A 57,671-nucleotide genomic window follows, 5' to 3' on the forward strand; every position below is an offset into this window, starting at 1 on the left:
ACCGAAGCAGGCGCACTCTTTTACCTGCGAGCCAAAGATCAGCTCGATAACTGGCAGTCGATTATTGATGAGACTCGCTCAGTAAACCAAACACCAGCAGGCCTGCTAAAAATAGGGGCCACTATCGCTGTTGGCTCTAAGTTTTTAGTGCAATACATGGACGACTTTTTAGAAAAATACCCAGATATCAAGGTACAGCTCATCACCACCACGTCAGGCCAATTACCTGAACTTGGGTTGGATCTTGTGATCAGTAGAGAATTGGAACAGCTCAACTCTTTGAGCTTCAAGAAAACACCGCTGTTTGAACACAAGGCGAGTTTCTATGCTGCGCCGAGTTACCTCGCCAAACACGGCTACCCCACCTGTGAGCAAGACTTAGAGCAGCACAACTCTCTAATCTGGGGAGAACGCCCGACTCGAGAAGTGACACTCACCAAAGGTCAACGAATCACCCTGAACGGTAACTTTGCGACCACCAATCCAGAGGCCTTGTTTCATGCCGCAAAGAGAGGAATGGGCGTGTTGTTAACCATCAAAGCAATGATTAAAGAGGATCTGAAGCAAGGGACATTAGTTCCAGTTTTACCAAATATAACAGCTGATGAGGTGATGGTTTATGCGTACTACCCTAAGCTTGATTACTCACATACACGAACCAAGCTATTTTTGGATCACCTGAAAGATAGACTGGATAAAGAACGGGTCACTCAGGTTTTTGAATTAGATTCTGTGAAATAAGTCGCAATTTAATTTGAAAAATTATACAACACGGCCGATAATAAACTAGGCGCATATAAAAACAGATGCGTACAAACTAAACACACAGGCTTACACGCTGGATCTGGTTAACTAGGGATGGTGGCTATGACTCAACAAACGTACAACAATATGATAGACACTGAGCGTATAGGGCGTTTACTCAAGTTGGAAGGTATCGACCTTTTGGAATCAGCAGTGCTTACCTTGCACCAGATGTTCGATACCAAGCACACAAGTATCATTGAGAAAAAGTACTTCCCAGACCAAATTGTTCCTTTGGTCATTGCTCATTCTGATCACGTCTTGCATGACAGAATCAACCCTCGTCATGGGCAAATCTATCAGCAAGCCGTTAATCAAAACCACCCTGATTGCTCATTTTCTCAATACGTTGTCAAATCATTACCTACATCTGCCTTTCGGCAAGAGATTACCTCACAGAATTCCATTGCGATTCCTACGCGAACTCAAAGCGGCGAAGTCATGGGGGTACTATTTTCTACGTTTACTTCCCCACTGAGCAATGCTCAGCAACAAGAAGCGATTAAACATCATCAGCTTTTTTCGGATATCATCATCCACACCTTGCGTGAAATGTGGTTCAACGATCGCTCTGAACAACTGGTCAATCAACTCAGCTATGAGGTCTCACACGATAGTCTAACAGGGCTACTAAATCGAAGCTGCTTATCTGATAAGCTAGAATCAATCACTCAACAAAACTCAACACCGTTCACGTTAGCAATATTAGACATTAATAGTTTTAAAGCGATCAACGATCTTCACGGCAACTATATCGGAGACAAAGTACTGCAACATCTGGCTGAGATTTTGAGACGAACACTCCCAGAAAATAGCCTCACCTTTAGAACAGCAGGAAATGAGTTCGCCTTCATCACTTATTACGCCGACCCAACCGCTATTTGTGAGCAAATTGTCGCCAAAGTAAAACAAGGGTATAACAGTATTGATCTGAGGATCGATTTTGATATCAGCATAGGCATGGCAGGATCAACCGGAGACAACAAAGACGTTGAGCAAATCATCTTCAACACCAGCTTAGCGTTGAAAGAGTGTAAGCAATATTCGGGTACCCATATCAAATGCTATGACACCCACTTAAGAGCTCGTTATCAGAGAAAGACCGAGTTAGTTGCAGCCTTGAGAAGTGAACTTGAAACCTCTACCTCGCTGAACAGCGGAATGTATGTAGTCGTTCAACCGATTGTTGGTCAACAAGACAAATGCTGGAAGTATTTCGAAGTGCTCACTCGTTGGAAAACGAAAAAGCACGGTGACATATCCCCAGTTGAATTTATACAAGTAGCAGAAGAATCCGGGCTGATTGTAGAACTGGGTGAACGCATTATCGAACTGGTATGCAAAGCTAAAACGACATTAGAACAAGGCTTAGGATACAAGGTTAAGCTAGGTATAAACTGTTCCGCCCATGAGCTTACCGACTCTAAACGTTACATTTCATACCTCACTCGAACTATTGAACAGTATCACTTTGATGCAGATGAGTTTGTTATTGAGTTGACAGAAACCGTGTTGCTATCTCCAACTCAAGACACCAAAGACGCACTCAACTTTTTGAGAGAACAAGGCTTTACGATTGCGTTAGACGATTTCGGTACCGGTTACTCTAGCTTGAATTACATCCACAGCTACCCGATCGACTGCATTAAAATTGATGCAATTTTCATTCAAAATTTACTCACCAATTCGACATCAGAGAGCGTTGTTTGGTTGATCATCCAGTTAGCTCACCGACTCAACGTATCACTTGTCGCAGAGGGCGTGGAAAAGCGTGAACAGCTAGAGAAACTGCACGATATGGGATGCGACAAGATCCAAGGATACCTATACTCGCCACCTATGCGACCTGAGGCTATCGTGAGTTTAGTGACTCATTCAGAAACGCTCACTCAAAACCCATAAAAATTAAAAGCAGTAACCAGAACAAGATCTAAAAAGCCGCGAAGCATGACCTAAATACTTGAGTATTTAGAAAAGCTCTCGCGGCTTGATTAATCGGCCTCATTTAGAGAAACCCGTTAGCTGTTATTCGATTGCGTTTCTAATGCTTTCTTTAACAGCTTGTCAGCTTCATCTCTCGACGCGACGAACGTCGCTTTTTCCTTATTAGGCACTGAATCAGCCATCGGAATATTCGCTGTCATCGCGTTCACAGGACGACCACGTTCGATTAATTCATAGTGCAAGTGTGCCCCCGTCACTCGACCAGTTTTACCTGACAAGCCAATACGTTGACCACGAGATACCGTTTGCCCTTTACGAACTAGGATCTTACTCAAATGTAGATAACGCGTTTTGTAAGTGCTGCCGTGTTGAATAACCACGTAGTTACCGGCGTAAGGGTGCTTACGGGTCATGATCACTTTACCATCACCCGTTGCTTGTACTGGCGTACCAACCGGCGTCGCGAAATCTGTACCGTTGTGCGGTGAGACTCGACCTGTCACAGGGTGTAAGCGCTTAGGATTAAACTGAGAACTTTGGCGCCAACCACTGCTCACAGGGTAGCGTTGAAAAGCACGTTGTAAGCTATCGCCATTGGCATCGTAATATTGCCCATCAGTGTGTAAGTACGCAGAAACAACACGATTACGATTCATGATCTTAATCGCTTCAATTTCACGCTTGCCCGTTGCGACACCATCAACAAATTGTGCTTTCTGAAGCACTTCAAACTGATCGCCTGCGCGTAAGTCTCGGCTAAAGTTCAACTTGTCTTTAAGAAGCGTCACAATATGGTCAATCTCAAGACTATTCAGGCCAACCTTGTTCGCTGACATCGAGAAACTGCCTTGAATATCACCCACTAAAGGCTTTTGCTTCCATTCACCAGGAATAGAAATGTCTTCGAATTCGTAGCTGCCGTCGTCAAGCAGTCGATAAACTACTTTGTCTGCGACACTAAATTGAAGTTCCATTTTAGAAAGATCGCCCGTCGCTTCATCACGCCAAAAGCGTAATGTGTTACCCGGACGAAGCGTATCTAAAGCCAAGAAGTTCAAATCGGTTTCCATCACACTCATCATCGATTTATAAGAAAATCCAAGTTGAGTGAAGATGCTACTCAAGTTATCGCCAGATTGAATTTGATACTCAAATGTCGGTGGCTCAATAACGACAACAGAAGAAGGTGACAGAATTGACTCAATAACCGTTGAGTCTGGTAGATCAAGCTCGATCGTTTTCGTCAGATTTGATTGCGAAGATTGCAGAGCAACTCCAATCGCTGCAATAAGTGGCAGCCCTAAAATAGCTACTTTTTTTACAGGTGAAAGCTCAGCAAACGGAGAGGAAAATATTTTTGAATACACGGTAAACAAGTCTTTCTACGATATAAAGGCATAGGATATGCTTTTCAAACGCATAAATCATCATTGCATTGTCATAATATGATGTGAATCTGCCCAATTTGAACTAAGTCATTGAGCTACCGTAAATGAAGACCCACTTCACGATTAATAATATTAACCGCCAAATTTAAAAATAAAAAAGCAGAAACGGCTAGCTCCTGCTTTTTATTGGTTGGCGTTATTTCGTTTCGACTAATTAATAAACGAAGCGAATTAGTTATCAGCTATCAGAAAAAGACTAAGCGTTAACCGTCGATATCAAGCAGTTGTCTTCACCAAACTCATTAGGGATGTAACGATCAGCATTCGCATCGTTCACCCATTGTTGGTCATCAACTAAGTAGCGGAATTGAAACTCGCCACCTTTAGGTAGGCGAGTTTTAAACTTGTAAACCTTCCCTTTCGCCAGTTTTTTCATTGGCATAGCTTTCCAATCAAGAAAGTCAGCAACGATGGAGACTGAGTTCGCTTCTTGAGCTTCTAGCTCGAAGGTCACTTCAACTTCATCTTTTGTCTTAAAAAAGCGTTTATTAATCATTCGCAAGCTCCATTTGTAAAAGTAAGCAGACACAAAGCAAAGTGTGTCTAAATTTCATTCATCTAACTGAGATAATATGTAATTTGGCTCACATAAACAACAGATCCTTGCACTAACGAAAACGTTATTGCTTACCAATTGATTGCGTATCAAAAGAAAAGCTCATTAACACCTTTTCAGACGGTGCTTCTACAAATGATTGTTCCGCAGAATGCTGTGTAAAGCCGATAAAACCTTTCCCTGTAAGTTTACTATTTGTCGTACCTTCAACAGGCTGAGTCACATCTAAGGTTTGGATTTGCACGCGATCGCCCAGTAAAAGCTGATCGACCAACACGACACGGCTTCGCTGCTGGTCGTGTTTAAACAGACCAAGGTAATAGAATACGCCGCTACCTTGGTTCGATATCCACATTGGCGCAACAAAGAAACTCGCTTTGCCCAATGTCACTGCAGAAATACTTTTGGTGTCTACTGTCGCCACACCGCGTTCAACACCAGAATCATAGCGCCCAAACGCGATTGCTTTTGTCTCATCGACTTCATTTATAAAAGCGTAAGCGTTGGTCTCAGGGACTTTAATTGTCCATGGGTTGGTCGTCTTCAAATCAAAAACAGTTTCAACGACTGGGTCATAGCTGACTTGTGAAGAAGGAAACTTCGCCAAGATCTCTTCGTCACTTAAGCTAAAGCGATAGACACCTGCCAGTATCACCACGACTAGCATGACAATCGGAATCAGTAAGATCAGAGGTATAGGTAAGATTTTCTTTTTCATGAGCGATTATATTCTTTTATTTTCATCCAGTTGTGCAGACCATAAAGGGCTTTAGTATAATTATCAATACAGGGCTAATTGGAAGTGGAGCATGGATGGATATCAATCATATTAAAGATAGAAGTATCAGAAGTTGCGAATGCCGCTGCGGAGCAGTCAACCTAGTATGCAGAGGCAAGCCTCAACGAACCTCTGTATGCCATTGTTATGAATGTCAGAAACGCACCGGAAGTGTGTTCGGCGTTCAAGCTCGATACCCAATAGAACAAGTAACGCTAAGCGGCGAGGTCACCTCTTTTTCACGTATCAGCGATACTGGCAATGAAGTCACCTATCAGTTTTGTCCTAAGTGTGGCACCACCATGCTTTTACAGTCTGTAGCCGCAGCTGATTTTTATATCGTCCCGCTCGGATTATTTAAAGAACAAGACTTTCCGCTGCCAAGCTTTTCAGTCTACGAAGAACGCAAACACGGCTGGGTCAAATTCGACCATCAAATGAATCACTACAACTAGCTTGTTACTGACCGTTATCTTTATAAAGCAGCCGTATTAAAACAAACTGCAATACTGTTGCCTAAGATCAAATATCAATGCTCCGCAACGCTAGCGTATCTTTTCGCTAGCGTTATAATCTGCTCCTCTTTTTAACCCAGGGTGAACCACATGATTTCTAAGCTACCTCGTTGGGTTGAATACGGCGCCTTACTGTTAGCAGGCCTAGCTGGCAGCGTTAATGCTATCGGCTTACTCGGCTTCCAGCACCAAGCCATCTCCCACATATCCGGCACTATGTCTTTGTTGGGCAGCAGCCTGCTCACACCGACTTCTGCTTCTGTTCACCTCTTGTTGGTCGTCATGAGCTTTATGCTAGGAGCTGCATTCAGTGGATTCTTTATTGAAAACCAAGCACTGAAGCTAGGGCGCCGATATGGTGTTGCTTTGTGTATTGAAGGTGGGTTACTGTTTTTAGCGCTTTGGGCACTGTTACAGGGCTACACTTCAGGGCAATACTTCGCTTCAGCAGCATGTGGGCTACAGAACGCGATGATAACCACTTACAGTGGTGCGATCATCCGAACAACGCACATGAGCGGGATCATCACGGATCTTGGGATCATGATTGGCGCTCGCTTAAAGGGGATGCCTTTTGACCGTCGTAAAGCCAAATTGCTGATGTTCATTGTGGTTGGTTTTCTGTTTGGTGGTTTAAGCGGTGCTTGTCTGTTCCAGCGCTTTGAAATTTTGGCGCTGGCTTTCCCAGCCTCTTTCGCCTTCATTATCGCATTTAGCTACTGGCTCTACCTAACCTATCGAACTGAAACCCCAGTCAATTTATAAATATCTGGCAATATATTCTCAAACTACGTAACATCCGCAACACTTTATTCTAAACTCTTAATGAGTTGCAGAATAACCAGTGTGAATAGTTAACGATATTTGATGAATAGTATTGCAAGAACTATCAATACTGGGTAATCTTGCAGCCAGTGAGAAAATACGGATGTTTAGAGAATAAAAACGCCAAGGATGTGGCTTTTTTACATGTAGAAATACGAGAATAATTAACATGTCTAACAACACGAATACTGCTCAAACAGAGAAATCTAAAGGCAGTTTCTGGGTTTTCTTAATCCCATCTCTGATTGGTTTATTCCTTTTCATGGCACCAATCAGCTACCAGGGCGATCTAACGATCCCTGTCGCTATTCTAGCCAAATCAATTCAAGCGGTTTTCGGTGAGTCTCTAGTTGCTATTATCACTGCAATCGTTGCCTTCATGTCTGTAGCGTCCGTTTTAAGCACCATTTTCAAGCCTGCATTCATTACATCGAGTTCATTTCTAAACGGCCTTTTCAACCCATCTCCATTGTGGCTGCTGGTTCGTATGATTGGTGGTGCTGCTGCATTCATGGCTTTCTTCAAAGTCGGCCCTGAATTCATTTGGGAAGAGAACACTGGTGGCTTAGTTCTAGAAGGGCTATTACCGACTCTATTTTCAGTGTTTATCTTTGCTGGCTTGCTACTGCCACTGTTGCTTAACTTCGGTTTGTTAGAACTGTTCGGCACCTTGCTAAGCAAAGTAATGCGTCCAATATTCAATCTACCGGGCCGTAGTGCTATCGACTGTATGGCTTCTTGGTTAGGTGACGGCAGTGTCGGTATCTTGCTTACGAGCAAACAGTACGAGAAGAAATTCTACACTCAGCGTGAAGCAGCGGTTGTTGGTACAACTTTCTCTGCAGTTTCTATCACATTCAGCCTTGTGGTTATTGCTCAAGTAGAACTAGAGCACCTATTCTTGCCTTTTTACGCAGCAATCTGTTTAGCGGGTATTGTGGCCGCGGTAATCATTCCTCGCCTTCCACCACTAAGCATGAAGAAAGATACCTTCATTGATGGCAGCAAGCCGCACAAAGATGCTGATGCAATCCCAGCGGGTCACTCGACATTCTCTTGGGGTCTTGAGCTAGCGGTAAACAAAGCATCACAAGTTAAGTCAGCTAAATCTGTATTTGGTGAAGGCGTTCGCAACGCTGTCGATATGGTATTTGGTGTTCTGCCTGTGGTTATGGGTTTAGGTACGATGGCACTGGTTATCGCTGAATACACCTCTGTGTTCTCATTCCTTGGTCAGCCTTTCATTCCATTCCTAGAGCTACTTGGTGTACCTGAAGCAGTTGCAGCCTCGGAGACCATTGTGGTTGGTTTTGCGGATATGTTCATCCCGGCTATCCTTGCAGCTTCTATCGACAACGAGATGACTCGCTTTGTTATTGCAGCAATGTCGGTAACTCAATTAATCTACATGTCTGAAGTAGGTGCACTGCTTCTAGGCAGTAAGATTCCAGTGAATATCCTTGAACTGTTTGTTATCTTTATTCTGCGTACTTTAATTACGCTTCCAGTTATCGCTGGCGTAGCGCATCTAATATTCTAAATTAGACGCTACTTATATAACACCCTCTATTAAAGCCTCACTTTTGTGGGGCTTTTTATTTCCGTTAAACATATTCACCTTGTCACCCAAAACTCCACCAATATATAAAACCTGTAGTTCGCTTGATTTCATATCCATTTATCCTCCCATCGTTTTTTAATAGAAAACCACACACATAAACGTCTAATTAATAAATCATCAATACCTGCTGGCTCTTGGCTCGCGTGTATCTTCAACTCATTGAACCAAATACTAAAAGTAACGAATATGTAATTTAGTGAATTTTGTATTGTTTAGGTTGTTGTATTTTTGTAGTCTATTTTGTGAAATTACATTCAAGTAAATCCAAAACTCGTCGATATATATTATTACAAAAACAATATTTACTTTAATCTTCACAAAGCCAGTGAGAAGGGGAAAATTCAATGAAATTTAGCCATAAGGTGGTTGCTGCATCATCAGCCTTGCTGCTAGTGACAGTATCATTGCTTTCAATACAACAACTCTACACCGTAAGAAATGCTGTAGAAAACCACGTCAGTACGAGCCTGAAAGAAATGGTCGCTGGTGTTAAGAATACCGTGGTATCAGAGATAAATGCTAAGAAAGCATTGGCTCAATCGACAACTGAAGTCATCGAGATCAACCCAGAAGATCATACTTACGTAAAAACCATCCTAGAAAAGCCAAAGCTTAAAAACAGCTTCCTCGCGGTTGGTTTTGGCTATGAAGCAAACGGTTTCGTCATCGAAAATGATGACGGTTGGGAAGCTGGCCCTGATTACGACCCTCGAATTCGCCCTTGGTACATTGATGCAAAATCCAAAAACAGTTTAGTTGTTACAGCCCCTTATGTGGACGTATCAAGCAAAAAGGTCATTATCTCAGTCGGTACGCCAGTAAAAGACAACGGTCGTTTCACTGCCGGCATGTTCTACGACCTAGAACTCACAAACCTAGCGACACTAATAAACCAAGTAAACTTGTTTGACGCGGGTTATTTATTCCTCATCACCGATGATGGCACGACCATCGCCCACCCGAATGCTGATAACAATGGTGAAATGCTCTCAAGCTACTTGCCACAAGCAACCATTCGCGAAGGCTCTCAAGAAATTGAAATCGACGGTAAAATGTTCCTGGTGAACTTCACGCACATCCCAAGTGAAGACTGGTACATTGGTGCAATCCTTGATGAAGAGATTGCTTTCCAAACCGTTGAAGATCTGAAGAACAGCTCAATGATCTACTCGTTGATTGCAGTTATCCTCAGCATCATTGCTCTAACCGTTCTTATCCGCGTGTTAATGCGCCCACTTGATGTACTTAACCAAGCGATTCAAGATGTCGCGAGTGGCCAAGGTGACTTAACTAAGCGCCTAGATACCAATACAGACCAAGAGTTCTCTAACTTAGCGAAAGGCTTCAACACCTTTACCGAAAACCTGCAAAATCAAATCATTCAATCGAAAGCGATTGGTATAGAGATTAAGCGTGGTACAGAAATCACGGTGAAAGGCGCAGGCGAATCAGCGAACGCAATGAATACCCAACTGCAAGAACTTGAACAGTTAGCAACCGCAATGAACGAAATGGCAGTTACGGCAACAGAAGTAGCGAACAACGCTCAAGGCGCAGCAGCAGCAGCTCGTGAAGCTGACGAAGCAACGTTAGACGGGACATCTGTAGTCAGTGATACCACTCAAGCGATTGATAACCTTTCAGCACGTATCGACCAAGCGGTTGCAGAAGTACAAGTACTGGAATCAGCGACAGCAAACATCGAAACGATTCTTAAAGTGATCAACGATATTGCAGACCAAACTAACCTACTGGCATTGAACGCAGCGATTGAAGCGGCACGTGCTGGTGAATCTGGTCGTGGTTTCGCAGTCGTAGCCGACGAAGTTCGAACTCTGGCACAACGTACTCAAGAGTCAACCACTGAAATTCGCAATATGATCGAGCAGCTCCAAGCGGGTGCAAGCTCAGTATCTAACGCGATGAACCAAAGTAAAGACACAGCCACTGACGCCGTTGAACGTGCTCAGCAAGCAAATTCTTCACTTGACCGTATCCGTGACGCGATTCAACGTATCTCTGATATGAACATTCAGATTGCTTCTGCAGCAGAAGAGCAGAGTTTAGTTGCGGAAGAGATCAACAACAACACCGTTAAGATCAAAGACCTTTCAACACAGGTATCCAACGCGGCTCAAGAAGCAAACACGGCAATGCAGGTTCAAACTGACAATGTTCGCCAACAAGACGAGCTATTGAACAAGTTTACGGTTTAATCACCTGTTAGTTAAACTAACACTCTGTTTAGTAAGTAATAAACAGCTTCAAATAAAAAACCCCGCTTACTGATTGCCAGTAAGCGGGGTTTTCTTTTTAGTCTTATCTATTTTCTCACGCTGCGAGTTAACTCGTAACTGACTCGATCTCGTTGGTCGTCAACATCATGCACTGATTGGATTCAACCTGAATGGTTAAGTCCTTGCCAACACATTCAAATGCATCACCAGATAACAGATCCGTCACAGCGCCAGTCCAGTTTAATGAAGCTGTTTTGCTTCGTTTCGACTTATTGATCACCACAATGCCTTTGTCGCCACGGACAAATACCAGTAAATCATCATTCGCTTCAACCACACGCATCGCTTCGCCATGAACATGGTTATGAAATTGAATCATGCTTTTCATGTAAGGCGCTTGCCAATCGTTAAGCCAACGAGGCTGACCGCTTTGATCCAGAATACCACTGGTGCTAAGTTCACTGTAAACAAGCGGCACACCGCCGTCTCGGCCCAAAATAAAGGCGTGAGCCAGTCGTTCATCGACTTCATCCATCACATGTTCCAAAAACACCTCGTTGTTTGGAATATCATGAGTCACAGCAAACGTGATGGCTCGCATGTTAGATAATGCCTGACCAAAACAGTAAGGGTTGATCAGTGATTTAAAGCTGCCCTGCTCTTCAAAGGCTTTGAAGATGGTGTTAAACAGCGGGAAATCGTACGCCCCTAAACGAGTGTGTTTAAGGTAAGGCTCAAGGAACAGCTCGTACTCTTCTTCTGTCGCACCACCATCGGTAATAATCTCCCCGAAGATGTGCATGTTTTCGCAGATGTCATCAGTCCACACCTTACGTAGGTGTGCCAGTGTCATATGCTTCGCTGCGTCTATGCGAAACCCTTTCACACCAATCGCTTTCAAGGCTTTTAGGTAAGCTCTTTGTTGCGCTACCACATTGTCGTTATCTAATAGCGTTGGCAAGCCAGGATCGCTTGCTCCGCCAGTAATACGCCCGTTTTGCACTTCCCAAGTGTCTTTCCAGTTCTTGATACCAAACGCTTCTACAAAGTCGTTTTCATCAAATAAGGGTTTAGAAAGATCGCCAAACAAGCGTATGGATTCGTAATACTTAGAATCTTGTTGGTAAGACGCCATGTCTTGTTGATTGGGATATGTTAAATCACCACGGATACCCGATTCGTTAGCCATGTGATTAAACACAACGTCTACATAAGTTCGGATCCCATGCTCCTTCAACATCTTCACCATCGCAGTGAAATCTTGAGTGTCGCCAAGCTGATTATCGATAACACGATAATCTTGGGGTTGATAGCGCTGCCACCATTGGGTACCTGAATCTCGATCGCTACCTTTAGGGCCACGTAACGATTTCATCGCGGGTGATACTAAAACAGATTTATAACCCAACTCTTGGATTAGCGGGGCGTTCTTCATTACGTCAGCGTAGCACCAGTCAAAAGCATGCAATATGACATCTGTCGCTGGGTTGCTTAACATAGCTGAACTCTCCATGTTGTTCTCCTACCAAACTCGTTTACAGCTTTCTAGATAAAGACAAAGGCTAAAAGGCAAAGCTGCATAAATTTCCTTAAGAATGGCACTTATTATATGGTTTACTCATTAAGACCCCCTCATCCTCCCTCCGATTAGTCACGGTGGATAGATAAGGGCGTAGCTCAAAATATCGCACAACGTCCGGGATGAAGGCTCAGCCATTGTGGGTTTAAATTCGCCTAAAAATCATAAAAAAGAGCGTATTGACTCTCCTTCTTATTCCATCCGACACATATATTAACGCAACTCAAGTAAAGAACTTCAATTTTACACGTTACAATAGCACTGATTTTAAACTAGCTTTTCAAGCGGGACTTCTTACAAACCGCACCACCCATCCACTAGAAATGCATAAGAAAACACATCAATCAGCCCAAGGAGCATTCGGGGTCACCTTCTCGATGACAAAATCGATAAAAATTCGGATAGGTTTTGCCATGTACCGATGAGCTTGATAGACCACAAACACGTCCGACGTTGGCGTGTCATACCCAGTTAATACCGGAACCAGTTGATCATTCTTAAGGTATGGGGCAACTAAAGCGACAGGAACATAGGCCACTCCTAAACCTTGCAATGCTGAATCGATAATCAATCTTGCGCCATTCGCCGCATAGAAGCCTGACACTTCGACATCATAAGATTGTTCACCTTTCGTGAAATGCCATCGAGTGTGGGCGATTGAATTGCCCATAACTAAACAATTCACCTTCTGAAGGTCTTCTGGTTTTTTGAGCTTCTGAATCTTTTCCAGAAACTCAGGACTGGCACAACAAACGTTCTTTTTGGGCCCAATCCTTCTCGCAATCAGCGAAGAGTCTTTCAACGTACCAGAGCGAAACGCGACATCTATTCGGTCTTCAACCATATTGACATAATCATCAGAGGTATCGAGCTCAATACTGATCTCCGGATACCTATTTAAGAACTCTACAATCCAAGGCTGTACATATTGGATCGCGAATTCTAATGGCGATGTGATGCGAATTTTACCTTTTGGTTCTAACTGAGTTTGCTTGATCTGCTCATTAGCATCTTCAAGGGCAACTAGATGTTGTTGACACAGTTGGAAGTATTGCTGCCCTGCTTCTGTCAACGAAAGCTTGCGAGTACTTCTATGAAGGAGTTTAACGCCCAAGTCAGACTCAAGCATCTGCACCTTTCTACTCACCGTAGTAGAAGGCATTGCCAACGTTTTACCTGCACCAGCAAAACTCCCCGCTTCCACGACATCAATAAACACCTTGATATCATTCAAATTCATCTTTATTACCGTCAATAATGGGATTAACAAAATCAAATATACCACCTAATCAATCAATAGTTCTTTTATTAGTATTGTTTTCAGCAAACAAATTTAAGGACTAACAAGATGATTAGACAAATACATGAGATCAGAAATGGTCGAAACCACGGCCCAATAAACAGCTATGTAAATTCATCGAACCTCAACGTCCTAAACCCTTTTGTACTCTGGGACCACTTTCAAGTATCGAATGTAAAAGGAACCGCTGGCTTTGATTTTCACGGGCACTCAGGTGTGGCAACCATCAGCTACCCACAAATTGGGTCTATTGCTCACAAAGACACAGGCGGTCATTCAGGTTCTTTAGTGGCTGGAGGTATACAAATCATGTCTGCAGGAGCAGGAGTTCTGCACAAAGAAACCGTTCATCCAGATAACACCGTTGCAGATGCATTTCAGCTCTGGGTCGCCTTACCGAAGGACGAACATGAAATGGGTCCTGTGACCTATTCAACCCAGCAACAAGATGAACTCCCGGTTGTTGAAGAAACACATTCAACCACCAAAGTGCTTGTAGGCCAATATCACCACAAACAAAGCCAAGCTCTAGCACCTGTTGATATGACTTACTTACACATCAACCTTAATGCCGACTGCACGTGGCAACACGCTGGAAGCCAATCACAAACAACAGCCTTTATTTTTGTGCGTAATGGTTCTGTAAGAGTAGGAAGCAAAGACTTATCAGCTGGCGAGTTAGGTGTATTTGAGAAAAGTTCAGCAGCAATCCAGGTCACCGCTTTACAGAAAGAGGCTGAGTTCTTGATTGTCTCAGGTACTCCTCTAAAACAAGAGTTCATCAGCAATAGAGCATCACTACACAGCAGCAATTCAAACTTAATAGCGGGTGTTAAAAGAATCAAACAACTGCAATCACAACAAGTAAATCAATAACTAAAAAGGAAGTCCACTATGAATACTACAACCTTTACTCCAGAAAACTCTGTCATGTTACTGATCGACCATCAAGTTGGCACGATGGGTTGGGTTGGCTCAGCTAGCCTAGAAGATATTAAAAACAATACAGTTGCATTAGCTCGCTCTGCGCACGTAACCAAGATGCCGCTAATCCTAACATCGAGCATGGAAGATCAGGCACAAGGTCCTCTGTTTGATGAGCTTATTAATGCAGTACCAGAAGCTTACGAGAATCGTATTCTTCGAGGAGGTGTCGTCGACAGCATGAAAGATGAGAACTTTGCGGCTGCGGTTAAAGCAACTGGACGCAAAAATATCATCATTGCAGGAATCACCACTGATGTATGTGTTGTTTATCCAGCAATCACTGCCATAGCTGAAGGTTACAATGTACAGGTCGTGGTTGACGGGTCAGGCTCTCCAACAACATTAGCTGATGAGACAGCACTAAGAAGAATGGAAAATCATGGTGTTACGCTAACGTCAACAAACCAATTAATTGCAGAACTGGCTCAAGATTGGAGCACTGACCACGGCAGCAAGCTAATCCAAGTCTTGTTTGAAGAGATAATTTCAAAACAACATTGATCTCACTTAACTGCCTCGACATACTTTTTGTAACGACTAACTAGCCTCCACCATTGCGTTTAACAGCATCAAAAATGACAAAAAAGGAGCGTATATACGCTCCTTTTATTCAATCTGGCATCTATTTATTGCTAAGTTCTGTAAAGAACCTTCACCACGTGCCAACCGAATTTTGTTTTTACAAGATGTGGTACAAGCGTCTCACCAGAGAAACAAACTTTATCAAACTGAGGCACCATTTGACCTTTTTGGAACTCGCCTAAATCACCACCTTTCTTGCCTGATGGACAAGTAGAGTGCTTCTTCGCTAGTGTTTGAAACTTCGCGCCTTTCTTAAGCTGTTTAATGATGTCTTCTGCTTGTTCTTTATGCTTCACTAGGATGTGAAGCGCTGCTGCTTTTCTTGCCATGATAATTCTCAGTTTGTTGCTTTTAATTTGCTGCTGTCGATTTATGACAATCCAATCATCATCACCGAAAAACCTAAAAAGGCTCACCGACACCAAGCGTTAGCGTGATTTTAACCCAAGAACCGCCATTCTTCACTCTATAACCGAAAACAACTGCCTTAAAGCCCTTTAAAAACCGCATAGTGACTTGCTGCGGCTTCCGTTTCCCTTTAAATTAATCCTTATAAATTAAGCGCGTATTAAGTAGGAGCCTCTTATGGCCAAACCGATCAGTAAAGCGAGTCAGTCTCAGGGAATGTTGATGTTCAAATTATCCCTTACTCAAAGTTTTGCGATAGGCACGCTTAAAGTCAGAGAAATCGTCCCTTTCCAGCCAATGACCCAGATCCCCTACTCTCATCACCATGTGATTGGTACGGTGACCATCCGCGAACTTACCGTTCCTGTGATTGATATGTCTGCAGCTATCGGCTTTCGTCCAATAACACCGGCTGAATATCAAAGCTGTGTGCTGATTGTTACTGATTGCTTGAGAACCGTCGTCGCATTCTTGGTTCGCTCGATTGATAAAATCATTGAGTGTGATTGGAAGAGCATTGAATCGCCACCCGCGAGTGTGGGTCGCAATGTGTTTGTGACAGGAATTACTCGCTTTGAAGATCGTATCGTGCAAATGCTCGACGTGGAGCTTCTGCTTTCTAAGATCTACCCTGCTTATGAAAACGCGCATATTCCAATGCTGACTGATGTCGAAAGGGAACGCCTCAAAGCGCTGAACATCTTATTGGTTGATGACTCTTTGATCGCACGTAAACAACTGTCTGATGCCTTAGACAGTATCAACATCCCTTACAGTATTTGTAACAACGGCTTAGATGCGATAGATATGATGCGCCGAGAGGCAAGTAAAGGGACAGCGATTGATCTTTTAGTAAGTGATATTGAGATGCCGGGACTGGATGGTTACGAACTTGCGTTTGAAGTGCAGAACGACAGCGCACTGAGTCATGCTTACTGTATTTTACACACCTCACTATCGAGTGAAATTTGTGTCGACCGTGCCAATCAAGTAGGAGCACATGAGGCGCTTGAGAAGTTCAACGCGGGTGAGTTAATCGAGGCAATGCTACGCGGTGCAAAAGTCTTAAACGAAGCCTCTACCGCTGCTTAAGCACTATTTTAGAAGCTAAACCTAGCATCATGCTTAGTGGTTTAGCTTCTTAACTTCTTAACTTCTTAACTTCTTAACTTCTTAACTTCTTAACTTCTTAACTATTAGAGATCAATCAGTGCGGAGCTCTACCTTAAGATATCTTTGGCATAGAATAGCTCTTACTCACAAATTCCACTTCCTCTACCTCATTGACATGATTGGTAAAAGACGCCAATGCATAGAGTGTGTTCGCGACTAAGTTAGCGTATTTAAAAAGAATCGGGTCAGGCGACTTTTTACTTCCATGATGTTCAATACTCACCAGCGCTCGCACGACTTTTTTAGCCTGACAGCGACATAAGTGAAGCTCGCTGGACACTCGATGCCCACCGGGTAATACAAACCCTTTGAAACCACCTTCTAGCTGTTCACGAATATGATGATAGTCTTTTTTCAGCTCTACCAGCTCAGTCTCAGTGATGGCGAGTTTTCCACGCACCGAACCATTTAGATGATAGATGTTTGGCTGCAAGCGTTGCAGAACCTCTCGAACTTGAGGCTCCAACTCCAAAGACAACACTAACCCAACTCGACAACAAAGCTCGTCCGACAGAATCTCAAAATCACAGATAGGACTGTCTTCATAAATAAACGGGTAACAGAATTCATCCCAATCTCGACTTACTGGTTTCACACAACAACCCTTAAACTTGAAATATTCTGACGCCAATATATCAAACTCTTTGATTTAGACATAAAAAAGCCCTCACATTGGAGGGCTCCTGAAGAAATTGGTTAACGAGCTTATTCGTTAGACACTTTTTTATGGCCTTCTTGCAAGTGAACGAAATCTACGAGATCATCACCAGATACTTGGTATGCCTGACCAAAACCTTTCACGAACAGGCCGTTTTCTGCTTCGAGCTTGAACAGAGAGAAGTCTTGCAGCTGGCTCAAACCATCAATGATTTCGCCAAAACGCTCTTGCATCTGACCGATCACTTGAGTCCAAAGTTCCGTTTCACGATCAACAACACTTGCTTGAGCATCAAACGTTAAACGCTTGCGTGCGTAAAGTTGCTTCGAGCTCTCTTCATCTTCAATCATCATCAAAGAGACTTGAGGGTTTGCTTTCAAGTTACGCGCATGACGAGCAATATCAGAAATGAGAACAAAATAACCTTCTTGGTTCTGAACGAAAGGGGCGTAACTTACGTTTGGACGACCTTCTTCATCAACCGTTGCAAGCTGAAGGGTACGACGCTCTTGGCGAAATTCTTTAATTTCTGGACCTAGGCGACCTTGAAGACGTTCTTGTTTTACTTGCTGTTCCATGGGTAATTCCTTTCTTCACTTTCTCTGATTTATTGTTTTTGCCCGAGGTTGAGCGATCATTAAGATCCTCGAGCATTCATGTCTTGTGTAAGCTAATTGTTGGTCTTGGTTAGGCTCTTTGTTGAGCCTTTTGAAACTTATTGTCGATCTTGATTACGCTTGCTGTTGAAGCGCTTTAAAGCGATCAACTTGGTCAGCAATAAGTTCACGCTTTTCATTGCGACCTAGGTAGATCTTAAAAATGTTCTCGCCTGTTTCACTGAAGAAACCGAAATAATGACTTTCACGGCCCATGAACGCCTTGCTCACCAAACCAATATGTTTGATGTTGTCGAGTTTTAGGTGGCCATGCAGCTCGCCTTCTTTACCCATCAGATTGTAGTAACCACGAGCGACTTTACCTTTAGGGAACGGCGCTTTTACTTCAAAGATAGAACCGAACGAATGCACGATGGTGGTCACAGGGCCCCAACCAACTAGACCTTCTAAAATCTCTTGAGCACGGCAGCCATCTAGCATTACCGCCATGTCGTTTGGAAAAGCAGCAACCACTTCAACTTCTGAAACACCTAGCTTCTCAGCAATTGCTGTAGGAAGCAGTTTTGGTTCTTCTTCTAGAATGCGTGCGACACGTTGATCTAGAGTTTCTGTCATTTCGAATGTTGTATCTGTCATTGAATATGTGTCCGTATAAACGAGTAAGTGACGTGTCTGATAAGCAATATATCCGATGAACCATGTATCTGATGAACCACGCATCTGATTAACTGTATATCCGACAAGCTGTAATCTAATAAATAAAAAGTTAAGCGTGCTTCAAACTTGCATGTGGGTGAACGCCCGAACCTGATGCTTTGGGTGCTGGGTGCATAGCCTGATATTCAGCGTTAAGTACTTGAATCACGCTCTGAGCGAGGCTTACTGCCCAGAAGCTGCCAGCAATAGTGAGGGTCAGATAATCTTCCGAAAGCTCAACCAAACCATTCTTCTCCCAATGCAAAAACAGAGGCTTCAGATAATCGAATGTGTCTTGTCCCATAAAGGTCGGCAACGTACTTCTTCTAACAACACCAGAATCAAAACCGACCTTCAATGAAGAGAAGGTTGGCTCTAGTGAGCTTTGCTTGGTCATCATGGCTATTGGCAATTGACCTTGCTTTATAGACTCCATGTAGCTGTCTAAAGTTCGATGTTGCATCACACCGTGGCCACCGATGTTGCCACCAGCGCCACAACCAATCGGCAACACTTCGGCATAAGTTTTCGCTAAGCTGTTGTAAATGCTCCGTTCGCGGTTATCACGAGTCCAGTGATTCACGCTCAGTTGCTTGACCTTATTTTTTGCCATGAACTCAACACCCGCTAAATACATACTCGCCTTATCTGGCGTATTGGCCGGTGGCGGGATTTTTCCTTTCTCAACGAGATTAAGCATAGGTGCATTGCCCGAAACAATCAGTTGATAAAGGTCAATACCGTGTGCGCCAGTAGACATGTAGTCTTCCAAATCTTGTTGGAACACTTCCATAGACTGGTGCGGTAATCCGTATAACAGATCAAGAACGATCGGAGCTTGTTCAGTACGGCTTAGTGAACTGATACGTTCCAACACAACTTCTCGGTCATCTAAGCGCTTAGCACTACGTCGAACATGAGTATTGAAACTTTGAATGCCGAATGAGAAACGATTAAAGCCACCTTCAAGTGCGCTATCAAACATCTCGTCGCCAAATCGATTGATACGCCCTTCTAAGGTCATTTCAACATCGTTTGCCAGCGGGAAATATTGTCGAATCGCTTTACCTAATAGTTCAACTTGCTGAGAAGACAAATCGGTAGGTGTTCCGCCACCGATATAGACGGCGTGAAATAATCCAGACTGAGCCCAAGGCGTTTTGGCTTTAAGCTTTAGCTCAACCATCAAAGCATCGAAATACTCATCAACTAATTTACGGCTCGCAGCGTTTTGGAAAAAGTTGCAAAACGTACAACGCACACGACAGAAAGGAATATGGACATACAAGCAACGCTTATCCTGTTTCTTCCCTTCGCTTAGCATCAGTTCATCAAAGAGCTCCAACTTCTTGCTCGGGTCGACCGGAATTGAACTTCCTCCGGCATGGGCAGAATGCTTTTTCGCAAACGCAAAACGAAGCGGATCAGGGCTAGAAACACCCAATATTGATTCGTCAAATTTATAGATATTAAGATTCATATAATCTCTCTAAACACTTACATAGCAAAGTCTGGAAGACTATTCGCTAAAAACTGAGAGAATCATAAATAGACGCAAATGATAATGCAATTGATAATTGATCTTATTTAGATTCTAAGCAATAATCCGATATAGATTTTAGATTGAGTAAAGGATTGAATGTGAACGTTCCTAGATATGTTATTGCAGGCGGTGCATCGATAGTGATTCATGCGGCGCTATTATTTGTCGCGCAAGAATCCAAAGTCTTTGCGATGCCTGCAGGTAGCCAATCGAACACGGTATCGATCAACTTCACTCCTAAGAGCGTGCCTTCTCAAGCTCAACAAAAAACCATTACAGAACCGGTTGAACCTGAGCCAATCAAAGAAACGGTCTCACAAGCAAAACCTAAGGCCGTTGAGCACAAACAAGCCAAGCCAACCCCAAAGAAAAAAGCGATCACCAATAAGCCTCAACCCAAGAAAGTAGAGAAAAAGGTTGTTGAAAAGAGAGTCGAGAAGAAACCGGTGACAGAGAAAAAAGTCGTTAAGAAAAAACGCCCAGAACTAAAACCAGAGCCAAAGTCCAAACCAACACCTCAACCAGAGAAGCTAGCCGACAAGAAAGTCGATAAGAATCTAGACGATTCAGCTAATCAGCCTCAGCAAGTCAATCAAGGTGTATCGAACAAAGAGCCAGTCTTAGTCACTAAGCCTTCTTTCTCTTCTCGCCCTACACCACCAAATTATCCTCGCCAGGCAAGACGTCGTGGTGTTGAAGGTGTCGCTACGTACGAGGTATGGCTCGACGCAGAAGGCAAACAAATTAAACAAGCATTAGTAAATTCATCAGGCGCACTAATGCTCGATAGCGCCGCATTAGATGCCATTAAACAATGGAAATTCTCACCTCATACTGTCAATGGCCGAGCAATTGCTCACCGTGTACAAATACCTGTTCGTTTTAGGTTGGATTAATCATGCAACAAATCAGTTACTTACAAGATCAACTTGGCTTAATGACTTGGCCTCTTCTTATCTGCTCAGCATTAACAGCAATGATCATCGCTGAGCGCGTTTTCCAAGTCATGCTAAGCATCGGTGTTGGTAAGCGTGCCATTCGCCGTGAGCTCAATCTGATCTCGCCAACCAACAGCAAAGAGATCGAAGCACTTGCTCAATCGATTTCAGGCAAACGACCGCTACTGTACAAGGGCGTGTCGATGTTGCTTGCCCACCACTCTTTTTCAAAAGGTTTGCGTGAAGACGCTGCTGGAATTTGGCTACAAGAAAAACGCCACCAACTGCATGCAGGTTTGAGACTGCTTGGTTTGATCGGCGTGATCAGTCCGCTAATTGGCTTGCTTGGTACGGTGCTTGGTCTTATTGAGATGTTCAAAGGGGTTGCAGCTACGACCGGCAGTATTACACCGAACGATCTAGCTGACGGCCTTGGTTTAGCAATGAGGACCACAGCGGCAGGCTTGATGATTGCACTGCCTGCTATTTCAGGTGCACAACTACTCGGGCTATGGGCTGATCGAGTATTGGCCCAACTGGAACACACTCTGAACTATGTCAATGTGTGGCTAGAGGGGATGTCGATTCAAACCAATAACTCTGACGATACCAAAGGCTCATCAGTTAACAAAGTCGCTGTTGGTGATGTGAGTCAAGCATGATTAAAACGCCCCACTCGTCTCAAACACAAAGTTTAGCACCAGACTTAACGCCGCTACTCGACATCATTTTTATCGTGATGGTTTTCCTATTGCTAACAGCTTCGGTGAAGTTGGAGTCATTAGAGGTAGAACTGCCTAGCTCTGATATTAAAAACGTATCTGAAGTCCACAAGGATTCGATTAACGTCAATATTTTAGACCACGAACCTTACTGGGCGATTAACGGCCAAGAGTATATCGACTGGGAAAACTTCAAGATTGCATTGCTGGAAGAGACAGGCACATCGGATAAGAAGCCGATCATCATTGGCGCAGATAAAGCCGCCAACGTCGAGAACTTAGTGAAGTTGCTGTCGTTTCTTCAAGAAAATGGAATACCAGCGACCCAATTACTCACGGAAGATGGCTAGAACAATACTTAATTTTCACGAGGCTTGGTTCTTCATTGATAAGACCAAATAACCAAAGCCAGACCTATATCGACTTGAACTCAAAATGCGCACGGATGACTTACTCAGTAGTTTCGCGCTATAAAAAAAGATATCACTATGAAACAGATAAAAGTACTCAACAAAATCAACTTAAAAGCCAAGACACATTTACTCTCAATGGTAGTTTCAAGCTTGGCGTTCACCGCGCCTACAGTATTGGCCAATGACATTGAACAACCTCGAATAATCAGTGCCGGCAGTGCTGTTACTGAATTGGTGTTGGCATTGGGTGCAGAGGAACAGCTAGTCGCGATTGATGTGACCAGCCATTTCCCTCAAACAGAGAATCTGCCGAAGATTGGTTACCACCGAAACCTTTCAGCAGAAGGCTTGATTGCCTTAGAGCCAACCACACTAATAGGCTCGGATGAAATGGGGCCAGACAATGCGATTTCTCAATTGAAATCTGCCGGTATCGATGTAGAGATCGTTAACACCGAAGCAAACGTTGAGGGGTTATTAGAACGTATCGACCAAATCGCAAAAATCACCCATACCGAGGCTCACTCAGAACAAGTGAAAGCGGAAGTAAATCAAAAGATCGCAGCATTAAAAGCAAACCAAGTATCAAGCAACGAAGCGAAGAAAGTCTTGTTCCTATTGCTGCATGAAGGTCGCCCTGCCAATGTTGCAGGCGGTGAAACGTCACCAAACGCGATCATTGAATTGGCTGGCGGTGTAAACCCTGCGGCTAAAAGCCTTACGTCTTACAAGCCCCTATCAATGGAATCACTCGTTGAAATGCAGCCTGATGTCATCTTGGTGAGTGGCCGCAGCTACCAAAAAATGGGCGGCGCTGACGCCATTCTTAAATCGTTGCCTATGTTAGCAGCGACTCCTGCTGGCATGAACAAGAAAATCATTACCGTAAAAGGCAGTGCATTAGTTGGCGGACTTGGCCTCGAAAGCCTTTCAGAAGCCAAACGATTAAACGCTCTTATCTATCCGTTATAACTTATCTACCCGCTATAACTCGACCACCCTATTCTTACTGTTGCTAGCTTAGTTTCCATTACCTACCCGCTTTTCCGCAATGTTGGTGATGGATATTGAAGCTAGCGATGGACATTGAGGCCCTTTATGTTGCTACGATCCGTCCCACTGAAAACATCGATGTTAGGCCTAGGGGCTACCCTAGTCTTCGTCGCACTGTTCTCAATTACCGTTGGGCCAATGAACATTAGCTTAGCTGACAGTGCAGCGAGCTTACTCCAACCAAACAATGATTTAGCCCCACACATCAATTTGGTGATTCAAGAAATCCGTTTACCAAGAACCATCTTATGTATGCTAATCGGCGCGATTCTCGCATTATGTGGTGCGGTCATGCAGGGGCTATTTAGAAACCCGCTTGCTGAGCCAGGGATCATTGGTGTCTCTGCCGGAGCAGCATTAGGTGCTGCATTAGCCATTGTTATTTTCTCTAAGCTTTCACTGCAATACCCTGCATTCATGAACTTTGCGGCCGTTCCAGTATTCGCCTTTTTGGGCGGCGCCTTAACCACACTGCTGGTTTACAAACTTGGTACTAGCAAATTTGGCACCTCAGTAACCATCATGTTGTTAGCGGGCGTAGCGATCAGCGCGCTATCAGGTGCAGGTATTGGATTCTTGAACTTCATTGCTGATGACCAGATGTTGCGTGATCTTTCACTGTGGTCAATGGGTTCATTAGCCGGCGCAAAGTGGTCAGGTATTTTGCTTGCTGCTATCACGCTCGTTGGATTGTTTGTTGTTTTCTACCGCCAAGCAATGTCACTGAATGCTCTATTACTGGGCGAGTCTGAAGCGCAACACCTTGGCATACCGGTACAAAAGCTCAAACGAAAGTTGATCCTGCTAACTGCTGCAGGCGTTGGAATCACGGTTAGCCTGTCTGGCATGATTGGTTTCATTGGGTTAGTAATCCCTCATTTAGGTCGTATGTTGGCAGGCCCTGATCACCGAGTTCTATTACCGCTATCTGCATTTCTTGGTGCACTTCTGTTAACAGCCGCTGACATGTTCTCACGTGTGGTACTTGCACCAGCAGAACTGCCTGTAGGCATTGTCACCGCGATTATCGGAGCTCCATTCTTCTTGTATCTTCTATTTCAACAGAAAGGGAGAATCCTTTAATGTTTCCTTCAGCATTAAAAGCGACCAATATCGAAGTGAAATTCGGCAGCAAAGTGATACTAGATGGCGTTTCTATTGAAATTGAAGCGGGAAAGGTAACCACACTGCTTGGACCCAATGGCGCAGGGAAAAGCACGTTACTTAAAGCTTTGTGCCAAGAGATATCAAGCACGGGTGATATCCAATACTTTGGACACACCAAAGACAAGTGGCCTTCTCAAAAGCTGGCAAAGCACTTAGCTATGCTTCCTCAGCACAGTACGTTGACCTTCCCATTTTTGGCACATGAAGTCGTCGAGCTTGGTGGTATCCCTCTGCAAGAGTCCAACAAAAAGCTTACTAACATAGCGAGCAAAAAAATGGATGTTGCCGACGTGACTCACTTAAGTGAAAGGCTCTACCCTTCGCTATCTGGCGGTGAAAAACAGCGTGTTCACTTGGCTCGAGTATTAACCCAGCTTCACTATTCTGGTGACCAATGCATCTTAATGCTCGATGAACCAACGTCAGCACTGGACCTCGCCCACCAGCACAATACCTTGAAAATCGCGAGAGAGTTAGCCGACAACCACAACGCAGCCGTTATCGTGGTTCTACATGACTTAAACTTAGCCGCTCAATACTCCGATCGATTGGTGGTATTGAAAGAAGGTAACTTGGTTTGCGATGGAAGCCCTTGGGAAGCACTTAAGCCTTCGATGATTGAAGATGTGTACGGCTATAGAAGTATTGTAGAAAAGCACCCAACTATGAGCTTCCCTCAGGTTCATCCCGCGCAATAAGCTCGGTTTAGGGGGCTCATGACGAGTATTCGTTCTTAATAGCAGCTAAATCATTCTAAGCCTCGATTTGTTCGAGGCTTTTTATTGGCTCATAGCCTCTCTCTCGCCTTAAACTCAATTTTGTTAGTACCACAACAATAAATCCTCAAACGTCTCACTCTGAACGCTTGAGGCTCTAGAAATAAACAGAATCAGTTAGTGTTGGTTAGCTTTTAGCAACTGAGGTTGAATGTAAGGCACGAACGTAAACATTTAAAAAGAAAAGAAATAACTGCATTTGAAACAAAAGGAAGATAGCGGCAACTGTGTGAGAAAGAGAGAAAGAGAAGTGAAATGACAGGCACAAAAAAAGCCCCCTTAGGAGCTTCTTTTATTGAGTGCTGATTATTGGCTCATTCGAATCAATGATTTGCCAATCAGCCACTCTAGTTCTCTACCGCTAGCATCACCAAACTGAGTTTCAGTCAGCTTGTATAGACGATCAATACCGTTTGCAGCGAACTCATGAGCGCTCTCTGCAGTAACGATATGATGGAAAAGTAAACGTAAAATTGCTAGGAACTCAGCGTCTTCAAGAGCTGCAACCCAGCTAGCAGAAAATGCATCAAGGCCATTTTCAAAGTCAATGTGTTCCATAAACATCTTGAAAATACGACCGTCTAAAGCAGCAGTAAAATCCGTTTTCTTTGGAAAGTGGTGGCTTATACCTGTACGAGAAACGCCCGTTTGCTGACTCAACGTCGTGTATGACATCTTGTCGTAACCCAATCTTAATAGCTGGTCCACAACGGCATCCATGATTTTCTGGATAGTGATTTCTGTATCTTCTTTACTACGCTTTGGCATATTCAGGCTCTTCTCTTTGTAAATCCATCTAACTCAGTCAAATGAAGTCAGAATGCAAATCGTTATCAGCATTATGTGAGCAAGGTGTTTTATCGCAAGTATTTATAACTACATTCACACAAATACCATGTACGAATAATTCGACAGTGACGCCTCTTTGGGCGCTTAATCTAATTATTCTTCGAATAACAACCTTACGATCCTAAGTCGGTAATTTTAAATAACGACTTAGAATATGAAATACCCAACGAAAAATTCATTGTATAAATACCTATCAAGCGATAGATAGTCTTATAAAATCATTCCTGACGCAACTAAGTGAATGATATTCTGACAAATTAATAACATTAATCTTCAGCAAAACATGATCAAGATCACATAGATATTTTGCGACGCGAATGTTCATATTAATTCCTCTCCACACAAACAACATAGCATACCAGTATAAATTAGTTCAAAGATTTTAATTTTTGTAGATACAGATCAAATTGCTCGTTAGAATAACCGCAGACTTTGTAAGAGGATTATTTATGAGCCAAGATGTTGGTAACAACGATGTATGTGAGGCTTGCGGCTGCGCAGGTGAGATCGGCTTCATCATTAAAGAAGGCGATGAGGTTGCTGAGGTAACCGTTTACGGTAGCTCTAAAGCCCTTATTGAAGCTGAGTTTGCTAAGTACGTTGAGTTAGCGAAGCAAGTGTCTAACAATGTCGAGTTTGAAGCGTCAGAGATGACAGAAGAGAGCACGGAATTGCATGCACGCTTTAAATTTGAAGTGAGTGCCGAGAAGATTATTTTCGAACTTAAAACTCGCTCTCTAGCGCGTTAATTTAAGCATCAATATTCATATCAATAAAAGACGAGTTTATTACTCGTCTTTTTTTATCATTTCAACCCACCCTAATGCCCCATTGGTCTCAAAATCATTTTCGGCAGCACATCGAATCAAAACGCCGGAAACTTCAACGACGGCACCTAAGCTATATGCCTTATCATCATAATAACAAACTCGTTGCTGTGAACCGCTCTGCGTGACAACGACCGCAGCCTTAGCGGGCGTGGATATTATTTTATTAGCATTCGCTGATACTGAACAAAACACAAAGGTTAAAATCACAAAACCTTTTAGAATTTGACGCTCTATTTCAATCACAGATTCACCTTTCATTGTGTTCTATACCTTTTTACCTACCAACAAATGAGTAAAACACTATGCGAGAATAATTTTTTCATTATAGTGTTAACGTCTCTCGTAATAAGAAGCTTGTTATGCTCAGAATAATTGCACTTATTATTGGTTCTTTAACCATAACAAATGTGACTGCAGAACCACTCGATCAGTATCAAATATTGAACCATCTGGATAATTACGGAAACTTATATTTACGAAATAAGCCATACACATCGCTCCCAACAGGCTTGGTTGTTGACGGTAATTTGAACATAGAGAACACACCTATTACCCGTCTACCGAAAGGGTTAGAAGTAAACGGCAGCCTTAAAGGCGGTAACAGCCAACTCGCGCATGTTCCCTCAGGAGTTAAGATTAAGGGCTATGCCGACTTGATTGGCAGCCAAATCACCAGTTGGCCACGAGGTGTGAGAGTGGGCGGATTTATTAACCTCACGGACACTCCCCTACAAAGGCTACCCAATGGCTTTAGAGTGAAAGGCGACCTGAGCGTGATTCGTACGCCTTTGACAGAACTACCAAACGGGATAGTCATTGATGGCGACTTATATATAGGCGGTTCTAAAATTACAACATTTCCCGACACCATGACGGTCAAAGGCAATATCTATCTCGGTGGTAACACCATTACCACGTGGCCAACCAACTTAGACCTTGGTGGCGCGGTTGCTCGCTAATATGCAGTCCGATTAACTGGCTATTTGGCCGCGACGTATAGATAAAGAGACCAACACCGATACAAAAAAGGAGCCGAAGGCTCCTTTTTCAATTCAATCACTTGTTGATTAGCGAAGGCATCCACTAAGCAGCAGCAACGAACCAACCAACCAACAATAGACTAACCAATATTCTTCACTGGGTTCGCATAGCTATCAATTAAGTACTGACGAGCACCTTTAGGCAGACCCGATAGCTTTTCTTCAAACTCTTTCTTAACGATTTCTGTAATAGACTCATCATCTTTGTCTGCAGCCAGCAAGTTCACAGGAAAAAGTTTGTAGTTGTCATGGATCTGACGGTCGATCTCTTCAGCAAGCGCTTCTGGCGTTTCAAAATCTTGGTCGATAACTTGGCCGAAACCAACATGAACACGTCCTTTGTTACCGATGATACCTTGAATGATACTTTCTATATCTTCAAACTCACCCTTTTCGTAACTGCCGTTTACGTCTTTTTCAAAAAGCTCTATCGCTTTCGCTGTGTCACATGGATCGTTTTCGTACGAAATAGCCACAGGAACGATCTTCAATGATTTCACGTACTCAGGAAATGCGATTTTTTGCTTACGCCCTTCAACATGGAACATCTTCAGAATTGCTGGCTCCGTGAAATCATTACCATCTTTTGCACGACCTTCTTTTTGAGCGATCCAAATTGAGTTGCCTGTCTCCAAAGAGTGCTTGATGTAAGAAGACAGCTGCCCAAGCGCTTTCATCATTTCACGCGGCCCTTTCAAAGAACGCTTTACGATGAAGCTTTTGTTCAGACGCATCAATTCAGTCGCACATGGCTTCTTCAGCAGGTTATCACCAATAGCAATGCGACAGGTCTGGTGTTTATTTTGATGCAGAGCGTAGTTGACGAGTGCAGGATCCATAGCGATATCACGATGGTTAGAAACAAACAAATAAGCTTGATTCACATCCAGTGACTCTACGCCAGTGTACGTAACACCATTAGTAGTTTTAGCTAGCGTGTCGCGTAAGTACTTTTTAACTTCAATCTGAATGGATTCGACGCTGGTCAGTTTGCTCCATTTCATTTTCAAGTAAACGCGCAAGATCGGACTCATTAATGCTTTAAACCAAGACGCATGGTTTGAAAAACGATAGTGCAAAATCGCACTGATAAATTCTTCATCATTAATAAGACGGTTTAGTGCCGCTGGAATTTCATCATCGCCGTAAGGACGAATATCAACATATGGATCGGTCGGAGAGGTCATTTTTTAATTCAAATAATAAAAATCTGGCTCATTCTACGCGTTGTTTTGACTTCTCGCAGCTACAGAGTCCATACTTTTGACAAGGTCAGACCAGAAAGATTGAAAATCCCCTGTTATTGTTGGCATTCTTTAAAATTAACGGTAATCTTGACGCCCCAAAATTAAGGTACTATCTATGAACTTCGCTATTGAATATACATCGGCTTACTTTTCACACTTGGTGATCACACCACGCAAGAAAGTACTTAAACATAGCCTTGTATCGGTTCAAAGTGGCTTGGTTTTGATAAAGCTTGGTAAACAAGAGTACGCTGTTGAACCCGGTCAAAGTATCTGGGTTCCATATGACTGCTTAACTTCACTGACCTACTTTCCAAACACCCAGGTTAATCGTGTCGATTTCTCAGTTCGTTTGACGGACGCATTCCCGAGACAAGCAGGATACATCACGCAAACAAACCTATCTTCTGCGTTACTGGAAAAGTTGGAGCTAACCAAAGCTCGCACTACCAATGCCAATAATACGGAGCAAGCGTTTAAAGATATGCTTTCTGTATTGAAGCAAGAAGTGTTGGCGTTTAAACCGTTGCTTTGTGAAAGTGCTTTGTCTCAGCGATTCAATCAGTGGAACATCGATGACTCAAATCTACCGCAAGAACACACCTTGGTGATGGTAATGCGCGAGGCGAAGAAACGCATGCAGTCAGGTCAGAAACGTGCACTTGTGATTGATGATTTATTCTCAGGCAAAGAAGAAGAGTTTGAACAACTGTGCATGCTTGTTTTTGGTGAAGATTTGTAGCTTGGCGATAAATTATAGATAATAGTGAAAGCGAAAAACCAGAGACTAAAAAGCCGCAAAAACTCAGTTTTTGCGGCTTTTTTAATTCTTAAAATTTCAATTTTTAGTTCTTAGTGCTTAGTGCTTAGTGCTTCAACATAGATTCATAATCTACCAATCTAGAATGGCAATTCGACCTGCATCATAAGGTCTGCGTCTCGAGAATCATGCCAGCGGTAATCAAAGCGCATACGAGGCTGCCCGTCAACTTTCTCGCCAAAACCGATGCTCAACTGAAGACCATGATTCATCAACCACTCTTCAGTCGACATATCATACTGCTCATCTTCAAGATCTTCTGGGAACCACATGCCAAGTCCAACATAGTTAGATTCAAGGCTCTGAGTTAATAGAGGCGCATCTTTGCTCTGAATAACCCAATCAGACCAATAGTCGGGGGCTTCAGGCTCTTCATCACTTAGCCCGCTGATTTCCATCATGCGTTGACCAAAAGACTCAATACTCGAAGTGAAGTCTAAACAGCTGTTTTCATCATCAGAAGTCAGCATTATCGAATCTAAGCTAAAGAAATCACAATCAGCTTGAGCAGGCATACTGCATGCTGCAATGATCATCGTCGCTGGTATCGCGCGCTTTAGCATAGTCATCAGACCTCTTGAATTAGTGAATTTACATTATTGTATACAGTCCACTATCTTGCAATATCTTTGTAACTGACTTTGTACTCAGTTTTGCCACATTGCTCCCATTTTGCAAAGCATTACGAATATCGGTGCTGCGAATCTTCACTTTTTCAGGGCAAGCCATCACCGACCAGCGCTCTGTTATCTCATCGGATTTATAGAAAGATGAGAATTTGAAGAAATTATCTGGACCAATAACAAATGTAAGTTCGGCGTCACGATGTAACTTCTGAAGTTCACTGAGCACTGCGTAAGTCGTCACACTTTCACCTGGAATAAACAAGCTCTTTTCGATCAAAGAAAGCTCAACTTGATCCAGCGAAAGATCGCTAATAAATGCGTTAACTAACTGACATCTCGTATCAAAGTCTAGCATCTCTTTTCCCCAAGCATGGGCAATACTTGGAACGAGTAGAATTTTATCGAAGTGAGCCAACGAATCAATCACACTTTTATGCCCTAAGCTCGGTGGATTAAACGCGCTACCGAAAATGGCTATTTTTTCCATTGTTTATTACTGCCTTCTCTTTCTAAGCTTGTGCAAAGAGGTTTTTAAATCGGATGATTTAGGTATGATAACACTAGATTTTTAATTTGCTTGCAGGAAAGGAATACGAATGGAACAGTTAATTCGTGACGAAATGCGCGTACTACCTTCAATTGACCCTCACTTCGAAGTGACTCGTCGTGTGGACTTTATCAAAACGAAACTTCAGCAGTCAGGCTGCAAGTCTCTGATCCTTGGTATCAGTGGCGGTGTAGACTCAACGACCTGTGGCCGTTTAGCACAAATGGCAGTTAATAGCCTGAATGAAAGCGCTGGTAGCAACGACTACCAATTCATCGCTGTTCGCCTACCTTATGGCGAGCAAAAAGATGAAGACGAAGCACAACTTGCTCTGTCTTTTATCGAGCCTTCTCAATCAGTTTCTGTAAACATTAAAGCGGGTGTTGATGGGCTTCACGCAGCCTCTCATGTAGCTTTAGAAGGCACAGGATTACTACCAACAGACTCTGCGAAAATCGACTTTGTGAAAGGTAATGTGAAAGCACGTGCTCGCATGATCGCGCAATACGAAATCGCAGGTTACGTTGGTGGTCTTGTCATCGGCACCGATCACTCGGCGGAAAACATTACTGGCTTCTACACTAAGCACGGCGACGGCGCATGTGATCTAGCACCTTTGTTCGGCCTGAACAAACGCCAAGTTCGTGAACTGGCTGCAACACTAGGGGCTCCAGAGCAACTTGTGAAGAAAGTGCCAACCGCTGATTTAGAAGAGCTTGATCCACAGAAAGCCGATGAAGCAGCATTGAACCTTTCTTACGATCAAATCGATGATTTCCTTGAAGGCAAAGAAGTCTCTCAAGACGTGTCAGATCGCTTAGTAAGTATCTACAAAGCAACACAGCACAAGCGTCAACCTATCCCAACGATCTACGATTAATTTGAGTTAATCAATGACACCGTAAGGCTAACTAGGTTGTAAAAATAGCGACGTTGTAAGAATCAAAAAGGCCGGAAGCTCATTTACGAACTTCCGGCCTTTTCTATTTAGTGTTTTTTAACGCAACGAGTCGTTAATTTACAACTTCGATATCCGTTTGCGGCACACTGCAACACGCTAGTATCTGCCCCATGTTACGCTCGTGTTCTTGCAACGCAGGTACATCTGGTTGGTGAACTTGCCCAGACTCAAGGGTCACTTTACACGCTCCGCAAAAACCAGCACGACAACTAGAAGCAATAGGCACACCCGCCGATTCAGCCTGTTCTAGTAGCGTTGATTGGTTATTACCTTCAAACAGGTAGCCGTTCACACTTAACTGCAACTGCTTCACCGCCTCTTCTGTTGACTGAGCAACACCAAACGCTTCTTGGTGGTAATGCTGAGGATTAAGCCCCATTTGAATCAGTAGTTTCTTTGCATTGTCCATAAAGCCGTCAGGGCCACACACGAAAGCTTGGCGTTTGTGTAACTCTTCAATTTTAGCGACATGAGACACGCTCAAACGTCCTGATAAGCCATCCCACTCTTTAGTTGGTTGGCTTAATGAGTAAATCACACGAAGACCCGCATGCTCACTGGCGATCTTATCAATCTCAGCTTGATAAGGGATGTCTTCTTCGCTGCTGCATTGGTGATAAAAAATCACATCATCAATCTGATCATGGTCGGCTAAGTAACGAAGCATTGATAGCATTGGGGTAATGCCGCTGCCTGCAGACAAAAGCAGCAACGGGTGCGTTGGATTTTGTTCTAGATAGAAAGCACCATCTGGGTTTTGAGCAACAAGAGTATCCCCCACTTGGAAGTGATCATTGAGCCAGTTTGAGATTTGACCATCGTCCACTCGCTTCACTGAAATAGCTAAGCGACCTGCGCGTGATGGGCTAGACGATAGTGTGTAACGTCGAGACACTTTTTCGCCATTAATCATCATTTCAATTGGTAGATGCTGACCCGGTTGATAACTTGGTAGTGAGTGGTTCTCCTTCGCTGGCTCTAACCAAAAGGTCGTGAAGTCACGAGCAATCTCTTCGCGCTCAACACAAGTTAAGTGCAACGACTCAACCCAAGTGTCTTCATAATGTTCTTTCTCTTTGGTTTCGAGTACTTCAACCACATCACCCGCTTTAACCAAACCTTCATTTTTAGCGACAAGATTCTGACCAAAGAAAACGCCACCACGCTCGTTAGCTCTGAATGTAGAGAAGGTATTAAGAGGCTCTTTTGTCGCTCTAAATTCGCCACGTTCAACGTCCACCGTAGTCAAAATACAGCGTTCACAAGGTTTAACCGCTTCGAATTCAACCTCACCAATTCGGATACGCTTCCAGCCATCTTCAGCAAAAGGGTCTGTATTGGAAACAACAAAGTTAGTACGGAACTGGTCCATCGAGTGTATTTCAGGGCTGCGACGATTCAGCTCATCTAGAGAAGCTTGGCTGATGATTAACATTGGGTAGCCGTCGGCAAAACTTACATTGTGACCTAGCTTCTCGCGAACGCGGTTCGATTGCTCACCAGAGAACAGTAACTCAACACGAACTCCTAATACATCGCTGAACCAATCATCGGCCTCATCACATGTCGTGTATGCCGTGAAGCTATCTTTCCACACCGTTGCTGGCGCTTCTTGCATCTTGAAACTGGCATATTTTAGACGCAGCGGCTCTTTGCCCTCATAGGTAAAAATCAAACCGTCTGGTTGCAAGCTAGAAGATACCTTGACCATTTTCGGATACTTGCGCGCCGTAATCATTGAACCGTCAGCCAATGCCAACATAAAGCGTCTGTCGAAGGTTAAGCCTTGTTTTTCGACCCAAGCAGAAGAAAGAGCGATCCCGCCGACTGATTTAACCGGAAACACATTAATTTGAGATAGAGAAGGCTGTTGATCCGAAGGCTCTTGCTCTAAAGCCTTTCGATCTAAAGGTGACTGCGACATAACGATTCCAATGTTTTGTTGTTTGTCCCAATGCTAACAAATGGTTATAAATAGTTAAACTGGTAGGCATTAAACACTTGATACTAAGCTATTATCTTGAGATGTTTAGCTTTCTATCTTGATACATTAAGGCAGCAATGCAGTAACACTTTCATACGTTCTATACTTTGAACACGATTACTACTTTGATCTTTCATCGAATAAAAAGGATTTATCATGAACAAACTTGTCATTATCATCTTATGTGTACTGCTTCCTCCTGTTGGTGTGTTTTTCGCACGCGGTGCAGGTAAAGATTTACTGATTAACATCATCCTGACTTTCTTCTTCTGGGTGCCTGGAATGATTCACGGACTATGGGTTGCCACTCGGTAACTTCTCTTCGAGAACAAATACCGAATTTAATACCAATAAAAACAAGCTCCTAGCCCTGAAGCGTTAAAAATAGGATGAAATGAAAGTGCTTTTCCACTATCATCCTGTCGCCTAAACGTAAGCGATTGCTTTCACAGATTTCGCCGAGTTTAGGCTCCAACTACATAACACTTCAAATGGTGGGAGCCTTCAATGACACAACTTACGATTACTCGTCCTGACGACTGGCACGTTCATCTACGCGATGGCGAAGTATTAAAAGATACAGTGCGAGATATCAGCCGCTACAATGGTCGAGCGTTAATCATGCCAAACACCATCCCACCGGTAACAGATACCGAAATGGCTCTTGCTTACCGTGAACGCATCATGGCAGAGCAGCCAAGTGAACAGTTCCAGCCTCTGATGGCACTTTACCTAACAGACAACACAACTCCTGACGAAATTCGCAAAGCGAAAGAGTCTGGTGCCGTAGTCGCTGCCAAACTTTACCCAGCAGGCGCGACAACAAACTCGGATTCAGGCGTAACTTCGGCTCAAAAGATTTACCACGTATTAGAAGCCATGCAAGAAGTGGACATGTTGTTACTGATTCACGGCGAAGTAACGACTCACGATGTTGATATTTTTGACCGTGAGAAGCAGTTCCTAGACACGGTTCTAGCTCCGATTGTTAACGACTTCCCTAACCTGAAGATCGTTCTAGAGCACATCACAACTGCAGATGCTGCGACTTTCGTTAAGAACGCTAACGACAACGTAGCAGCAACCATTACAGCGCACCACTTGCTTTATAACCGCAACCACATGTTGGTTGGCGGCATTAAGCCACACTTCTACTGCCTTCCTATTCTGAAGCGCAACACTCACCAATTAGCGCTTATCGAGGCGGCAACAAGCGGCAGCAAGAAGTTCTTCTTGGGTACAGACTCTGCACCACACGCAAAAGGCGCAAAAGAGTCAGCATGTGGTTGTGCGGGTTCTTACACAGCACACGCTGCGGTTGAACTGTACGCTGAAGTATTCGATTTAGAAGGCAAGATTGAAAACCTAGAAGCTTTCGCAAGCCACAACGGCCCAGACTTCTACGGCATGCCACGTAACACGGATACCATCACTCTTGTTAAAGAAGAGTGGAGTGTTGCTGAAACTATGCCTTTCGGGTCAGACATTGTTGTGCCAATCCGTGGCGGCGAGACTATCGCTTGGGCTGTTAAATAGTCTAACTCTATAAAGCTTACTGTTCATTACACTTAGTTTTATATTGAGCCCTTCACATAAGTGAAGGGCTTTTTATTATGTCTTAATTTCCTTGATTCTAGGCAATAAGCGCCTAACCTTACGGTATAACCACTTGTAAAGTGCGGTTAATACTAAAAATCAGCGGTAAAATATGACTTTAGACTTAGATATTCGGACTCTGTGTTTAATTATGGTGTTCTTATCCGGTACATACTGTATTGGTCTTCTAATTAAACAACAAAACCAAGCTCGTATTTTGGGAATGCGTAGCTTTTTATGCGCTATTTTTCTGTTAATGGCAGGCTTCTCCCTATTGAGCTTTGGTTCCAATATTTCGGTGTGGCTCGCTAAAATAATAGCCAATATAGCAATAGCTGGCGGATTCGCTTTAATAGTACTTAGCCTTACCCAACTAAGGCAGTCTCCCTTCATTTACAGCCTTTGCGTCTTTTCAGCACTACCTTTCGCTATCGTCGCCTTGGTTTACTTCACCTTTATCGACCCATCCACTAATTCTCGAGTCGTAACGATGAGTCTTTATGTCACACTGTGCACCCTTGCAAGCGTATTGGTTGTCAGGTCAGGCACCATAGCTGACGTTAAAGCGCCACTATTCCTGTTAGGGGGCGTGTTCATTATTCATTCTTTTTTCATGATTTATAGAATTGGGGTCACCCTCAAAGAACCCAATATTGAAGACTTTTTGCAAGCCGGCGATATACATCAGTTTGCCATCATCATGACCGCAATCCTACTTAGCACGCTAGGCTTTACTTACAATTGGTTGCTAAGTGCTAGGTTGATGCAATCACTCTACAGTTCTTCAATGAAAGACAGCTTAACCCAGTTGTATAATCGCCGAGCGATGAATGAAATGTTAAGACGAGAATGGATGCGCAGCATAAGGCATCATCATCCCTTATCAGTGATCATTCTTGACATCGACCACTTCAAACAAGTCAACGATCAGCATGGCCATCAGACCGGTGACAATGTATTGCAAAAAATAGGGGCAATTCTCAGGAAAAACCTTAGAGCTGCGGATATCCCTTTCCGTTATGGCGGCGAAGAGTTTTTGATTGTATTGCCAGATACCCGCATCGATGATGCATGTAAGGTGGCTGAAAAGTTAAGAGTCATTATCGAGGAGAAAAAGTTTTGGCGACAGCAAAGCGGTCGTTTGACAGCAAGCTTTGGGTTGTCCGAACTTCGAACTGAAGACCTAGTCTCTTGCATGATAAAACGAGCAGATGAGGCCTTATACTGCGCCAAGGAACATGGTCGGAATACCGTCTGTCATTCAGAAAATGGACAAGATCTACCATCAGAACTGCACTTAACTCAAGCAAAAGTGATGCTAGAGAACAAGACCTCCACGAGCACGATTTAGAATATCAACCACTTGTAACATAAGCCCACTCAATAAGAGTTGCACGATGCTGTTCTGCTGATTATTCTCATTTAATCGCAACGTATCCCACAGAGATAAAACAATGGAAAGTACTTACATCTACCCTATTGGCAAGCCCGGACAAAAGTGGCAACAAGCAGAACGTGAAGCATGGTTCGCTCAAAGAACGGTGAAGCGTGAATATCAGCAAGAAGTCGTGCCAAAAATCCAAGCATTAGCAGACCGCTTTGACATCGAGCAATACGGCGCACTGAGCTACGATGAAGATCGCTTCCCGCTTTTGGCAATCAAAAGCAAAAACTGGGACGCATCAAAGCCAACAATTCTTGTCACCGGTGGTGTTCACGGCTACGAAACCAGTGGTGTTCACGGCGCGATCAAGTTCGCTGCAACCCAAGCAGAACAATACTCAACGCACTTCAATATTGTTGTTGCACCGTGTGTGAGCCCTTGGGGTTACGAAGTAATCAACCGCTGGAACCCAAATGCTGTCGATCCAAACCGTTCTTTCTACGACGGTACACCGGCAGAGGAATCGGCAAATCTACGTGCGTTAGTGGCCTCTTTGCCAGAAGTATTGGTTCACGTCGACCTGCACGAAACGACGGATTCCGATGAAACAGAATTCCGACCAGCACTCGCAGCGCGTGATGGCATTGAGTACATTGAAGGTATGATCCCAGACGGTTTCTACACGGTTGGTGATACTGAAAATCCACAACCAGAATTCCAAGCAGCGATTATTGCTTCAGTAGAAAAAGTGACGCACATTGCGCCTGCAGATGAAGACGGCAAAATCATTGGTTCTGAAGTCACCCAACACGGTGTGATCAACTACCCAATGAAGAAGCTAGGCTTATGTGGTGGTGTGACTGACTGTAAATACGGCACAACCACAGAAGTTTACCCAGACAGCGATAAAGTAACCGATGAAGAGTGTAATGACGCTCAAGTTGCTGCGGTAGTCGGTGCTTTGGATTACGTAATCCAACACGAATTAAACGCTTAAGCTAATACCTAGTAACTAAAACTAGAAAGAGCCACAGGTGACGATTCATTTGTGGCTCTTTTTTGTCTTTTCTGCTTGCCTTTAATTTCTTCTTGGGCATAAAAAAGCTCCCTTGCACACAGTACAAGAGAGCTTTGAAATAATACTTAATAAGGAGTAACTAACGAACTATCGACTCCCCATACTTAGTTACTTTATTTAGCTGTTTCGCTAACGTTTTCTTGTCCTTTATCTACTTCAGTTAGTAGACCTTTCAACAAGCTGAAACAGCCAATCAGAAGAATGATCGTAAATGGCAGTGCAGCAATGATCGTGATCGATTGCAGAGCTTGGATAGATTGAGTACCACCAATCCACAACATCACCATTGCGATAGCACCGGAGATAACCGCCCAAACCACTTTCTGTTTCACTGGAACTTCAAGCTTACCACCCGCTGTCATACCATCGATAACAATAGAGCCTGAGTCTAGCGTTGTAACGAAGAACACGATGATCAGCGCGACTGCGAGAACTGACAGAATGTTACCGAACGAGTAAGCATCTAGCATGTAGAACAAGCTTAGAGACACATCTGTGATGCCTTGGTCGAGACCAAGTTGCCCTACATGATTAATCACCTGCTCGATAGCCACGCCACCGAAGATAGCCATCCAAGCCGACGTTACCAATGTTGGGATAATCAGTACGCAAAGTAAAAACTCACGAACCGTACGGCCTTTAGAAATACGCGCTACAAACATACCGAAGAAAGGTGCATACGCAACCCACCATGCCCAGTAGAACACAGTCCAGCCATGCAGCCATGTTGTGTCTTCACGACCAGAGCTTTGGCTTAACGCTACGATGTTATTCACATAGCCCGTTGCGGCAGTCGCCACAGAATCAAGCACGGTTGTGAAGTTCAGAACAGCGATAAGACCAAGGAATACGAACGCAATAACCATGTTCAAGTTACTTAGGAATTTTACACCACCGTCCATACCACGTAGAACCGAGATGATCGCCAAGCCCATGATCAGAACGATAATAGATTGCTGAAGGAAGATGTTGTTTTCCAAGCCAAATACATGGCTGATACCACTTGCTGCTTGTGTACCACCTAAGCCTAATGAAGTCGCTAGACCAAACAGCGTAACCAATACCGTTAATACATCGATCACATCACCTGTTTTACCCCACACTCGTTCACCCAGAATAGGGTAAAACACAGAGCGCATAGATAGCGGTAAGCCTTTGTTATAAACAAAATACGCTAGGCAAAGTGCCGTCATGCCATAGATAGCCCATGCATGAAAACCCCAGTGGAACAGTGTCGCGCCAAGAGCCAGTTCACGGCCTGCTTCTGTAAAAGGTTCTGCATCGAGTGGCGTTCCGAACCAATTCGTAAAGAACGCTGTTGGCTCTGCAACCCCCCAGAAAATAAGTCCAATACCCATACCTGCCGCGAATAACATCGCAATCCAAGATGACATTGAATAGTCCGCCGTCGCGTCTTCGCCACCTAGGCGAATCTTGCCCAACGGTGAAAACGCAAGAACAACGGCAAACGCTAGCATGATGTTAGCTCCCCACATAAACAGGAAGTCAAACTTTGATAAAACAGCACCCTTAATAGAATCAATAGCAGCTTTAGCATCTGCAGGAGGAAGAGCAAGAAGAGTGATGATGAAGAGAAGAGATAAGCCTACTGAGGCTACGAAAACTGTGTTATGGACGTCCATGCCCCATTTACTGACGTTGTCTTGACCAACTTGATAGTCAGTAGAATCAATACTGTATTTTTTTGATTTAAAACTCATAAATTATGATGTTCGCATATCCGAATCAACGAATATAAGGACGCTCTCCATATCCAATTACTACTTGATTGGCTCGCCGCACCACCTAAATAAAAAGGCGATAAAAATCACAATGGTTGGTGATAAATGGACTTATTGGCTCAATCCCAAGGCGCGCATTATAGCACACCTCAAAGCATTTCGACTGAGTTTTAGCTCAATAGTCACCCAAGCCACCGTCAATAGTGATAGTTAATCCAATGAAAAAAGGATAAAATAAACAAATAAAAATCTTTAAATACAGCACGTTAAATTAAAATAACGAACTGTAAAATCTCATTCAAACTTTCTAAAGATAAAATCAACAACAGCCTAATTTATTTATAGCTCTAACAAAAAAGCCCCGCTATAGGGGCGGGGAAATTACCAAAGGTAAAAGAGAAATCAGTATTCAAATTTCAGAGCTACGTCTAGCAGAGCAGCACTTCACGTTTCAAAGACAGCACATTAGATCGCGAAGCAAAAACCTAGGTTATAGTCTTCGCCATTCTTTGCCGTGAACTCTTTATCTTCACTTGAAGCGTTCGGTCGACCGCTTTCATCGCCTTTCACTAAGCTCACCCAGTGACGGATGCCAGAAGAACGGCTCGCCTCAGTTTGGCCAAACGTAGTGCATGTCTCTAACTGGATATCTTGAATATCAACCAATTCCAAGTAGCCAGTGCCTTTACGAGCACCGATTGTCACTTCAACGTGCGTACCACTTTCATCACGAAATAGGATTGCCGAAGGCTTAGACTTATCGCCAGTGAAAGCAACAAAGTGCTTCGCTCTTTTAAGGCCAGTATGTTCACCGTTTTTGAAGTAAACCTGAACATGTCGGTAGTTAATCTCATAGCTCACTGCATCTTCGTGTGAACCCGCCTCTAGAGGAAATAGAGTATCAAGCAACTGTTTCGCCATTTTTTGTTTTTCGAGCTGCTTGTCTGCTTTCACCATTTCTACGGCAAAGACAGCTTCAGCAATAAATGTTGAATGGTTTCTGTGAAGTTCTGTTTTGTCTAGTGTCAGCATATTCATAGTCTTTCCCTCTTACGGCTTTGAATTTCATGTAGGTCAAAAATCCTGATTGACCCTTTTCAAAATTGTTCTTTACTGTGTTGCTTCCATGTTTTTCATACTACTTGTATTTTCGAAACAATTTCACAACAAAAATTTCACAGTGTTAATTTTACTAAATTGCTTTTTTACACAAACCGGCATTTCTAGCCCCCAGCCCTTTATCTAACTGGGTTGAGGACTCAGTAGAAACACTTTTACGTGTTGTTTGAATTTGTGTAATAACCAACACCAACCAACTTATTGTCGATCACTCGATAGTAAGTGTGCTTGGTTTCCACTTTGCTCGACAGCGGGTTTAACCATTGATAAGTGTAAACCCCACGACCATTTTCTTTCGCTAGGTTTAACATCTCAGTGAGAATTGGTTTGTCGTCAGGGCTTAGGATTTCGTTGTGTGAAAGCCCAACAAGCTCAGGAGATACACCGTGCGCGAGCAGCTTTCCAGAGCTCATGTCCATCACGAACACATACAGGTCTCCTTCAACAAAACTGCCTTCGGTATCATTGAATTCGACGATACTGTCCTGTTCTGATTCCACTATCGCGGCCATCGCTCTCGCCAATAATCGCTTAGCTTCTGTTGCACTAGAGCGTTCTGGGTAATACCCCACGGCAACAATCACATCGCCCACACGTTCAAAGAAAGTGGTTTTAGGCTCGCCCATGCGGTCAGTCGGATTAGTCCAATGGTACTGAACTTCGCCAAACCCGTTGTGCACAGCCTTAGTGATCATTTCACGGAAAAAGGGATTACCGTAAACGTCTTGAGTATCCAAAACACTGTCGCCCACCAACACCATTGAAGAGCCGCCACTGGCAAGGAATTGTCCATCAATACCAAGAGCAAACACATAGAGCTCACCGTCTATATATTCGGCATCACTCATGAAGTCTTTGACACTCTCATCGCCATCCTTTTGTACATGGACAACCGCTTTCGCAAGCAGGGTTTTGGCTCTTCTTTCAGCGTCACTGACGACATGTGGTTCTGAAATATCGAGCACATTAACTGGCTCGTTTTCTTTCGCTGTTTCTGAATGTTCAGCACGCAACCCAATGCCACTAATCACTGCAAACACGGCACAACCAATAAGGATAATTCTTGATATATTCATAGTGATCTCTCCTAATAGCCCACTAAGGACGGTAGCCAAAGCGTAATTTGTGGGAAGAAAGCGATAACGAAAACGCCAATAACGGATGCAAGCACAAAGGGATGGATCTTCGCGGTGATCTGCTCAACTGTGGCTCCGCCTATCCCCGAGGCGACAAAGATATTTTCACCGAGTGGCGGCGTAGCAAATCCTATCGATAACGTACATACCACCACAATACCAACGTGGGTAGGATCCGCGCCGAGCATGTACATGATTGGCAGCAAGACCGGTACGATAATCATGATCGCGGCTAACGTTTCCATGAACATGCCAACGAAAAGCAGTAACACAATAGTCAGTGCCCACACCATGTACATGTTGTCAGTGAACCCTAACAGTGACTCCGCCACCACAACCGGAATTTTTTGTTCGATTAACAAGCGACCAAATACCGTTGCCGCGAACAGAATCAGCAACACACGTCCAGTGATCCATGTCGTTGTCGACAATGATTTAATCGTGCTTTTGAACGATAACTCTCGGTGAATAAACACACCCACAAACAGCGAATAGAAAATTGCCACAACCGCTGACTCTGTTGGTGTGAACATACCGCTGTAAATACCTCCGAGAATCAAAAATGGAGCCAGTATCGACCATATGCCACGGCGTAAAGCATATCTTACTTCGCCAAATGACCAATTCTCAGACAGCCCTTTATAGCCTTCTCGCTTGGCAATGAAGTAGTTAGTAACGACGAGTGTTGATGCCATGATGAAGCCAGGAACAACGCCTGCAACAAACAATTTAGGAATAGATAAAGAAGCAAATTGCCCGTGTTGAGCGATGGCTTCAGGCGGTGCCATTAATCCCATTGCTGAGATGCCGAAAATAACTAACGGGATGGATGGCGGAATGATAATCCCCAAGCCCCCTGATGCAGCCGTTACTGCCGATGCGTAACTCTTATCGTAATCTCGCTTAACCATTGCAGGCACCATTAGCATGCCTACCGCAGCGGTGGTTGCAGGCCCTGAACCCGATATAGCACCAAAAAACAGACACGCCATTACCGTTGCGGCGCCAAGGCCACCCGTCACGGGGCCGGCTAAGCTCTCGGCTATATCCACCAACCGTTTGGAGATACCCGCCGCCTCCATTAAGGCGCCAGCAAGAACAAAGGCCGGTAGTGCCATTAACGGGAAGTTACCCACCGAAGTAAATGCGATCTGTACTAACGCAATGGGATTTTTGTCGAGCAACATATAGGCCGCCATTGAAGCGCCGGCCAGTGATACTGTGATTGGTGCACCCAGAATTAACAGGGTTAAGAAGCCACCAAATAAAATTAGAGTTAAATAGGATTCCATTATTACATCTCTCTATTACGGCTATTCTCTGTGACGACTATTGTGATGACTTTTGTGCCGTCATTTTTCTCAGTTCTTTGACTTCTGGATCTTCGTTCTTAGCGCCTTTGAACAAACGCTCGTAGTTGTTCCAGATAATGCGCAGCATCATCAACGAAAACGCGATAGGCAAAATCATGTAGAAGTACTTCATTGGGATGCCTGTAGTTTGAGATTTCCAGAACAGGTTCATTTTGTTAAACACGAAATCGTAACTGAGATAGACAAAGTAACCGTTGAACAGCAACCATAAGAAGTCAGCGATGGTTTCACAGACGGTCTGAACAATCGGAGGGAAGAACTTGAAGTGAAAACTGACTCGGTTATGCGCCGACATTTTGGCCGCCACAACCGCGCCTAGATAGGCAAACCAGACAAACATATAAGTCGCGACTTCATCACCCCAAGGTATGGAGTAATCGAAAAGCTGACGAGTAAGGATTTGTGTAAACAGTAATAGGACAAAGCTTGCTAGCAGCAGACAACATGTATATTCCTCAATGTTGTTAAGGTGCTTTTTTATTGTTTTAGCGACTGACATATAACCTCCAATGTTGATTTCCACATGACAACCAGTCGCTCGCGGTACTGAGCAGATCAGGTACTAAACAGATCAACGAGTAAAGCCATGTAAATGCCCTATCTCACTGTTCTATCGCTAGGTGATTAAGTAGCGGAGAACAGCAGATAGGGCGTATCTAATTGTTACTTTCTACCGAGTAACTCAAGAACGTCGTCTAGCTTGTCTTTGCCACCAATGCTTGAATAGAACTTAGGCCAAACTGATTTCGTTACTTTGCTAATCCACTCTTGCTCATTGTCTGCTGGGTCTGTGAATACCATGCCTTTTGCTTGTAGCTCTTCACGGATCTTGTTTTCAGTATTCTCTAGATAAGCAAAACTGTGTTCTGTTGCTTCCTGACCCGCTTCAAGAATGATCTTTTGCATCTCAGGTGTCTGTTTTTGGAAGACTGTTTCACTGACGATTAACGGCTCAAGTGAGAAGATGTAACGCAGGTTTGTTACGTACTTTTGTACTTCGTTAAACTTCATCGCATGAACAGTGATGTATGGGTTGTCTTGACCATCAACCACACCTTGCTGCAGGCCAGTAAATGTCTCTGACCATGCCATTGGTGTTGGGTTTACGCCCCATGCTTGGTAAGAAGCAATCATGATTTCGTTACGAGGAACACGAATCACTAGTCCTTTTAGATCCGCTGGTGAAGCTACGGCTTTTTTCGAGTTAGTCAGAACCCTAAAACCAGAATAAGCCCAACCAACGATACGAACGCCTGCATCACGAATGGTGTTATCGACAAGGTCTTGACCCACTTGGCCTTGAGTTAATAGCACCGCTTCTTCTGCGCTTTGAATGACATAAGGCATGGTCAATAGACCAACCGTTGGAGAGAAAGGCGTCACGTTGTTGATCGCCAATACAGAGAAGTCGAGAAGGCCGATTGCCGCGTCGTTGACGGTGTCTTGCTCGTTGCCCAATTGACCATTCGGGAACAGGTCGATTTTGACTTTACCGTCTGTTTTTTGCTCCATCAATTCAGAAAATGATGTCGCTAATTCCCACTGAGTACCACCAGCAGCATCGCCGATAGCCATTTTGAAATTTGCTGCTGCCGCGGTATGAGATAGCATCGCTGTTGCTACAATTGTGACGCCAGCAATAATTTTATTTTTAATCAATTTCATAGTCTTAACCTTTCATATCATACAGACTTCCTGCCTGTACTTTGCTCACAAGGTGACCTGGTACAACTTTCCTGGTCGTAGTTCTATTTCCCTATTTTGGAAACAATGTTCGAGTAGCTAAAGCACTTCATCCTTTAACGAATACCACTGATAAAGGAACTGTTGCCCTACTCTTCGAAATGGTGCAAACATCTCAGATTCCACCACTTCCCTCACGTTGGGGAACGGAAGTTTTGATTCAAATATTGGCAAGTCAAGCTTATGACCTTCACCTGCGATCCACTGAGCGAGGCGTTTGCCTGCTTGAGCGGAGTACATCACCCCATTGCCGCCATACCCTAATGCGTAGAATATGGATTGCTTTGGATTCGGCTGATAGATTCTTGGCATCATGTCGTGGCTAACATCCACCCACCCCCACCATGAATAATCGATTTTGATCTGATCGAGAGAAGGGAATTTTCGGGTTAAATCCGCTCTCAACATGTCTTCGTATTTCTTTTCAGGTGCATTCTTGCCACTGATGGCACTGCGTGTACCGATCTGCACTCGGTTATCGGGTAACAAACGGTAGTAATGACGCAGGATTCTGGTATCAGTAATCACCTGATTGGTTTTGAAGTTACACGCGGTAATTTCGTCTTGAGTTAACGGACGTGTCACCATCGAGTTAGAAAGTACAGGTAATAGGCGATTCTTAAGCTCTGAATGCAAACCTTGGCTGGTATACCCACCGGTACAAACACCGACAGAACGAGCCTTAACCACACCACCTGGTGTTTTTAGATAGTGCACACCGTTACGTGTTTCCCAACCCATCACAGGGCTTGCGGGGTGAACTTTTACGCCGAGTGCTCGCGCCTTTCTTAGATAACCAAACGCCAGTTTCCCTGCATGAATACCAATACCTTCTGGCTCATGCATTGCGCCTGCCGCTTCTTGGTCACCAACGTAATCACGTTTTACGGTTTCCGCATCTAAGATCTGCGCATCGTAATCGAACGTATCACGCAGCAACTTGGCTTCTTTCTCGAGTGTTGCCATCACTTTTGGACGGTGAGCAACGTATAAGTGGCCGCCCGGCTGTGGGTCACAATCAATGTCTTTGATCAGAGACTTAAAGGTGTTCATACCATCGACGCATTCGCGGTGCATTTTTAGCGCGGTTTCGAGTCCCCAGCGTTCAATCCACTGAGAGCGCTTCAAACGTCCTGACGCACACTGAGCCTGACCACCATTTCGGGTACTGCAACCCCAACTCATACGGTTAGCTTCAATCACAGTCGCTTTAATGCCGTACATTTCAGCAAGGTGTATCGCGGTGCTTAAGCCTGTGTAGCCTGAACCGATTATCGCTACATCGACATCCATATCCGATGTAATTGGGCCATCATCTTCAGGTGGCGCGCCTGCGGTATCTACCCAATAAGTCGGGGCGTATTCCTTACCGTGACCTGGGCTTTTATCTTTAAGTGGATCGTATTTTGGATCGTATCTTTCTTTTGCTTGGGTGCTTTCTTGTGCTTGGGTGCTTGTCACCTTTGGCGGCACATCGGCTGCCGGTTGTTCCATTACTAAACTCATAATTCGACTCTCCTAGTCATAACACGTGGACTGATTTTGGTTTCGTGTCTAGCTCTTGGGAGTATTGCTGGGAGTCAAAAGAGGTCGTGTTTTACGGAAGGCATTTTTTACGCTGATTTTTCCCTCTTTCAGGGTAAACACATCAACCATACGAGCTTCGATGACGGTGCCATCAGGGTTAGTCGCAGAGAACGTTGATTCACTCACCGCGCGGTCGCCACACACAAAGTGGACAGGGTCGCTCCAGGCTGCATCTGGAAAGTTCTGCCAAACCAATTCAAAGCTATTGCGAACGGCTTCGTACCCTTCGATAGTGTTTCCAAGTTCGCCTTCTCCTGCCACGGTGTGGAAGACACAGTCTTCGGTCATAAACGACATTAGCGCTTCAATATCATGGTTATTCCATGCATCACTAAAAGACTGTAAAAAGGCGGTGTCGACTTGGTTTTCCAGCACGAATGTCGTTGCATTGGTTTGCATATTCATATTCCAGAATCCTTTATGTTTTCGTTATTGGTTTAAATTTCAGTAGCTTTGCGCCACTTTTTTATTAGAGTGTTTAAACTAGATCTGTGAAAATTTAACAACTTGATAACAAGATTCGCCACTCTAACTTCGAGTTACTTTATAAACAATCTTTAAGCTCACAGATTTCATCTTTTTATAAATTAATTGGTGTTCTAATTTTATTTATCTCGTAATCACTAGATTTATATGAGCTCTAAATAAAATCAGTAGAAATATTAGACTTTAGTCGAAATCAAAATCTTGATGGTACTTTCGGCCATACTGCTCAAGCTGGCGATCATGAGTATTAACTTGTAATTCGATATTACCCTCACCTTTATTCATTGCTTGATTGCTATCTATATGGGCTTCATTTTTTAAATCAGCCAGTGTCTCTTCAATATATTCTGTTGGTTCATTTAAAACATTCATGGAGATTAATTCCTTTATCAGGTTTACTTTCGCTGATGGAAGAATATGAACGGACACTAGACCGTTTGAATATTCTTTCTCATCGTACAAAGGCTGAATGGCATCATTACCACCTTCCTTAAATGGGTGAATGGAATACCACTTATCTTTTCGTTGCTCTTGCTGATCACAATCAGCCACATTGAATATCTGAGTCTTATTGAAGTCACAGGGTGAGTTAAAAACACTAACCTTATGATAATCAATGGCTTTAATAATATTGATACAGTCTTTACTTTGGCTATGACATACAGACCACAGCGCATTAATCAGGTTATCTGTCCACTCAAGTAAACGGGTTGGAAACCCCTGTTTCTTGGCTAAACACATCAATAACCAGTCGTTTATCTCGTGTGCACTCAACGAATGCCCGCCATAAACTCTCACGGTCGAGAGAAGTTCTTGTTCGACACGGCGAATATTCTTTCGATTTGAGCGACCTAAGCTTGGCATCAGGTTATTATTTTCATAATCACACACGTTATAAATCAAACCACGATGCCCACTACACTCAGCAATGAGTGAATCAATTATTTCATACAGCTCTTCGAGTGAGCTTATATAACGTTTATTTTCCACAACATGCATACTACGATTCACTTAATTTAAATCCGGTAAAATACAAATATCAACAACCCTATCAATCGATGATAAAAATCAGCCAATAATAACGATTGACCAATAATCAACGAGTATCGTTATTGTGTTTTTTTAAATGATAATAAGTATATATCTTCATAAACAAGTATCAGTATTAGAACCATTCACTAAGGATCTATGAGTTAATGGTCGATTAATAATAACGAGTAACAAAGTTTATATAGCTAGAACCACTTATGTCCCTAATGAACATTTAATTAGTGTTCTAATGTTTAACTGGAAATTATTGAACTAAGCGTTTACGTTCTTAACCTAAGTACTTGCCAATACCCGTTGGTATTGCCCGACCACATTCTCGATAGCACTTTCTCTAACACTCTCGAGATTTCTGTGGCCGGACAAACTTCCTATGACTTATACGTAATCTTTGTATTTATCTAGGAAACGAACCGGTGTTGATAGTGCATCTCGGCGGAACGGGTCGCCCAATTCCTGAGTACACATGATTTCAATGATGGTTGTTTTGCCTTCGTTCATCTGCATGTCGATGGCCTTTTGCAAGGTTGGACCGACATCTTCTAGCTTATCAACCGTGATACCTTCAGCACCCATTGCTCGTGCAATCTCTGCAAAGCTTTGGTTTTCAAGTTCACCAGCAACAAAGCGTCGGTTGTAGAAGTCGACTTGGTTCTTCTTCTCTGCACCCCATTGACGGTTGTGGAATACCACGGCTGTCACTGGAATGTTATGGCGAACACATGTCATGGTTTCCATCAGGCTCATGCCCCACGCACCGTCGCCTGCATATGAAATAGCTGGACGATGAGGTGCCGCTGCTTTTGCACCAATGATGGTCGGGAACGCGTAACCACAGTTACCGAAACTCATTGCAGCAAAGAAGCTACGTGGTTTCTCGAAGCGTAAATAGCTGTTTGCCACCGAGTTGATGTTACCGATATCCGTTGAGACCATAACATCTTCAGGCATCGCTTTTTCTAGCTCACGCAGTACTTGGCGTGGGTGTAGATATTCACCACCAGAGAACGGAGTCTCGTGTGAGTTTTCCTCAATCATATCTAAGCTGAAAGAGTCACGTTCGTGTGTCCACTCATCAAGCTCTTTTTCCCAAAGTGCTTTCTCTGTTGCTACTGTGTCTTGACGCTCACCTCTGTTGTCATCACACAACAGTGCTCGACTTTCTAATCTTTCAGATAGAGCAACTGCTGCTGCTTTCGCATCACCACAGATACCAACCGAAATCTTCTTAACGAGGCCAAGCATCTTGTTGTCGGCATCAATCTGAATGATTTTCGCGTTCTTCGGCCAGTAGTCCATGCCATGTTGAGGCAAGGTACCAAATGGACCAAGACGTGTACCCAAAGCGATAACCACATCTGCTTGAGCCATCAATTTCATTGCTGCTTTCGAACCTTGGTAGCCTAAAGGGCCACACCATAATGGGTGACTCGCAGGGAAAGAGTCATTGTGTAGGTAGCTGTTCACTACGGGTGCGCCTAATCTTTCTGCCAGGGCCGCACACTCTTGAACTGCGTCAGCCATTACCACACCGCCACCAGAAATGATGACTGGGAATTTCGCTTCAGCTATCAGGTCTGCTGCTTCATTCAGAGATTTCTCGCCACCTGGACCACGGTCTAAACGCGCGGGTTTAGGGATCTCAGTTTGAGTTTCGCCGTAGAAGTAATCACGTGGAATATTCAGTTGAGTCGGACCCATTTCGCTCATCGCGCGGTCAAAGCATCGACCCGTGTATTCCGCCATACGGTCTGGGTGCGTTACGTGTCCTTGATACTTAGTGAACTCTTGGAACATTGGAAGCTGGTTACACTCTTGGAAACCACCTAAGCCCATTGTTTTGGTGCCTGTCTCTGGTGTCACAATTACGACCGGGCTATGTGCCCAGAACGCCGCTGCAATCGCAGTCACACAGTTACTAATACCCGGGCCATTTTGCCCGATAACTACGCCGTGGCGACCCGATACACGAGAGTAACCATCTGCCATGTGGGCAGCGCCTTGCTCGTGTACCACTGGGACCAATCGAATGCCAGCAGGAGCAAAGATATCCATTGCGTCCATAAATGCTGACCCCATGATGCCGAACATGTCGGTAACATCATTAGCAACCATAGTTTCAACGAACGCTTCTGATGGTGTCATTGTTACTGTGCCGGAAACAACCGTACGTTTTTCTTGCTCGCTCATTCTTCCATTCTCCTTGAGTTAACCAAAATTTCATTTATCGGAATGAATTGTCTCTTTTTCGAATTCATTTTCACCTTAGTAGTAGAATTTTTGCGCGTCAACTTTTTATATTAAATTGGAACAATTCATTCTAATTAATAAAACTAGATCACATTATTGGTAGTTTTTCGTACAAAAAGTGCCGTTAACTTAAGAGGAGCTGTTAATAATCGATGTCATATCGCGATAGCAGCGACAAGTAATAAGCTATATAGAGGGAAATATGATGAAAGAAGCAGGATTGGTACCAACGCAACCGGTAAGTGTGAGAGAACGCTTTGGGATCGACAGCAACCTAACGGTGATGGCATTTGAACATCCGGGTGAATATGTGCCGAAAGTCGACCCAAATTACTGTTTTGATCCTGAAGTGACGCTGGCTATATTGGCGGGGTTCACCTCCAATCGTCGAACATTGATACAAGGCACACACGGAACGGGCAAGTCGTCCCATATTGAGCAAATTGCCGCGAGATTGAATTGGCCGTGTTTGAGGATCAACCTAGACGGACACTTAAGTCGATTGGATTTCATAGGTAAAGACAGCATCGTCATTAAAGACGGAATGCAGGTAACAGAGTTTAAAGAAGGCATTCTTCCTCAGAGCATTCAACAACCCATCGCACTGGTATTAGATGAATACGACGCTGGTCGCCCTGACGTGATGTTTGTGATTCAACAACTATTAGAGCAAGACGGCAAATACACCTCTTTAGAACAAAACCGAGTGATCACACCTCACCCTTCTTTTCGCTTGTTTGCTACCTGCAACACGCTTGGCTTGGGTAACTTCTCCGGTTTGTATTCTGGCACTCAAGTGCTTAACCATAGCCAACTTGACCGATGGAACATCATCGCCACGCTTAACTATTTAGATCCGCAACATGAAACCAAGATCGTGTTATCCAAGCTTCCAGAGCTGAATAATGAAAGCGGCCGACAACTGGTTGAGAAAATGATCGCCACCGCAGGATTAACGCGTAACGGGTTTCGGGCTGGTGACCTTTCAACAGTGATGTCTCCGCGAACAGTGCTCACTTGGGCTGAAAACATCCAAATATTCGACGATGTTGCGACGGCATTTAGGCTTTCATTCTTAAATCGCTGTGAAGACGAAGAGAAAGAACTGGTTAGCGAATACTATTTCCGTTGCTTTGGTGAAGATTTAGAAACGCCCACTCAAAACTATTCACACTCGGAGTCGTAAACCATGGCCAATGTTTCTTCTCAGCAGAAAAAGATCCTCGATCTTGGCGTGTCAGTCGCCAGAGCGATCAGCGGTGAGTTGAGTCTGAATTATCGGGGAGAGCGTCTCTATAAAGGCAATAGCCCCTGTTATTATCAGTCTGCACATACTAACGATCTCACCTTTGTTGCTCACCATGAGCTGAAAAACAGCAAGCTTTCGATGCAAGGCAAGATCGATTCATCGGCACTGCGACTCTTGCTTTCAGATGCTGATCTTCATTACTCATTGCGACCGAAAAACGAAGTCGAACGTCTGTTATATGATTTCTGCGAACAGGTACGAATTGAATCGCAAGTTCCATCTTATCTAAAAGGTGTAACCACCAGTATCCAGTTCAACTTTGCGTATTGGAGCGACCAATATCATCAGAATGGCTTTACTGAATCACGAATTGGTATGTTGCTGTTCACACTGATGCAAGTCATCCACACCCGCTTAACTGGTGTCCCAGTTTCGGAACCAATCGCTGAAACCATTGAATCGACTCGCGCCGGCATCGTGCCTACCTTTGGTCACAGCTTTAAACGCTTAAAGCAACATCGAGCCGACCAAGAACAGTTTGCACACTGCGCCAATGAGCTTGCAACCCTTGCACAAGAGTTAATCATCCAAGAACAAGAAAGTGATAACTCGCCCACGCCAACGGTCGAAGAAGACATTAAGATCCTTGCGCAGCTTGCCTTGATTGTGGATGGTGACATTCAAGATGAAGACGTCGATGCCGACATCACAGGCAGTAGCAAGGTATTCGAGCTTTCGGGCGCGAATTATCAGGTCTTTAATTCAGAATTTGATCAAGTGATCGCGGCAGACAAACTCGTCAGGCGTGCCCTGTTACTCGAACTGAGGCAGAAACTCACCGATGACATCATGGCGAGACAAGTCAACACTCGCCGTTTAGCCGCGATGCTCACTCGCTTTGTTGCCACGCCACAAACGAACCGACATCAGGATGATTTAGAAGAAGGCATTGTTAACGCCACCACCATCACCAAGCTCATCACTTCGCCATTAGATCGCACTGTCTTTTATCAACCTGACATCGGCGCATCTCATCAATGTGCCATCACGTTTTTGATGGACTGCTCAGGTTCTATGCAGAAACACAGTCACAAGCTAAGTCTACTGATGGATACAATTCTCAAATCCGTTGGACTGGCCAACATTCCATTTGAGATTATTGGTTTCACCACCAATAACTGGAACGGTGGCAAGGTTTATCGGCAGTGGCTTAAGCAGGGTCAACCGAAACACCCAGGCCGCTTAAACGAAGTTCGACATATCGTGTTTAAGGATTTTGATACACATTGGAGACGCTCTCGCCTTGGCATTGCCAGCCTTCGTAAAGCTGACATATTTAAAGAAGGGATTGATGGCGAAGCGGTGCAGTTCGCTAGTCAGCGGTTGCAACAGCACAGTGCGCAAAGAAAGATTTTGATCGTGTTCTCAGATGGCTGTCCGATGGATACCGCCACCAGCACCGCCAACGATCAGTTCTATTTGGATAACCATCTCAAACAAGTTATTGAGCGCGAATCAAACAAAAACCATACCGAGATTCATGGTGTGGGAATGGGCGTCGATTTAAGCCCGTACTACCGCAGTAACATCACCTTAGATGTGCAGGAGAGCTGCTTGTTCGGGCTATGTGGGAACATCTTTGAGATGCTAAAGCGCTGACGTGTCAGTGAGGAGGGTGTCATCAAGCATTAAACGAAAATCAAGCCCTTCTCTTCCAAAGATAATTTTGATAAAGAAAACGTTCTAAGCCAAAAACAACGACCATGAAGAGACAGCCATCAAATACACACCAATCAACATCAACACAATAAACACTAGCTTTCTTAATTGGTCGTTCGACAACGGCGGTGGGAAACGTCGAGCAAACATCGTGACAAGCGCTACCAAGGGAACAGCAATAGCAGATAACCACAGTATGCTCTGTTCCATGTCGCCTGCAGCGTAGACATTGACAGTACGCGACATCGACGTACAAACGAAAACCATCAGCAGTGTGCTTCGCACCAGATCGAGCGTAAAAGGTTGCCGATAGAGATGATAAACAATCGGTGGACCTGCCATCCCAAATAACCCACCCGCTAACCCAGAGCTAAAGCCTGAGACAAGGAAAGATACGGTTGCCGAGCGATCCTTTCTGGTTTTAGGTTTGAACATAAAACTCAAACCTGCGAATAGCACCATCGCACCCAATAGTCCTCGAAGAATATGCGTTGCCGAATCGCTTAACTCGTCCAGCAAGTACACCCCCATCGAAACGCCGGGAATAATACCGATGACCAACACCACCAGAATCTTGAGTTCCCCAAGCAGTGGCTTACCCATCAATGCGACCAAACAATTGAACAAGGTCACAATACTGACCACAGCGGCTATAACGGGTAAGGAAACCAGATTAAGGCTAACCGTTAAACCAATCACGATGATACCGAGGCCAAATCCAGTGACAGTTTGAAAATAGGTACCTACCGCAATAGTGGTAAGAATGGCGAGTAAAACAGGTAACTCCATTAGCTATCCTAATTAGGTTGTTTGGGGGCTGGATATGAGTGCGAATTTGAGTGCTAGATTCAGGAGCGAGATGTTAATACCTAAATTCAAACGTCGACTCTTGTCTTTCTTCAACATCAGCTTCACTATCAGCCTTAGAGTCAGACACTTTCCCTTGCTGCGCTTGTACCGCGGTCACCGCGATCACATTAAAGATGTCTTGTGCGCTACACCCTCTTGATAAGTCATTCGCAGGTTGATTCAACCCTTGTAACAGTGGACCAATCGCAACTGCCCCGCCTAATCTTTCCGCAAGCTTATAACCAATATTACCGGCTTCTAAATTGGGGAATATCAACACGTTCGATTGACCTTTCACCTCTGAATCTGGCAGCTTTTTCGCGGCAATCTCAGTCACAATCGCGGCATCGAGTTGAACATCCTGATCGACGGCGATTCCGGGACAACGTTGTTTCACGAGTTGAGCCGCGTTACGAACCTTATCGACCGATTCGTGCTTGGCACTGCCGTTGGTCGAAAACGACAGCATTGCGACTTTAGGCTCTTCCATCAGTAGCGTTTGAGCACTGTTTGATGCAGCTACGGCAATCGATGCTAGCTCAGTTTCATTGGGGTTAATCACCAAACCACAGTCACTGAAAATCATGCCGCCTTTAAGATTATGGAAAGGCTCACACAACATCATCAGAAAGAAACTGGACACCAATTCACTGTCTGGCGCGGGGCCGATAATCTGAAGCGCAGCTCGCACCACATCAGACGTGGTATAAACCGCACCATTAACTGTGCCATCCACCAGCCCCTCTCTGACCATCAAATTGGCAAAAACGAGTGGGTCTAGAACCAACTCTAGCGCGTCATCGTAAGTCATACCTTTCGCTTTTCTTAACGTATACAACCGCTCAGCGAGCACTTCTTTGAGTGATGACGCCTGTGGGGAAACAATATGAATGCCCACAAGATCAATGTGATGTAATTCTGCAGCAGCGATGATCGCTGGTTCATCCCCGACTAGGGTGATGTAAGCGAGCTGTTTGTCTATCGCCATTCTTGCGGCTGCTAGTACTCGCGGGTCCTCAGCTTCACTCAAAACCACTCGCTTACGATCTAAGTGAGCCTTATCAATAATCCGTTCAATCGCCTTCATCTTAAATTCCATTTATTGAGATTAATTGTTCCATAATTTACACTTTATATTATTGAAATAATAAAAAAGGTCAAATTTTATTCAGATAATTGAATAATAATGATTTGGTATGTACACTCTTAGGCATAGACATATCGCAAGGATGGATCATTACATGCAAACAGAAACACCACCAGTTCAAGGGGATACACCGACTCTCCGACTTTTTGCACTATTAGAGGTGATAGCGCAAAAAGACGAGTTTATTTCTCTTCAAGGATTAGTCGAAGAAACTGGACTGCCAAAACCTACGCTGCACCGAATGCTTCAGCAGTTAGAAGCGGCAGGCATTATTCAAAGAGACGGCGATGAGAAGCACTACAGCTCAGGTATTCGACTCAGAAAGCTTGCCGAAAACCTACTGTTGAATAGCACCATGCACAGTGCCCGACGCACTATTCTTGAAAACCTGAGAGCAGAAGTTGGTGAAAGCTGTAACCTAACGGCGCTATCAAGTGGCGAGATCATCTATCTTGATCGCGCAGAAACTGAAGCACCCCTTCGTTTTCATCTACACCCAGGTTCTCGCGTCCCAGTGCATTGCTCAGCAAGCGGAAAACTGTTTTTGGCGCACATGTCGAAGTCACAGCGCAGACGATTAATTGAAAATGTGCCACTGACTCAATACACCGTGAACACCATTACCGACTATTCGATGTTAGAGAAAGACATCGAAGAAGCGAAAATCCAAGGCTTTGCGATTGATGACGAAGAGTTTTTGCCGGGCTTAGTCTGTATCGCGGTACTGATTCCGTCATCTACGGGTCAATCAAACCTCGGCCTCGCAATACAAGCACCTGTCATTCGATTAAGACCAGATGAAGCGATTAAATTCTTACCGGCGCTTCAAAAAGCGGCAAAAGCGCTCGCAAAAATAGAATCTGATAATTGGGGTTAGCTTTGATAATTTCAGCTTAACAGTAGGATCTGGCTTTAAGTGCATATTGAAGCCTGTTGCCCCGTTGTCATTGTATTCGGCCAAACGATATTCGGCTAAACGACGTTTGGTCGAAATCATTTTAACGCCCGCATTTATCATAAACAGCAACATACTTAAGTAATCACGACAAAGGAAACACGATGCTAAACATTAACAACAAGCACTTACTCTCTTTTATGGTGACAGAACCAACAAACGCTGTTTCAGTAACAAACCCGGCAACTGGGGAACTCGTAGGGCACGCACCTATTTTATCTGAAGCTGAATTAACAAGTACTATCGAACGCGCTCATATAGCACAAAAAGAATGGGCTCAAGTGCCAGCTAAATCTCGCGCTGCATTACTTCATCGCTGGCATCAACTGATCCTTGAAAACAAAGATGATCTTGCTCGGCTAATGACGATTGAACAAGGTAAACCGTTAGCCGAAGCAAAGGGCGAAATTGTTTATGGTGCGAGTTTTATAGAGTGGTTTGCGGAAGAAGCGAAGCGAACCTATGGCGATTCGATCCCAAGTACCGTCGCGGGTAAACGCTTAGTTACGATCAAGCAACCTATTGGAGTGGCTTGTGCCATTACCCCATGGAACTTTCCAACGGCGATGATCACGCGTAAAGCCGCACCAGCCTTAGCCGCGGGTTGTAGCTTTGTAGTGAAACCATCAGATGAAACACCACTTTCTGCATTTGCCGTGGTTGAGCTCGCTTATCAAGCCGGTATCCCCAAGGATCTACTTCAAGTTGTACTAGGTGAAAGCCCTGAGCAAGTGGGTGGTCTTTTCACCTCACACCCACTGATTAAAAAGATCTCTTTTACTGGCTCAACAAGAGTCGGCAGTATCTTGATGGCTCAAGCAGCAAAAAGCATTAAACGAACTTCTATGGAACTTGGCGGTAACGCACCTTTTATTGTATTTGACGATGCGGATATTGATGCTGCAGTTCAAGGCGCGATGGCTTCAAAATTCCGTAATGCAGGCCAAACCTGTGTCTGTGCCAACCG

The 57,671-nt window shown here is 44.0% G+C and carries 56 protein-coding genes (2 of these 56 cut by a window edge); 27 read left to right on the forward strand and 29 right to left on the reverse strand.

From position 1 onward, the window contains the following. A protein-coding gene (locus tag BCU75_RS17280; protein ID WP_102465578.1) for a LysR family transcriptional regulator crosses the window boundary here: on the forward strand, nucleotides 1-741 show its 3' portion. Its footprint begins 174 nt before the window's first position; 741 of the gene's 915 nt are visible here — the last part of the coding sequence; its start codon lies beyond the left edge, outside the window; its stop codon occupies nucleotides 739-741. A 126-nt stretch (nucleotides 742-867) separates the two neighbouring features. Then, complete coding sequence (locus BCU75_RS17285) at nucleotides 868-2,706, forward strand: putative bifunctional diguanylate cyclase/phosphodiesterase (protein ID WP_102474564.1); 1,839 nt, start codon at nucleotides 868-870, stop codon at nucleotides 2,704-2,706. A gap of 116 nt (nucleotides 2,707-2,822) precedes the next feature. Here BCU75_RS17285 and BCU75_RS17290 read toward each other — a convergent pair whose 3' ends face one another. The 3 genes from BCU75_RS17290 to BCU75_RS17300 form a co-directional block, all read right to left on the reverse strand. Further along, complete coding sequence (locus BCU75_RS17290) at nucleotides 2,823-4,115, reverse strand: peptidoglycan DD-metalloendopeptidase family protein (RefSeq protein ID WP_102474565.1); 1,293 nt, start codon at nucleotides 4,113-4,115, stop codon at nucleotides 2,823-2,825. A 277-nt stretch (nucleotides 4,116-4,392) separates the two neighbouring features. Next, nucleotides 4,393-4,692, reverse strand: coding sequence for an isoamylase early set domain-containing protein (locus BCU75_RS17295; protein ID WP_076674118.1), 300 nt, complete (start codon nucleotides 4,690-4,692; stop codon nucleotides 4,393-4,395). A gap of 124 nt (nucleotides 4,693-4,816) precedes the next feature. Then, nucleotides 4,817-5,470, reverse strand: a complete 654-nt coding sequence (locus BCU75_RS17300; protein ID WP_102464759.1) for a hypothetical protein — start codon at nucleotides 5,468-5,470, stop codon at nucleotides 4,817-4,819. A 32-nt stretch (nucleotides 5,471-5,502) separates the two neighbouring features. Here BCU75_RS17300 and BCU75_RS17305 point away from each other — a divergent pair, with 32 nt between their 5' ends. From BCU75_RS17305 to BCU75_RS17315, 3 genes are all read left to right on the forward strand, one after another. Next, the gene (locus tag BCU75_RS17305) at nucleotides 5,503-5,985 is read left to right on the forward strand and encodes a GFA family protein (protein WP_198593433.1); all 483 of its coding nucleotides are present in this window, start codon (nucleotides 5,503-5,505) and stop codon (nucleotides 5,983-5,985) included. A 150-nt stretch (nucleotides 5,986-6,135) separates the two neighbouring features. Next, the gene (locus tag BCU75_RS17310) at nucleotides 6,136-6,810 is read left to right on the forward strand and encodes a YoaK family protein (RefSeq protein ID WP_076674112.1); all 675 of its coding nucleotides are present in this window, start codon (nucleotides 6,136-6,138) and stop codon (nucleotides 6,808-6,810) included. A 229-nt stretch (nucleotides 6,811-7,039) separates the two neighbouring features. Further along, nucleotides 7,040-8,410 (forward strand): YjiH family protein, encoded by a 1,371-nt coding sequence (locus BCU75_RS17315; protein ID WP_102474566.1) that lies wholly within the window; start codon nucleotides 7,040-7,042, stop codon nucleotides 8,408-8,410. A 12-nt stretch (nucleotides 8,411-8,422) separates the two neighbouring features. Here BCU75_RS17315 and BCU75_RS24720 read toward each other — a convergent pair whose 3' ends face one another. Then, complete coding sequence (locus BCU75_RS24720; RefSeq protein WP_277868923.1) at nucleotides 8,423-8,548, reverse strand: hypothetical protein; 126 nt, start codon at nucleotides 8,546-8,548, stop codon at nucleotides 8,423-8,425. A 287-nt stretch (nucleotides 8,549-8,835) separates the two neighbouring features. Between BCU75_RS24720 and BCU75_RS17320 the strand changes: the two genes are divergently transcribed. Next, nucleotides 8,836-10,707, forward strand: a complete 1,872-nt coding sequence (locus BCU75_RS17320; protein ID WP_102474567.1) for a methyl-accepting chemotaxis protein — start codon at nucleotides 8,836-8,838, stop codon at nucleotides 10,705-10,707. A 127-nt stretch (nucleotides 10,708-10,834) separates the two neighbouring features. Here the strand turns inward: BCU75_RS17320 and BCU75_RS17325 are convergent, their stop codons facing one another. Both BCU75_RS17325 and BCU75_RS17330 read right to left on the reverse strand, forming a co-directional pair. Then, the gene (locus tag BCU75_RS17325) at nucleotides 10,835-12,241 is read right to left on the reverse strand and encodes an alpha-amylase family glycosyl hydrolase (protein ID WP_102474568.1); all 1,407 of its coding nucleotides are present in this window, start codon (nucleotides 12,239-12,241) and stop codon (nucleotides 10,835-10,837) included. 406 nt (nucleotides 12,242-12,647) lie between these two features. Beyond that, entirely contained in the window at nucleotides 12,648-13,547 is a 900-nt protein-coding gene (locus tag BCU75_RS17330) for a LysR family transcriptional regulator (protein WP_102474569.1), read from the reverse strand. A gap of 108 nt (nucleotides 13,548-13,655) precedes the next feature. Here BCU75_RS17330 and BCU75_RS17335 point away from each other — a divergent pair, with 108 nt between their 5' ends. Beyond that, complete coding sequence (locus BCU75_RS17335) at nucleotides 13,656-14,483, forward strand: pirin family protein (protein ID WP_102474570.1); 828 nt, start codon at nucleotides 13,656-13,658, stop codon at nucleotides 14,481-14,483. A gap of 18 nt (nucleotides 14,484-14,501) precedes the next feature. Next, entirely contained in the window at nucleotides 14,502-15,095 is a 594-nt protein-coding gene (locus tag BCU75_RS17340) for an isochorismatase family protein (RefSeq protein ID WP_076674102.1), read from the forward strand. A 131-nt stretch (nucleotides 15,096-15,226) separates the two neighbouring features. Here BCU75_RS17340 and ppiC read toward each other — a convergent pair whose 3' ends face one another. Continuing rightward, nucleotides 15,227-15,532, reverse strand: coding sequence for a peptidylprolyl isomerase PpiC (gene ppiC, locus BCU75_RS17345; protein ID WP_339385711.1), 306 nt, complete (start codon nucleotides 15,530-15,532; stop codon nucleotides 15,227-15,229). A 229-nt stretch (nucleotides 15,533-15,761) separates the two neighbouring features. On the opposite strand from ppiC, the gene BCU75_RS17350 reads away from it, so the two are divergent. Beyond that, complete coding sequence (locus BCU75_RS17350; RefSeq protein ID WP_102474571.1) at nucleotides 15,762-16,676, forward strand: chemotaxis protein; 915 nt, start codon at nucleotides 15,762-15,764, stop codon at nucleotides 16,674-16,676. Between the two features lie 133 nt (nucleotides 16,677-16,809). Here BCU75_RS17350 and BCU75_RS17355 read toward each other — a convergent pair whose 3' ends face one another. From BCU75_RS17355 to hutW, 4 genes are all read right to left on the reverse strand, one after another. Beyond that, nucleotides 16,810-17,352 carry an ATP:cob(I)alamin adenosyltransferase gene (locus tag BCU75_RS17355; protein WP_102474613.1) on the reverse strand — a complete coding sequence of 181 codons (543 nt, stop codon included), beginning with the start codon at nucleotides 17,350-17,352 and terminating at the stop codon, nucleotides 16,810-16,812. Between the two features lie 110 nt (nucleotides 17,353-17,462). Continuing rightward, nucleotides 17,463-17,993 (reverse strand): heme utilization protein HutZ, encoded by a 531-nt coding sequence (hutZ, locus tag BCU75_RS17360; RefSeq protein WP_102474572.1) that lies wholly within the window; start codon nucleotides 17,991-17,993, stop codon nucleotides 17,463-17,465. Nucleotides 17,994-18,146: 153 nt separating this feature from the next. After that, on the reverse strand, nucleotides 18,147-18,668 hold the full coding sequence (gene hutX / locus BCU75_RS17365) for a heme utilization cystosolic carrier protein HutX (RefSeq protein ID WP_102474573.1): 522 nt from the start codon (nucleotides 18,666-18,668) through the stop codon (nucleotides 18,147-18,149). Nucleotides 18,669-18,798: 130 nt separating this feature from the next. Continuing rightward, nucleotides 18,799-20,208, reverse strand: a complete 1,410-nt coding sequence (gene hutW / locus BCU75_RS17370) for a heme anaerobic degradation radical SAM methyltransferase ChuW/HutW (protein ID WP_102474574.1) — start codon at nucleotides 20,206-20,208, stop codon at nucleotides 18,799-18,801. A 161-nt stretch (nucleotides 20,209-20,369) separates the two neighbouring features. On the opposite strand from hutW, the gene BCU75_RS17375 reads away from it, so the two are divergent. From BCU75_RS17375 to BCU75_RS17400, 6 genes are all read left to right on the forward strand, one after another. Beyond that, nucleotides 20,370-21,167, forward strand: a complete 798-nt coding sequence (locus tag BCU75_RS17375) for an energy transducer TonB (protein ID WP_102474575.1) — start codon at nucleotides 20,370-20,372, stop codon at nucleotides 21,165-21,167. A 2-nt stretch (nucleotides 21,168-21,169) separates the two neighbouring features. Then, entirely contained in the window at nucleotides 21,170-21,871 is a 702-nt protein-coding gene (locus BCU75_RS17380; RefSeq protein WP_102474576.1) for a MotA/TolQ/ExbB proton channel family protein, read from the forward strand. Beyond that, entirely contained in the window at nucleotides 21,868-22,281 is a 414-nt protein-coding gene (locus BCU75_RS17385; protein WP_102474577.1) for an ExbD/TolR family protein, read from the forward strand. The genes BCU75_RS17380 and BCU75_RS17385 overlap by 4 nt, the downstream gene beginning before the upstream one ends. A 138-nt stretch (nucleotides 22,282-22,419) precedes the next feature. Beyond that, the gene (locus BCU75_RS17390; protein ID WP_102474578.1) at nucleotides 22,420-23,316 is read left to right on the forward strand and encodes a heme/hemin ABC transporter substrate-binding protein; all 897 of its coding nucleotides are present in this window, start codon (nucleotides 22,420-22,422) and stop codon (nucleotides 23,314-23,316) included. 126 nt (nucleotides 23,317-23,442) lie between these two features. Next, nucleotides 23,443-24,480, forward strand: coding sequence for a FecCD family ABC transporter permease (locus BCU75_RS17395; protein ID WP_102474579.1), 1,038 nt, complete (start codon nucleotides 23,443-23,445; stop codon nucleotides 24,478-24,480). Beyond that, on the forward strand, nucleotides 24,480-25,262 hold the full coding sequence (locus BCU75_RS17400; RefSeq protein ID WP_102474580.1) for a heme ABC transporter ATP-binding protein: 783 nt from the start codon (nucleotides 24,480-24,482) through the stop codon (nucleotides 25,260-25,262). Before BCU75_RS17395 ends, BCU75_RS17400 begins: the two co-directional genes overlap by 1 nt. Nucleotides 25,263-25,646: 384 nt before the next feature. On the opposite strand, the gene BCU75_RS17405 is transcribed toward BCU75_RS17400, so the two are convergent. Next, nucleotides 25,647-26,108: a TetR/AcrR family transcriptional regulator gene (locus tag BCU75_RS17405; protein WP_076674079.1), complete on the reverse strand. Its 462-nt coding sequence runs from the start codon at nucleotides 26,106-26,108 to the stop codon at nucleotides 25,647-25,649. Nucleotides 26,109-26,638: 530 nt separating this feature from the next. Here BCU75_RS17405 and BCU75_RS17410 point away from each other — a divergent pair. Continuing rightward, nucleotides 26,639-26,938 carry a YfcZ/YiiS family protein gene (locus BCU75_RS17410; protein ID WP_076674077.1) on the forward strand — a complete coding sequence of 100 codons (300 nt, stop codon included), beginning with the start codon at nucleotides 26,639-26,641 and terminating at the stop codon, nucleotides 26,936-26,938. Between the two features lie 39 nt (nucleotides 26,939-26,977). On the opposite strand, the gene BCU75_RS17415 is transcribed toward BCU75_RS17410, so the two are convergent. Next, complete coding sequence (locus BCU75_RS17415; RefSeq protein WP_076674075.1) at nucleotides 26,978-27,277, reverse strand: YnjH family protein; 300 nt, start codon at nucleotides 27,275-27,277, stop codon at nucleotides 26,978-26,980. Nucleotides 27,278-27,378: 101 nt separating this feature from the next. Here BCU75_RS17415 and BCU75_RS17420 point away from each other — a divergent pair, with 101 nt between their 5' ends. Then, entirely contained in the window at nucleotides 27,379-27,978 is a 600-nt protein-coding gene (locus tag BCU75_RS17420; RefSeq protein ID WP_102474581.1) for a hypothetical protein, read from the forward strand. A gap of 161 nt (nucleotides 27,979-28,139) precedes the next feature. On the opposite strand, the gene BCU75_RS17425 is transcribed toward BCU75_RS17420, so the two are convergent. Continuing rightward, nucleotides 28,140-29,246: a 1-acyl-sn-glycerol-3-phosphate acyltransferase gene (locus BCU75_RS17425; RefSeq protein WP_076674071.1), complete on the reverse strand. Its 1,107-nt coding sequence runs from the start codon at nucleotides 29,244-29,246 to the stop codon at nucleotides 28,140-28,142. A gap of 175 nt (nucleotides 29,247-29,421) precedes the next feature. Here BCU75_RS17425 and BCU75_RS17430 point away from each other — a divergent pair, with 175 nt between their 5' ends. Then, nucleotides 29,422-30,048, forward strand: coding sequence for an AraC family transcriptional regulator (locus tag BCU75_RS17430; RefSeq protein WP_076674069.1), 627 nt, complete (start codon nucleotides 29,422-29,424; stop codon nucleotides 30,046-30,048). A gap of 158 nt (nucleotides 30,049-30,206) precedes the next feature. On the opposite strand, the gene BCU75_RS17435 is transcribed toward BCU75_RS17430, so the two are convergent. Both BCU75_RS17435 and BCU75_RS17440 read right to left on the reverse strand, forming a co-directional pair. Further along, nucleotides 30,207-30,695, reverse strand: a complete 489-nt coding sequence (locus BCU75_RS17435; RefSeq protein WP_076674067.1) for a hypothetical protein — start codon at nucleotides 30,693-30,695, stop codon at nucleotides 30,207-30,209. 22 nt (nucleotides 30,696-30,717) lie between these two features. After that, complete coding sequence (locus tag BCU75_RS17440) at nucleotides 30,718-31,239, reverse strand: nicotinate-nicotinamide nucleotide adenylyltransferase (RefSeq protein ID WP_076674065.1); 522 nt, start codon at nucleotides 31,237-31,239, stop codon at nucleotides 30,718-30,720. Nucleotides 31,240-31,348: 109 nt separating this feature from the next. Between BCU75_RS17440 and nadE the strand changes: the two genes are divergently transcribed. Continuing rightward, nucleotides 31,349-32,179 carry an ammonia-dependent NAD(+) synthetase gene (gene nadE, locus BCU75_RS17445; protein ID WP_076674063.1) on the forward strand — a complete coding sequence of 277 codons (831 nt, stop codon included), beginning with the start codon at nucleotides 31,349-31,351 and terminating at the stop codon, nucleotides 32,177-32,179. Nucleotides 32,180-32,312: 133 nt separating this feature from the next. On the opposite strand, the gene BCU75_RS17450 is transcribed toward nadE, so the two are convergent. Then, a complete protein-coding gene (locus tag BCU75_RS17450; protein ID WP_102474582.1) occupies nucleotides 32,313-34,184 on the reverse strand; it encodes a hybrid-cluster NAD(P)-dependent oxidoreductase in 1,872 nt (623 codons plus the stop codon). Between the two features lie 216 nt (nucleotides 34,185-34,400). Here BCU75_RS17450 and BCU75_RS17455 point away from each other — a divergent pair, with 216 nt between their 5' ends. The 4 genes from BCU75_RS17455 (at nucleotide 34,401) to BCU75_RS17470 (ending at nucleotide 38,221) form a co-directional block, all read left to right on the forward strand. Next, entirely contained in the window at nucleotides 34,401-34,559 is a 159-nt protein-coding gene (locus BCU75_RS17455) for a YqaE/Pmp3 family membrane protein (RefSeq protein ID WP_004731890.1), read from the forward strand. Nucleotides 34,560-34,751: 192 nt separating this feature from the next. Next, complete coding sequence (pyrC, locus tag BCU75_RS17460) at nucleotides 34,752-35,780, forward strand: dihydroorotase (protein ID WP_102474583.1); 1,029 nt, start codon at nucleotides 34,752-34,754, stop codon at nucleotides 35,778-35,780. Between the two features lie 172 nt (nucleotides 35,781-35,952). Then, nucleotides 35,953-37,191 (forward strand): GGDEF domain-containing protein, encoded by a 1,239-nt coding sequence (locus BCU75_RS17465; protein WP_102474584.1) that lies wholly within the window; start codon nucleotides 35,953-35,955, stop codon nucleotides 37,189-37,191. 103 nt (nucleotides 37,192-37,294) lie between these two features. After that, on the forward strand, nucleotides 37,295-38,221 hold the full coding sequence (locus BCU75_RS17470) for a M14 family metallopeptidase (RefSeq protein WP_102474585.1): 927 nt from the start codon (nucleotides 37,295-37,297) through the stop codon (nucleotides 38,219-38,221). A 194-nt stretch (nucleotides 38,222-38,415) separates the two neighbouring features. Here the strand turns inward: BCU75_RS17470 and BCU75_RS17475 are convergent, their stop codons facing one another. The 10 genes from BCU75_RS17475 to xsc form a co-directional block, all read right to left on the reverse strand. Beyond that, nucleotides 38,416-40,023: a BCCT family transporter gene (locus tag BCU75_RS17475; protein ID WP_102474586.1), complete on the reverse strand. Its 1,608-nt coding sequence runs from the start codon at nucleotides 40,021-40,023 to the stop codon at nucleotides 38,416-38,418. Nucleotides 40,024-40,509: 486 nt separating this feature from the next. Next, nucleotides 40,510-41,082: a malate synthase gene (locus BCU75_RS17480; protein WP_076674053.1), complete on the reverse strand. Its 573-nt coding sequence runs from the start codon at nucleotides 41,080-41,082 to the stop codon at nucleotides 40,510-40,512. 236 nt (nucleotides 41,083-41,318) lie between these two features. Next, complete coding sequence (locus BCU75_RS17485) at nucleotides 41,319-42,239, reverse strand: cache domain-containing protein (RefSeq protein ID WP_102474587.1); 921 nt, start codon at nucleotides 42,237-42,239, stop codon at nucleotides 41,319-41,321. Nucleotides 42,240-42,250: 11 nt separating this feature from the next. After that, nucleotides 42,251-43,591, reverse strand: coding sequence for a TRAP transporter large permease (locus tag BCU75_RS17490; RefSeq protein ID WP_102474588.1), 1,341 nt, complete (start codon nucleotides 43,589-43,591; stop codon nucleotides 42,251-42,253). Nucleotides 43,592-43,628: 37 nt separating this feature from the next. Continuing rightward, complete coding sequence (locus tag BCU75_RS17495) at nucleotides 43,629-44,171, reverse strand: TRAP transporter small permease (protein ID WP_009845769.1); 543 nt, start codon at nucleotides 44,169-44,171, stop codon at nucleotides 43,629-43,631. A 164-nt stretch (nucleotides 44,172-44,335) separates the two neighbouring features. Next, on the reverse strand, nucleotides 44,336-45,337 hold the full coding sequence (locus BCU75_RS17500; protein WP_102474589.1) for a TRAP transporter substrate-binding protein: 1,002 nt from the start codon (nucleotides 45,335-45,337) through the stop codon (nucleotides 44,336-44,338). Nucleotides 45,338-45,454: 117 nt separating this feature from the next. Further along, on the reverse strand, nucleotides 45,455-46,921 hold the full coding sequence (locus BCU75_RS17505; protein WP_102474590.1) for an NAD(P)/FAD-dependent oxidoreductase: 1,467 nt from the start codon (nucleotides 46,919-46,921) through the stop codon (nucleotides 45,455-45,457). Nucleotides 46,922-46,969: 48 nt separating this feature from the next. Next, nucleotides 46,970-47,407 carry a nuclear transport factor 2 family protein gene (locus BCU75_RS17510; RefSeq protein WP_102474591.1) on the reverse strand — a complete coding sequence of 146 codons (438 nt, stop codon included), beginning with the start codon at nucleotides 47,405-47,407 and terminating at the stop codon, nucleotides 46,970-46,972. A 264-nt stretch (nucleotides 47,408-47,671) separates the two neighbouring features. After that, entirely contained in the window at nucleotides 47,672-48,487 is an 816-nt protein-coding gene (locus tag BCU75_RS17515) for an FRG domain-containing protein (protein ID WP_102474592.1), read from the reverse strand. A 426-nt stretch (nucleotides 48,488-48,913) separates the two neighbouring features. Further along, entirely contained in the window at nucleotides 48,914-50,725 is a 1,812-nt protein-coding gene (gene xsc / locus BCU75_RS17520; protein WP_076674045.1) for a sulfoacetaldehyde acetyltransferase, read from the reverse strand. Between the two features lie 262 nt (nucleotides 50,726-50,987). Between xsc and BCU75_RS17525 the strand changes: the two genes are divergently transcribed. Further along, complete coding sequence (locus tag BCU75_RS17525) at nucleotides 50,988-51,971, forward strand: AAA family ATPase (RefSeq protein ID WP_198593434.1); 984 nt, start codon at nucleotides 50,988-50,990, stop codon at nucleotides 51,969-51,971. Nucleotides 51,972-51,974: 3 nt separating this feature from the next. Next, a complete protein-coding gene (locus BCU75_RS17530) occupies nucleotides 51,975-53,693 on the forward strand; it encodes a cobaltochelatase CobT-related protein (protein ID WP_102474593.1) in 1,719 nt (572 codons plus the stop codon). A gap of 84 nt (nucleotides 53,694-53,777) precedes the next feature. Here BCU75_RS17530 and BCU75_RS17535 read toward each other — a convergent pair whose 3' ends face one another. Together BCU75_RS17535 and pta are read right to left on the reverse strand one after the other, a co-directional pair. Continuing rightward, a complete protein-coding gene (locus BCU75_RS17535) occupies nucleotides 53,778-54,542 on the reverse strand; it encodes a sulfite exporter TauE/SafE family protein (protein ID WP_102474594.1) in 765 nt (254 codons plus the stop codon). 73 nt (nucleotides 54,543-54,615) lie between these two features. Further along, on the reverse strand, nucleotides 54,616-55,689 hold the full coding sequence (gene pta / locus BCU75_RS17540) for a phosphate acetyltransferase (RefSeq protein WP_102474595.1): 1,074 nt from the start codon (nucleotides 55,687-55,689) through the stop codon (nucleotides 54,616-54,618). Between the two features lie 154 nt (nucleotides 55,690-55,843). Here pta and BCU75_RS17545 point away from each other — a divergent pair, with 154 nt between their 5' ends. Then, nucleotides 55,844-56,626 (forward strand): IclR family transcriptional regulator, encoded by a 783-nt coding sequence (locus tag BCU75_RS17545; RefSeq protein ID WP_016767893.1) that lies wholly within the window; start codon nucleotides 55,844-55,846, stop codon nucleotides 56,624-56,626. A gap of 182 nt (nucleotides 56,627-56,808) precedes the next feature. After that, nucleotides 56,809-57,671, forward strand: the 5' portion of a protein-coding gene (locus tag BCU75_RS17550) for an NAD-dependent succinate-semialdehyde dehydrogenase (RefSeq protein ID WP_102474596.1). 565 nt of this gene lie beyond the right edge of the window; only the first 863 of its 1,428 coding nucleotides appear in the window; the start codon lies at nucleotides 56,809-56,811; its stop codon lies beyond the right edge, outside the window.

It is taken from the genome of Vibrio splendidus (assembly GCF_002873455.1).
In the GTDB taxonomy this organism is placed as follows: Bacteria; Pseudomonadota; Gammaproteobacteria; order Enterobacterales; family Vibrionaceae; genus Vibrio; species Vibrio splendidus_J.

Bases quoted from the DNA above. Each gene is read 5' to 3' on its own strand.
- BCU75_RS17285 (WP_102474564.1), top strand. From the start codon at position 868: ATGACTCAACAAACGTACAACAATATGATAGACACTGAGCGTATAGGG.
- BCU75_RS17295 (WP_076674118.1), bottom strand. From the start codon at position 4,692: ATGATTAATAAACGCTTTTTTAAGACAAAAGATGAAGTTGAAGTGACC.
- BCU75_RS17300 (WP_102464759.1), bottom strand. From the start codon at position 5,470: ATGAAAAAGAAAATCTTACCTATACCTCTGATCTTACTGATTCCGATT.
- BCU75_RS17310 (WP_076674112.1), top strand. From the start codon at position 6,136: ATGATTTCTAAGCTACCTCGTTGGGTTGAATACGGCGCCTTACTGTTA.
- BCU75_RS17315 (WP_102474566.1), top strand. From the start codon at position 7,040: ATGTCTAACAACACGAATACTGCTCAAACAGAGAAATCTAAAGGCAGT.
- BCU75_RS24720 (WP_277868923.1), bottom strand. From the start codon at position 8,548: ATGGATATGAAATCAAGCGAACTACAGGTTTTATATATTGGTGGAGTT.
- BCU75_RS17320 (WP_102474567.1), top strand. From the start codon at position 8,836: ATGAAATTTAGCCATAAGGTGGTTGCTGCATCATCAGCCTTGCTGCTA.
- BCU75_RS17325 (WP_102474568.1), bottom strand. From the start codon at position 12,241: ATGGAGAGTTCAGCTATGTTAAGCAACCCAGCGACAGATGTCATATTG.
- BCU75_RS17330 (WP_102474569.1), bottom strand. From the start codon at position 13,547: ATGAATTTGAATGATATCAAGGTGTTTATTGATGTCGTGGAAGCGGGG.
- BCU75_RS17335 (WP_102474570.1), top strand. From the start codon at position 13,656: ATGATTAGACAAATACATGAGATCAGAAATGGTCGAAACCACGGCCCA.
- BCU75_RS17340 (WP_076674102.1), top strand. From the start codon at position 14,502: ATGAATACTACAACCTTTACTCCAGAAAACTCTGTCATGTTACTGATC.
- BCU75_RS17350 (WP_102474571.1), top strand. From the start codon at position 15,762: ATGGCCAAACCGATCAGTAAAGCGAGTCAGTCTCAGGGAATGTTGATG.
- hutZ (WP_102474572.1), bottom strand. From the start codon at position 17,993: ATGGAACAGCAAGTAAAACAAGAACGTCTTCAAGGTCGCCTAGGTCCA.
- hutX (WP_102474573.1), bottom strand. From the start codon at position 18,668: ATGACAGATACAACATTCGAAATGACAGAAACTCTAGATCAACGTGTC.
- hutW (WP_102474574.1), bottom strand. From the start codon at position 20,208: ATGAATCTTAATATCTATAAATTTGACGAATCAATATTGGGTGTTTCT.
- BCU75_RS17380 (WP_102474576.1), top strand. From the start codon at position 21,170: ATGCAACAAATCAGTTACTTACAAGATCAACTTGGCTTAATGACTTGG.
- BCU75_RS17385 (WP_102474577.1), top strand. From the start codon at position 21,868: ATGATTAAAACGCCCCACTCGTCTCAAACACAAAGTTTAGCACCAGAC.
- BCU75_RS17390 (WP_102474578.1), top strand. From the start codon at position 22,420: ATGAAACAGATAAAAGTACTCAACAAAATCAACTTAAAAGCCAAGACA.
- BCU75_RS17395 (WP_102474579.1), top strand. From the start codon at position 23,443: ATGTTGCTACGATCCGTCCCACTGAAAACATCGATGTTAGGCCTAGGG.
- BCU75_RS17400 (WP_102474580.1), top strand. From the start codon at position 24,480: ATGTTTCCTTCAGCATTAAAAGCGACCAATATCGAAGTGAAATTCGGC.
- BCU75_RS17405 (WP_076674079.1), bottom strand. From the start codon at position 26,108: ATGCCAAAGCGTAGTAAAGAAGATACAGAAATCACTATCCAGAAAATC.
- BCU75_RS17410 (WP_076674077.1), top strand. From the start codon at position 26,639: ATGAGCCAAGATGTTGGTAACAACGATGTATGTGAGGCTTGCGGCTGC.
- BCU75_RS17415 (WP_076674075.1), bottom strand. From the start codon at position 27,277: ATGAAAGGTGAATCTGTGATTGAAATAGAGCGTCAAATTCTAAAAGGT.
- BCU75_RS17420 (WP_102474581.1), top strand. From the start codon at position 27,379: ATGCTCAGAATAATTGCACTTATTATTGGTTCTTTAACCATAACAAAT.
- BCU75_RS17425 (WP_076674071.1), bottom strand. From the start codon at position 29,246: ATGACCTCTCCGACCGATCCATATGTTGATATTCGTCCTTACGGCGAT.
- BCU75_RS17430 (WP_076674069.1), top strand. From the start codon at position 29,422: ATGAACTTCGCTATTGAATATACATCGGCTTACTTTTCACACTTGGTG.
- BCU75_RS17435 (WP_076674067.1), bottom strand. From the start codon at position 30,695: ATGACTATGCTAAAGCGCGCGATACCAGCGACGATGATCATTGCAGCA.
- BCU75_RS17440 (WP_076674065.1), bottom strand. From the start codon at position 31,239: ATGGAAAAAATAGCCATTTTCGGTAGCGCGTTTAATCCACCGAGCTTA.
- nadE (WP_076674063.1), top strand. From the start codon at position 31,349: ATGGAACAGTTAATTCGTGACGAAATGCGCGTACTACCTTCAATTGAC.
- BCU75_RS17450 (WP_102474582.1), bottom strand. From the start codon at position 34,184: ATGTCGCAGTCACCTTTAGATCGAAAGGCTTTAGAGCAAGAGCCTTCG.
- BCU75_RS17455 (WP_004731890.1), top strand. From the start codon at position 34,401: ATGAACAAACTTGTCATTATCATCTTATGTGTACTGCTTCCTCCTGTT.
- pyrC (WP_102474583.1), top strand. From the start codon at position 34,752: ATGACACAACTTACGATTACTCGTCCTGACGACTGGCACGTTCATCTA.
- BCU75_RS17465 (WP_102474584.1), top strand. From the start codon at position 35,953: ATGACTTTAGACTTAGATATTCGGACTCTGTGTTTAATTATGGTGTTC.
- BCU75_RS17470 (WP_102474585.1), top strand. From the start codon at position 37,295: ATGGAAAGTACTTACATCTACCCTATTGGCAAGCCCGGACAAAAGTGG.
- BCU75_RS17475 (WP_102474586.1), bottom strand. From the start codon at position 40,023: ATGAGTTTTAAATCAAAAAAATACAGTATTGATTCTACTGACTATCAA.
- BCU75_RS17480 (WP_076674053.1), bottom strand. From the start codon at position 41,082: ATGAATATGCTGACACTAGACAAAACAGAACTTCACAGAAACCATTCA.
- BCU75_RS17485 (WP_102474587.1), bottom strand. From the start codon at position 42,239: ATGAATATATCAAGAATTATCCTTATTGGTTGTGCCGTGTTTGCAGTG.
- BCU75_RS17490 (WP_102474588.1), bottom strand. From the start codon at position 43,591: ATGGAATCCTATTTAACTCTAATTTTATTTGGTGGCTTCTTAACCCTG.
- BCU75_RS17495 (WP_009845769.1), bottom strand. From the start codon at position 44,171: ATGTCAGTCGCTAAAACAATAAAAAAGCACCTTAACAACATTGAGGAA.
- BCU75_RS17500 (WP_102474589.1), bottom strand. From the start codon at position 45,337: ATGAAATTGATTAAAAATAAAATTATTGCTGGCGTCACAATTGTAGCA.
- BCU75_RS17505 (WP_102474590.1), bottom strand. From the start codon at position 46,921: ATGAGTTTAGTAATGGAACAACCGGCAGCCGATGTGCCGCCAAAGGTG.
- BCU75_RS17510 (WP_102474591.1), bottom strand. From the start codon at position 47,407: ATGAATATGCAAACCAATGCAACGACATTCGTGCTGGAAAACCAAGTC.
- BCU75_RS17515 (WP_102474592.1), bottom strand. From the start codon at position 48,487: ATGCATGTTGTGGAAAATAAACGTTATATAAGCTCACTCGAAGAGCTG.
- xsc (WP_076674045.1), bottom strand. From the start codon at position 50,725: ATGAGCGAGCAAGAAAAACGTACGGTTGTTTCCGGCACAGTAACAATG.
- BCU75_RS17525 (WP_198593434.1), top strand. From the start codon at position 50,988: ATGATGAAAGAAGCAGGATTGGTACCAACGCAACCGGTAAGTGTGAGA.
- BCU75_RS17530 (WP_102474593.1), top strand. From the start codon at position 51,975: ATGGCCAATGTTTCTTCTCAGCAGAAAAAGATCCTCGATCTTGGCGTG.
- BCU75_RS17535 (WP_102474594.1), bottom strand. From the start codon at position 54,542: ATGGAGTTACCTGTTTTACTCGCCATTCTTACCACTATTGCGGTAGGT.
- pta (WP_102474595.1), bottom strand. From the start codon at position 55,689: ATGAAGGCGATTGAACGGATTATTGATAAGGCTCACTTAGATCGTAAG.
- BCU75_RS17545 (WP_016767893.1), top strand. From the start codon at position 55,844: ATGCAAACAGAAACACCACCAGTTCAAGGGGATACACCGACTCTCCGA.